The sequence below is a fragment of the Providencia sp. Je.9.19 genome, from assembly GCF_051129765.1.
GTDB lineage: Bacteria > Pseudomonadota > Gammaproteobacteria > Enterobacterales > Enterobacteriaceae > Providencia.
The window spans coordinates 173,015-230,685 of the sequence record NZ_JBCPSS010000001.1 but is presented as its reverse complement, the minus strand read 5'-3'; the positions used below and the strand labels follow the sequence as shown (position 1 = coordinate 230,685).

Sequence of the window (57,671 nt, the reverse complement as noted above, 5' to 3'; positions counted from 1 at the left end):
CCGCGCAAGCGAATATGAAGCCCTGATGCGAGAGCACCAAATCAATGCTGTGATTAAGCGCCCTATCGGTGTTTCTGCTTTTGAGTGTGATGAATGCGGTAATCCTATTCCCGAAAGCCGCCGTATCGCATCGCCGGGTTGCATTCGTTGTATCGACTGCCAAACCGTTTATGAACTGAAAGATAAGCACTATCGGAGTGTGTGAAATGGCCAATAAAACTATCCTAAAATGGGCAGGCTCTAAAGTTCGAATCATGGAGCAATTACGTCCACATTTACCGAAAGCAAAACGTTTAGTTGAGCCGTTCGCTGGGTCTTGTGCTGTGATGATGAATACTGATTATGAAGAATATTTAATTGCTGACGTTAATCAGGATTTAATTAATCTATTTGGTGCACTCGCTTTTGTCCCTGATGGGGTCATATTCGAAGCGTCAGTATTTTTCAATCAAAATAATAATCATTCTGACTATTATCGACTTAGAAATGAATTTAATAGCCCGAAGTCAGGTATGTCACAGGTTCGGCAAGCTAGTTTATTCTTGTACTTAAATCGCCATTGCTACAATGGCTTATGCCGTTATAACAAGCAGGGAAAATTTAATGTTCCTTTTGGCAAATATAAAGCGCCCTATTTCCCTAGAAATGAAATTGACAGTTTCTGTGATAAAGCTTATCTAACCAAAGCTAAAATTTTAAATCTCGAATGGCAAGACACCCTTTCACTCGTTGATTTTAATGACGGAGTTTATTGCGATCCGCCTTATATGGCTGGCCGTGATAGTTTTACTCAATATCACACTACCGGCTTTACCGATGCTGACCATGAGGCATTGGCGATTGCATTAAAAGATATTAACGATATCCAAGGCAATCCGATCACTGTCTCCAACTCCCCAGCAGCGAAAGAACTTTACGCTGACCTCGGTTTTTCTATCCACGAAATCCAAGCACCGCGCACTATTGCAGCAAATGGCAACCGTAAGCCGGCGACTGAAATTATTGCTGTTTTAACGGGGGTTAAGTCATGATGCTTGACCCAATCAATGGCGTGTATATTTCAGGTACGCGTTTTGCTATTCAACGCCACGTTGATGAAGATTCAAAAGTGGTTCAATGGCGCTTATTGCAAATCAATAAATTTGACCGTTGCTATGAGTTGGTTTGTTGCGGTTCTGATCCTTGGCTGTTGGCGATTGAATTAACGTCTTATCATGTCGAAAGTGTGAAAGGTAAAGGCATCAAAACCCTTGATGTTTATCGCGAAGCTGTCGATATCATTTCTCGTCGTTGTGAAACTGCAATTAATTTACTTAGACCAGAAACCCTCGGCGGTGCTCTTAATGTCTAAAGGATTCGATTTTACCACCCTACCACTGACTTATACTGCGAATATGGTGTTTCCGTATTCGTGGAATAAGCCAAAAGAAAATAATTACTATAAATCCGATGTTGAGATAGAGAAACCGCTTACCCGTGAGCAAGTCGTTCAGGGGCAAGCGATTTTACGTGATGTGGAAACATTGCCGCGAGTACTGCGATACCGAGTTCAAAAACGCTATGAAAATCTCATTAAAAATGAGGGTTCAATTAAGGCGCATGAGTACCTTTATTTCGATTTTTATACAAAAATGTGGCCTCGGTTAGCTGCGGTTAATTCACGTTATGAAATGGATACAAAAGCCCTTTTAACCTTGTCCACTCGTTTTTCAATCGACGTCAGCCAATTCAACCGCTTATTTGATTTATATGATAAACCTGTTAAGCAACTAGCGGAAACCATCGCCGCCGGCTTCTTTAATTTGTATGAAATCTATTGCGATAAGTTGACCGAGCAGCATAACGGCGATCGCGAAATCATTTATGAAGATTCAGCGCAAACACAGATTTATGGACGTTTAGCGGAACTCGCTCAAGGGCTCAATGTTTTCCCTCTTCATTACCAAGCCTATTGCCGTGTATTGAAAAACCGAAACAAAGGCCGAGGTAAACAAAATCTTACGGTGCGCCAAGTTATCGCTTCGGTGCAGCGTTTAGCTAACGCCGATTATTGGTATCGCAAGCTAAAAGCCCATCGCACACAATGGATTGAGGCATTAATGATTGCGAATATGGATGTGTGTATCAATCGCCATCCGTATGCCAGCAAGCAAGCTATTCGCGCGGTGCAAGCGCAACGTTTATCCAATATGCAGTATTTGCAAGGCATGGATATTGAAGATATTGAAACGGGTGAACGTTTTGATCTGTTCGATAAAGTGATGGCGAGTGTATCAAATCCTGAAATTCGTCGTATGGAATTAATGTCGCAAATGGCCGGCATTGAGCGTGTCGCTAAAGAGCGAGACGATATTGGCATGTTTATTACGCTGACCTGTCCGTCAAAATATCATCCCACTAAGCAGCGAAGAAAAGGTAAAGAGATTGACGCCGTACTCAATCACAAGTGGAAAGATGAAGCCTATACGCCAAAAGATGGGCAACAATATTTAGTGAAAATCTGGTCGCGTATTCGTTCTGCATTCAATGATAATAATATCGATGTTTATGGTATTCGTGTCGTAGAGCCGCATCACGATGGTACGCCCCACTGGCATATGCTGTTATTTGTCGATAAGGCCAGTCGAGCCAAAGCCGTTGATATTATGCGTAAACGCGCATTAAAAGAAGATGGTAACGAAGCCGGCGCACAGAAAAACCGATTCGAATGCAAGCATATGAATCGCGGTGGCGCTGTGGGTTATATCGCTAAATATGTGGCTAAAAATATAGATGGTTACGCGCTCGATGGCGAGATAGACCATGAAACCGGTAAAGACTTAAAAAGAATGGCAGCAGCGGTGACTGCTTGGGCTTCAACGTGGCGCATCCCTCAATTTCAATTTTATAAACTCCCCTCAAAAGGCGCTTATCGTGAATGTCGTCGTTTACCGCGCGGCATTTCGATTGCTGATCATTTAGGTGAGATTGCCGAGCGTGTTCGTGCCGCTGCGGATGAGGGTGACTTTTTTAATTATGTTATGTCACAAGGTGGGCCATGTATTCGCCGTAAAGAGGAAACGATACGTGTTGCCCGAGAGGTTAGTGATGTGAATGTTTACGGTGAAGAGGTTCAAAAGGTTGTGGGTGTTTATAACCAACTCATCGCAAATAAACCCACGCTTAAAACCCGTGAAAGGCAGTACAAGATTGTGAAGAAAAACTCCTATGCTGCGGGCGATGGTCTTTTAAAAAGCGCCATCGGCGCGCCTCGGAGTCCTGTCAATAACTGTAGATCGCGGATCACATCCAATCTATCAGATGTGCAATTTTACGCGCCTGAGCTTGGCTCAAGGGAAGTATGCAACATAAAGGAATACGGTTTTGCATTTATAGAAACAGATCCTGACAACGCGATAGGCAGCGAAATTACACAGGGTAAACAGCAAAGGCAGATATCAAAAATTGAATTAAGCGAGAGTGATAAAGAAATTCAGTCGGAAATAGTTACTTTTGCAAATGAAGTCGGTATTAGTTTCGATATTCCACAGGTTGAAACGATGTTTACTAAAGGTATGGGGGTTAGTGATGGCCTCTATTATATGAAATTTGACGGTGAACGGTTGAGATTGAGTTTCAACGAGGACGGAAAAGAGCAACAGAAACAGGAGTTAACAGCGCAAAAAGAGGCTATTAGTGAGAAGCATAGGCAAAGGTGTGCTGGTGTGTTGGGGCGAGTTAATAAATTCAAACAAATATAATCACCAAGATACACTTATCCTATACGCAAGAAAGCTTACAGAAGCAATATAAAAATGTAGAATATTGGCTATGACCCTACATAGATTTGGAAGCTGAAATAATGGACGATAGAAAGATTCCCTCAATTTACCTCCTTAACACCAATTTAGAAACTAAAGAAAAGCTTCATGCATCAGGTTTTAATGTGAAGCAATATAAATTAAATGGTTATGTAAACTGCAATCCATCATATTATCCAATTTCTATCCCTTATAAAAATAATATACCCGCTGATCTTCATGAAGCTGAAATTTTAGTTATTGATACAAATATTAATAATTTTAGTCATGCAGGTAATCAACCGTGTCCAATGAATATCAGCTTGGATTATACACCACCTCACGTTGACCTTTTCCCTATAGATATATCTGTTATTAATCGTCACCTTTTTTCTACAGAAAAAGAGCAAGTTGTTATTATTTTCTGTAAAAGCCATACAAACATGATATATGAAATTAACATCCCTGGAGCAAGGGGACAAGTAAAGCATGAATATAAAACTTATAGTTTTAATCCGTCTCTTGGTGTAATTGATAAACATGGTAAGCGCTTCAAAAAACCTGAAGAAGTAATTGCTGAAAATATAAAAACACACTTATTTAAATACTTAGAAGATAGTTATTACCATGTAGCTTTTAAATATACTGGAACTAATGAAATAGTTTTAGCCAAAAATGAAACTGAAGATATAGTTTCATTAATATCAATAGTTAAAAATAAATTTTTATTTTTCTTCCCTGATATAAAAAATAAGCCCGATTTTTTGGATGAATTATTTAATTTTGTACTTCCGGATATACCTAGTTTTTCCAAAATATTCCCAAATAATGGAACATTTCAATGGATAAATAATAATTCATACATTACTCATGAAGAAAAGTTGAAATCAAGTCAAATTAAAAAACTAAAGGACGATTTCAATGCTAATCTACAAGCTTTACAACATGAGTTGCTAGCTTTAGCTAATAAAGAAGAAAATATAAAAACTAAAGCATTACTGACAGCGACAGATGATGAACTCGTTTATGCAGTAAAATGGTTTCTTGAATATATAGAGTTTGAAAATGTAACAGCTCCTGATGATAATGTGGATGAGGGAGAAAATGAAATATTTGAAGAGGATTTAAACGTTGAAAATGGGAGACAAACATACCTTTTTGAAGTGAAAGGAATTGGCGGTACCTCAACTGATGCCCAGTGTTCACAAATTTCCAAGATTGTTTTACGACGAGAAAATGCAAGAGATGACCATAATTTCAAAGGGATTTATATTGTAAATCACCAACGATATAAAGATCCACAAGAACGAGCTAAGCCTCCTTTCAATGACACGCAAATTGAAGATGCAATGATAGCTCGGCGAGGAATGACCTATACATATGAGTTATTTCAAGTTTACCATATGATTGAAGTCGGCATACTTACAAGAGAAGATGTAAGAGCTGCTTTCGATCAACGAGGACTCATTAACTTTCGTAAATCACTAAATCCAATAAATTGTGTGAATATATATCATAAGCCAAAGGTTTATTCATTTGACCTTAGTGATACCCCGGATATAACAATAAGTAAGAATGACAAGATAGTAGTGAGAGATAAAGATAATCACTGGCATTTACTATCAATAGAAAGTATTGAAGTGAATAAACATCCGCTTGAGGAAGCTACGGCCAGCAGCGGAGGTAATGTTGGAGTTAAGGTAGATAAATTTATAGAAAATGCAAAATACTTTTATTTAAAAAAAGCATAGATATAGATATAGAATAAAGCCTCTTAAGAGGCTTTATTTGACTATCCGAAATTATAATTATTGATTAGTAGGCCAAGCTAACATACATTATTTTTAATTATTGAGTTGTTGAGCCTCAGCGCTGTAATCTTCGTCTTCATACTCATCCCAATCATCAACTAAAGATCCACTAACACTATCTTCCTCTATCGAGCCAAGCCCATACTTACCCACTAATAACTCACACTTCATTGTTATTGAAATAGTCATATTTCTTCCACCTATATCTTGTTCTTTATAGTGTGTACCGCTAGCAGTAGCTGATAACTCCACGCTAAAGCCATTGTCAGAATCAAAATCGAAATCAACTATGTGAATATCGTCAATATCTTCAAAGTAAGTATTAGATTCTGCCATCGCAGAAGATGTTCCCTCATGATCAAGCACATAATATGGATTATTTTCGAATTTTTCCATACAATTTTCAGCAAGGCTATCACCAGTGATAAGCTTAAATGGCTCTTCTTCAAATAACATTTGTAAGTGATCAAAAATCATATCGGCGGAGAAATCTTCATTATCACTCTCTTCATCCAACACTATTTTTTCAAGCCTTCTAGCTAACTCTTCATCATAGTAAACATATTCAACTTTATCTATAATCTCATTATTAAAGCTATCATCTTCTAAAAGTGACTCCATATTTTCATAACCAAAAAGCGTAGCAACAATATTTCCTAATGTTTTTATAGAAATATTTATCTCATCTTGCCTTAAACTTTCGTCTATTTTTGATATCAAGTAATACGCGGATGGAAATTGATGAGAAGCTTTAGCAGCTCTAATCTTAGCGCTATTAACTTCAAACTGTCCTCTTTCTAGTTCAGCTTGATTATTCTTTTTTTCTAGCTCTAGAGCTAACATTTTTGACTTATTTTCAGCTTCTTTCGCTCTTTCCTCTTGCTCTTTGCTTTTTTCCTTAGCTTCCAAAGCCTTCGCATCTAAGCGAGTAGTTCTCTGCTTAAGATGAGTTATTATTTCATTACGTTTATCAATATCATGCTGAACTAACTGTTCTAAAAACTGCTTATTCGGGTTAGCCAACAGTTTATCTTTATTTAATTCTTTCTTTTGGGATATTTCGATTCGCTCAACATCGATAGCTTGAGAATGTAATTTTTCATCAGCCCAATGCTGGCAATACTTAACAAGCAGAGATATCCACGGAAAAGCAAATAAGTAAAATAACGAAATAAAAAATGGAATAAAAAAAATATAATTCCATCCCCATATAGGTGTCACTGACAGGTAGAGATAAAATGCACTAACTCGTTCAGGAACGGTTCCATCTCCCCAGAAAAGCAGAGATAAATAGTACCAATTACATAAAATCCAAGAGCATATAAATGTACCAATAAATGGATCTTTTATCCTTGTCTTCGCATTTCCTGTTATTGAAGAACATATATCATCTATAATTTTCATTTTTTCTCAAAATTAACTAACAATGCATAATTTAATAACTAATATAACTATATTATTTCATTATAATGAGCTTTGTGCACAATACTATTATCCTTAATGAGAACTAAAGCATATTATATGATTTCCGCAATTTCCCGCCCAAATCCGCAAGAACAAAAAAGGATCGTAACCCACACCAAGCCCCAGCATTGGCACGGTTCTGACGATCTCCTGCACCTGCATGAAAATCGCCCTATTTAGTGGGTAGGCGTGGCGAGGCTACGATTGCGCGGCGAGATGTTTATTGTTAATTATCCGTCTGCAAAATCTCAGCCTCATAGCGGCGTTTAATTCAATTTACTATAACTAGATAGCAATTAATTCATCGTGCCTCGTAATGGTTTGTAGCGTGTTTAAAGGGCTGTTTGATGGACCTTAATTTCTGCCGATTCGTCTTGGTGAAGTAGGTTTGATATAATATCGTGGGGTCTTATCATTATTGGAGTCATCGATATCATCTACCTATAGGCGAAAAAATACCGCCACGATGGGCGGTATCATTAATCATATTGATAAGTTATTTCTGCTCGTCGTCCAAGTCCAATGAGTACCGCTCAAACCTGATCACTTCCTCCCCTAACCAATCGTTAAGCTGTTTCAGCTTGCTTTGCAGTGGGATAAGTTCATTGCGTACAAACACTTTGGCCGCTTTCTCAACATCACCAAAGCCGCCGACGTTCTCAGGAATGATCCCCATGATTTGTGGGGGCACACGATGTGCCGCTAACATATCATCACGGCTAACATTCTTAATATTCAAGAATTCATCTTTTGCCGCCGCTTCGGATAATGGGATGGTTTGGATACCGTCTTTCTTTCCGCCGGGTGCATACAAAAAGAGATTGCGAAAGTTACCCGGTCCTTTGCTGCTTTTTAGTGCCTCACGAATTTTATCAATATCATCCGTTTTCTGTGCGGCATCACTGACATATAAAATATAACCGGCGTGGGAACCATTCAAATAATACTTACGGCGAAACAAGGTTGAAGCTTCATTCAATAATACCGATGGGATGGCGGCGAGGTATTCTGGCAACCCGTATAGCTCTTGATTAATATCCGGTTCGATGAGGTGAAACACTTTGCCAGTTTGAAATTCAAACGGCTTAATGTCATAGCCATATTGCACAAACCAATAGGTATCGAGATCCACGCCACGGCGGGTAAACTTAGCCGGCGAATGCTTAAGTTTCAATGCTTGCCCTAACATATTATCGCGTAGCTCTAAATAACCATTACCGAACAATAAAAAGTCTAGCGCCCAACTATCAAACACTTGGCGACTCAAATATTTATGGGGAATAAAGGTACTGGTTAAAATATTACGTTTCACATATATCGCGCTGCTGTGATGGGGTGCTGCACGGAACGTTCGCGCCAAGCCACTAAAACTGATCGGTGGCTCATAGTAATTATCGACCTGCACACATTCCAAATAATCAAAAATTTCACGCTTATCTAACACCGGTATTGGGTCGCCAAAGGTGAATGCTTCCGCCGAGGCGCGACTGTTTGTTTCGGCCATATTTTGTGACTGGCGCTTTTTATTTCTACGGCTCATTAAAATATCTCCACGATATTGTGATGGTTACTATTTTCACCGGTGATCGGTTCGTTATAGAGGGCGTGCATAGTTGCCCATGCTAAATCGGCATGACTAGCTTCTTCACTGCGATCAGCTTCATAGGTAGGACGATTGCCACTGGCTGTGGTTGCACGACGAATCGCCATAAAAGATTGGGTGATATCATTGCTACCGGCATCATATTCCAACCGGTCATGGCTGATAACGTCATAAGCTTTGAGAACAAGGGCATTCTTCAAAGCCGGGTTGTACATAAATTCTTTGGCTGCGGGGAAAAACTCACGCACATTTTGTAAAACACCATGACCCAGGCCGGTGGAGTCAATACCGATATACTGCACGTTATAGCGTTCTGTCAGCTCTTTGATGGCATCTGACTGTGCACGAAAATCCATGCCACGCCATTGATGATGTTCAAGAATACGGAACTTGCCACCGGGGAACATTGGCGGCGCAATGACCACGCATCCGGCACTATCGCCGTTTTGCGTCCCTTTGGCCGGATCGTATCCTATCCAAACAGGGTGATAAGCATACGGGCGTATCATTAAGGGCTGAACGTCGTCCCATATTTCCCAGCTATCGACTAAACATTTTTGCATTAGCTGCAAATTGAAGATTGAGGCGATATCATCGACAAACTCACACAACAGCAAGTTTTCGAATTCATCCGGGCTATATTCCAAATGCAACTGGTCAATATCAAATAAATTACAGCCGCCGCGCATCGCATCTTCAATGGTAACAATCTGCCGCCACTGCCCATCACCGCACATCATGCCGTTAACTAAGGCTTGGTGAGTCGTATCAATATCAACATGGTCTGCTTTTCGGCGTCCGCGATTAAACAGTTTTCCCGACCAAAACGGGTACGCACTGTGGGTTAATGCCGAGGGAGTGGAAAAGTAGGTTTGACGCCATTTTTTGTGCATGGCCATACCCGAAGCCACTTTGCGTAACTCTTGGAATTTCGGTATCCAAAAATATTCATCCAGATAGAGATTGCCGTGGTAGCTCTGCGCGGTACGGGCATTAGTACCGAGAAAATACAGCGTAGCCCCATTAGGCAACACTATCGGGTCGCCTTTTAAATCCACATCCACTTCACGCGCCATATCAATGATATAGCCTTTAAATACGTGGGCTTGTGCTTTACTGGCTGATAAAAAGATTTGATTTCGTCCGGTGGTGAGCGCATCCATAAAGGCTTCACGAGCAAAAAAGTAAGTCGCCCCGATTTGACGTGATTTTAAGATGTTGCGAATACGGTGCTGATGCCCTGCGCCGTACCACACCTTTTGATAGGCAAACATATTTTCACGGAAAATTTCTTCAAGCTTTTCGATCGCTTCTTCGCTAAACAAATTCTTTTCCGGGGCACGGCGTTCACCGGCATTGCGATTAGCGAGTTTCGGATTTAAATCAACCTCATTGCCACCGTTTTGATATTTATGAATTTTGGCGTGTCGTTCGACTTGGCGATACAGTAAGTCGATTTCTTTAAAGTCTTTACCCTCTTTATTTTCTTTACCAATTAGCGTACAAAGCCGCATTTCCAAAGACATTTCAACCCGTTCAATGGGGGTAATTTCATCCCATTTATCACGGCGTTTCCAACTGTGAATAGTGGCGGCTTTTTCTTTAAGAAGCTCAGCAATACGCGCGATCCGGTACCCGTTAAAGTACAGGTGCATAGCTCTTTTTCGTGGGTCAAAATCGTGTAATGTATTCATGCCGTCAGATTACTGACTGCCGCCCCCTCTCGCTCTGCGTGACCGTTGTCCCATAGCTCACACAATGGCAAAGCATTGTTTCTTATCCCCCATCCCTGAAAACATAGGCTTATCTTTTTTACGTTTAAATCACATTTAATTGCCGGAGCCTGAGCAATGACCAAAAAAACCAAGCCGGTGCGCCTGTGTGTTGAGGGAGCCACAACCGATGGCCGCAAAGTACAGCGCCAATGGCTGACCGATATCGCCAAGAACTACAACCCCACGGTTTACGGTGCGCGCATCAATATGGAGCACTGGAATTATTCGTGGATGCCACGTTTTGGTGATGTGGATTCGGTCTACACCGAAGAAATCAAAGAGGGGCCATTAACCGGCAAACTCGCGTTATACGGCACCTTATCGCCGACCCCTGAATTAATTGAAATGAACAAAAAACGCCAAAAGGTCTACACCTCAGTTGAAATTAATCCTGAGTTTTCAGACCTAGGCGGTGCGTATTTAGTCGGTTTAGCGGTTACTGATAACCCGGCCAGTTTGGGTACGAGCATGTTGGAATTTAGCGCCGGCGCAAAGGGTCAAGGGGCTAATTTATCAGACCGAAAACAAGATAAAGATAACGTCTTTACGGCAGCGGAAGAGACGGTGATTGAATTTACCGAGGAAGCCGATAAATCCGATAAACCCAGTCTTTTAGACAATATCAAAGCACTATTTACCAAAGAGCGCAAAAACAACGATAGCAATTTATCCGATGTTCGCCAGTCAATCGAACTGTGTGCGACAGAGCAAGTAAAAACCGCCAGTGAAGTTGAAAAACTGTCACAACAAGCGGCTGAATTTACCGCCATCAAACAACAAAATGATGCCTTACGTAGCGAGTTGGATCAGCTTAAAACAGACTTGAGCCAACAAGACACACAGCCGCAACGCCCACATTCTTTTGGTGGCAAAAGCGAACACACTGAAAACCTGACTGATTGCTAAACGGAAAAGACAATGAGAAAAGAAACAAAAGTTAAATTTAACGGTTACATGACCCAGTTAGGCCATATTTACGGTGTTGAGCCACAAGAATTTGCAGCCTCGAAAGTGGAAATCACACCATCCGCTGCCCAAAAATTAGAAAGTAAAATTCAGTTAAGCGCCGTATTTTTGACCAAAATTAACATTGTGCCCGTCAAAGACCAAGTGGGTGAAAAAATCGGCATCGGTATTGGCTCAACAGTGGCAGGCACCACGGACACCACTAAACAAGACCGTGAACCAACTGACCCAACACAATTAGCCAAACAAGGTTATCACTGCCGACAAACAAATTTCGATACCGCTATACGTTATGAAAAACTGGATATGTGGGCCATGTTTGAAGATTTTCAGCGCCGTATCCGTGATGCCATTATCCAACGCCAAGCCCTTGACCGCATTATGATTGGTTTCAATGGCACAAGCCGCGTGGCAACCTCAAATCGCGAAGTCAATAAGCTCCTACAAGACGTCAATGTCGGTTGGTTACATAAAATTCGCCTTGAAGCGCCTGACCATGTTTTAGGCTCGTCAACGGACAAAGACACCAACAAAATCACGCCGGAACCAATCAAAGTCGGTAAAGGTGAAGATTATGAAAATCTTGATGCGCTTGTCATGCAAGCCATAGACCACGCTATTTCTGAGGTGTATGCCGATGATACAGATTTAGTGGTTATCTGTGGTCGCTCATTATTAGCAGATAAATATTTCCCAATTGTGAACCGTGATCAAGCCAATACTGAGGTTTTAGCCGCAGATGTGATTATCAGCCAAAAACGCCTAGGTGGCTTGCCGGCTGTGCGGGTGCCTTATTTCCCGAAAAATGGAATGCTCATTACTCGCTTAGATAATTTATCTATCTATTGGCAAATCGAATCACGCCGCCGTCAAGTTAAAGATAACGCAAAACGTGACCGTGTCGAAAACTATGAATCCGTCAATGAAGATTACATCATTGAAGATTACGATTGCGTGGCACTGATTGAAAACATTGAAATTATCAAGGGTAAATCCGAGTCAGATTCACCAGCAGGTGATGATGCAGAGCAAAAAGCAAAAATGCTCGCAACATTGGAAGAAAACGAAGCACTAAAAGCGGAACTGGAAGCGCTGAAAAATGCAGAACCCGAAAAAACAAGTAAAGAAAGCAAAGGCTCATAAGGGGTAAGCCGTGAACCTATGGGAAAAAAAACGCATGCAGGTTGAAGCAAAACAAGCCACCGAATACGGTGGCAGACTTGCCGACCCCTCGGAAGCAACACAAGTGAAATTGATGCTACGCCAACACATGCGCGACTTAGGAAAAATCCAATCCTTTGAACGCAAGGCGGTTTATAAGCGTAAAGCCCTGCCCTTGTATGAAATGTGGATCACTGAGGTGCTCAATAACCAATCAGGCGTGCAAGATGATGTATTGATGTACCTCATGCTGTGGAGCTTTGACGCGGGCATGTATGCTCAAGGGTTGGATATTGCTGCTTATGCACTCAAACACAATTTAACAATGCCATCCAACCAATCGCGCACAACGGGTTGCGCGGTTGCGGAAGAAATAGCAGACCGTGCCAAAGAAGCCTATACCGCTAAAAAACCCATTCCATTAGATATTTTGCAGCGCACCATGTCACTGATTGAGCATGAAGATATGCCCGACAAAGTGCGCGGTGAGCTGCATAAATGGCTCGGTTACAGCTTGCGAGATAATAGTTTACCCCAACCTGCACTGTGTGAATTATTGCGTGCCCTAGAACTCAATGACCGTTCTGGGGTGAAAGCAGATATCAATCAATTAGAGAAAATTTTATCTGCACAAAATCGTGTGGATGATTAACGAACGTGCCAACGCGCAAGGCGGCGCGAGACAAGAAACCCGTTTTCGAACTCTCGCCCACCGCCTACCTATTTAAGGCGGCTTTATGCAATACGTATCACCAGAGCAAGTCGACGAAAAAGATGAAACGCTCACCAGTAGCGCTTTTTGGCCGTCTATCAAAACATCGGCCTTTCGGGAATCGATGCGAGTTGATGGCACCGTGACACCTCAGCGCCTGATTAATGCCCTCAAAAACGCCATGATTGAAACGAATCGTGAGCTATTTCAATGGCAACAACAAGAGAACCATTTAGGTTTTTATACCCTTGCCAGTATCCCTGCTGACCACATTCATGAGGGTGATACCCACGAATCAGAATTGGTTTATCTGTATCGCCGTGCGGTATTTTGCAGCGCAAAAGCCAACTTAACCGAACGTTATCGCGATATTGATACCACGCCAAGTGGCAGTAAAAAAGCCGATGCCCTTGACCCGACCATTGAAGATTTACATCGCGATGCGGTGTGGGCGATTCAACGCATCAAAGGCACAACCCACAATATTGTGGAGTTGATATGAAAATTAGAACCATTCAAGGCGACACCGTTGATGGTATTTGCTGGCGATTTTATGGCAGAACAACAGGCATGACAGAAACCGTGTTACTCGCTAATCCCGGATTAGCAGAAAAAGGCGCTGTCATTCCTACTGGGCTGTTAATCGACATGCCAGAAGTGACAATGGAGCCAACACAACCACTTATACAATTATGGGATTAGCCACACATGTTTGATAAAGACCCGAACAGTTTCGGCATCGTTCAGTGGTTGCTACTGCTCTTCATTTCAATGTGGGGAGGTGCTGTGAGATATATCATTGATGTAAAAACAAATAATACACCGTGGAGCTGGTTTGGTGCCTTTATGCAAATGGTGGTCTCGGGATTTACAGGGCTACTCGGTGGCTTGTTAAGTATTGAATTTAATCAAAGCCTGTATATCACCTTATTTGCAACCGGTGTTTGTGGCGCGATGGGTAGCATTGCCCTCGCTTATTTTTGGTCTCGTTTTACAGGTGCAAAGCATGTCTAACCTACCACGCGGTATACGCAATAATAATCCGGGGAACATTCGCCACGGTGATAAATGGCAAGGATTACACCAGGAGCAAACCGATAAATCCTTTTGCCGGTTTATTGCGCCAGAATGGGGCTATCGCGCCTTATTTATTTTGATGCGAACCTATGAGCGTAAGCATCGCCTGTGTTCTATTCGTGAAATTATCAATCGCTACGCGCCACCGGTTGAAAACAACACCGAGGGCTATATTCAGCGTGTCGCCAAAGCGCTCAATGTCAGCCCGGGTGATTGCCTATCGGTGATGCAAAAAGAGGTCTTATTTGCCCTTGCGGATGCCATTACCCGTGTTGAAAATGCCGGTCAACAACCGTGGGGTATCGCTGAAATGCAACAAGGCTTTGATTTAATATGAATAAATGGGCGATAGGTTTCGGGTTGTTTGTTGTCGTCGGTATTATTTTTACCGGCCGGCAAGGGATTAACAAAATTGATCAGCTCAATGAGCACGTCGGGAAATTAACGGCAGAAAACACGCAATTAAGTTTAGATATTGATAAAAAATCAGCCGAAATTACCGAACAATCATTGAGTTTTCACCGTGCAAATCAAATTTCCGGTGATGCTTATCGCCGTGGGATTATTCAACGTGCCGCCACCGAGGAAAGAAAAATTGAATATAAAACCCTGCTTAAAAATGAGCCTACCTGTGATCTGCCTGTGCCTCAGTCTCTTTCTGATCGGGTGCTCAACAACGCCTACCGTATCCGTGCAAGCGCAATGCGTACCCATCCCGAAAACCTTAACGCAACCAGTACCGCCAACCCTACCGGACGGGTTTTAACCTATTGTGATTTGGCGTTATGGGTAGACCCATTATTAACAGATTTAGAAACCGCCAATACTCAACTTGGTGCGATTGAGCAATTTGACGAGGAGCGGAACCGTGAAAAAGCTCACTAACCTACGCAAATACCTCAGTAGCAAAATTAAATTTTTGCACGACAACCCCGAAAGTCTGTATTTATTCGTTGAAAATGGCCGTGTAATTTCCACGCTTGCACAGACGCCAAGCTATGAGTATGAATATACTGTTAATATTATTATTGAGCGCTATAGCGGTGATCAGGATATTTTAATTGCCGTGGTGAATGATTGGTTAAGGCAACACCAATCTGATATCGCCGCGAACCCCAGTAAGCGCCAGCAAGATTTTAAATTTGAAGCAGTCATATTGGATAACAGCACAGCGCATATCAGCATCGACTTAAATTTAACTGAACGTGTTCTTGCAAAAGACGATAACGGCAAATGGGTGATTGAGTCCATTTCAGAGCCGGCAAATCCATTTGATGAATGGCCAACCCCTCAATGAATGATGATACCCTGCGCCAGCTCGATAGCGAATTAAGTGCCCTACTTAACCGCGCATCACCGAATCAGCGCCGGCAACTCGCCAAAGAAATTACCCGCGATTTACGCCGCTCACAAATCCGGCGTATACAGCAACAAAAAAATCCCGATGGCAGCCCCTACACCAAGCGCAAAGCCAACTTTGTCACGGTACAGCGTGAAATCCAATTTATGTGGCGCGGTCAAAAACGCACCTTGCGCAACTGGCGAGGTAACAGCAAAACCATTACCGGCCAAGATGCAAATAAAAAAGCCCAGCGTTCGTTTCGCAAATCCAATATTCAGCGATATATCAGCATCAAAAAAGAGAAAATCAGCACTGAGCGCAAAACCAAGCAAACCCGTATGTTTAAGAAGCTGGCAACGGCGCGTTTCTTGCGGATGTATAACGGCGATAAAGAAGCGGCCATTTATTTTATGCCCTCAGCCGGCAATATCGCCGGTGTACACCAGTTTGGGCTAACTCAGCGCATTGGCCGTGCCGATGTCACTTATCCCACTCGCCAGCTATTAGGTTTAACACCGCAAGAAATACGGCATATTGAAAGCCAGATTATTGATTTTCTGGCTCGGTGATAGGATTAGTTAACGTGGGTTTTTACGGTTAATTCAACGCCAAGTGCTTTCATTACCGCTAAAGTTGATTTTAAAGTTGGGTTACCATCTTCACTAAATGAGCGATAGAGCTGTTCACGAGAAAGCCCTGTTTCTGCCGCAATTTGGCTCATCCCTTTAGCTCTTGCCACAATGCCTAATGCTTTAGCAATATAAGCTGAATCACCCGTTTCGATTGCATCAGCCATAAAAAAGGCAATTTCTTCATCATCAACTAGCGCAAGCGCCGGATCATAGGTTGTTAAATTACTCATCGTCGTTTTCCTCCAAAATCCACTTTTTAGCAAGTGTTTTGGCTAATGTAATATCCCGTGATTGCGAACCTTTTTTGCCACCACAGAGGAGTAAAATTATCGTATTACCACGTTGTTGAAAGTACACACGATAACCGGGTCCATGATGAATTCTTAATTCGCTGATCCCCTCTCCAACTGGCATTGCATCGCCTGCTAACCCATTTGCTAAACGAAACAAACGTGTCGCGATAATGGTGCGTGCCCTTTTGTCTTTTAGCTTAAATTCCCATAAACGGAATGCATCAGTTTGTTTAATTTCTTTCATATCATTGATTGTAGTTTAAAAACTACAACTTGTAAAGATAACCGATTTCACGTTGTTCAACTTGTGCCAATCCTGACACAAGCTCATGAATATGCGCAGTGTTCTGCATTCGTGGCAGTCTATACCTCATGAATAATACAGATATTTTACGCCTAATTAGAAACCTGATCCGTATTGGTGTCGTCACGGCCGTTGACACCAAGAAAGGCTGTCGTGTGCAAACCGGTGACTTGGAAACGGACTGGCTAAATTGGCTCACGTTACGCGCCGGCAGCACGCTCACCATGAATGCGCCGAGTGTTGGTGAGCAAGTACTTATCTTAGCCATCGGCGGTGAGTTAACCACCGCATTTGTATTGACAGGGATTTTCTCTGATGAATACTCAGAGCCAACCGATTCATTGACGGCCGATCATCGTACTTATTCTGATGGTGCGGTTATTGAGTATGAACCGGCAAGCGGTCAACTTAAAGCGACTGGAATTAAAACCGCAATCATTGACGCCAGTGAACAAATCAGCGCCACAACACAAGTGCTTGTCGTCAATGCCGCCAAACAAATCGACCTCAATACGCCCACTGTTAATTGCTCAAACAATCTGACTTGTGCCACTTTGAATGTAACCCAAGGCGGTGAAATGACCGGTGATTTCACCCATAACGGCGGCGCCATAAAATCAAATGGCATTACCCTGCATTCACACACACATGGCGGCATTCGTTCAGGTGGTGATTCCTCGGATGGTCCTCAATGAAATATTGCGGCATGAACCGAATCGATGGAAAAATCATTTCCGATATGGAGCATATACGCCAGTCGATCAGAGATATTTTAATCACACCCGTTGGCTCACGCATCGCACGTCGCACCTATGGCTCATTGCTATCTGAGCTTATCGACCAACCACAAAACCCCGCGCTTAAATTACAACTCATGTCGGCCTGCTATACCGCCTTAATGAAATGGGAACCGCGTATTTTGTTAACCCGAATTAGTTTGAGCAGTACCGAGGCCGCAAAAATGGTGGTTGATATTGAAGCGACTAACCAAGACACCAACCAACCCGTTAATTTTTCAGTGGATGTGAGGTAATTTATGGCCGCCAGTATCGATTTAAGTTTATTACCGCCGCCGGACGTTGTTGAAACACTCGACTTTGAAGTGTTATTTGCCGAGCGTAAAGCCGCATTAATCGCTGCCACACCAGCCGAGCAACGCGAAGCGATAGCCCGTACCTTGGAATTAGAATCCGAACCGCTCACTAAACTATTGCAAGAAAATTGCTATCGCGAGTTAATTTTACGTCAGCGTATCAATGAGGCCGCTCGCGCCAGTATGGTGGCTTTTGCTACCGGTGCCGACCTTGACCAGCTCGCCGCGAATAATAATGTTCAGCGCCTAATGTTATCGCCCGGCGATGAAAATGCTATTCCACCTATTGCGCCGGTGTATGAATCCGACTCAAATTTACGGTTACGTATCCCCGGCGCCTTTGAAGCGTTAAGCGTAGCCGGCCCGATTGGCAGCTATGAATATCATGCTCGTAGCGCGGATGGTCGGGTTTCCGATGCCTCAGTGATTAGCCCTGCACCGGCTTATGTCACGGTGACAGTTTTATCTCGTGAAACCGACGGCACCGCAACCGTTGATTTAATTGAAAAAGTCAATTTAGCGTTAAACGATGAAGATGTTCGCCCCGTGGCTGACCGTGTCACTGTACAGTCAGCCACCATTGTTAACTATGAAATCGACGCCGTGATCTACTGTTACCCCTCGCCTGAATACGAACCAATCACCGCTGCCGCCGAGGCGCAATTAAAACGCTATACCACCCAACAACACCGATTAGGCCGTGACATTGTTCTTAGTGCTATTTATGCCGCGCTGCATGTTCAAGGTGTTCAGCGTGTCGAACTGAAAAAGCCGGTTGCCGATATCAAACTAGATAAAACGCAAGCCAGCTATTGCACACAAATTAATGTGGCGCTAGGCGGCTCTGATGAATAACCGTTTATTACCCGTTGGCTCGTCGCCGTTAGAGCTCGCGGCGGCTGAATCCCTCGCGCAAATTGAGCGCGTGCCTATTCCGATTCGTGAACTCTGGAACCCTAATTTGTGTCCCGTGCATTTACTGCCGTATTTAGCATGGGCGTTTAGTGTTGACCGATGGGATAAAAACTGGACGGAAAAAGCCAAGCGAGATGCGATTAAATCCGCGATGTTTATTCATAAACACAAGGGCACCATTGGTGCATTGCGCCGTGTCGTTGAGCCGTTGGGTTATTTAATTCGCGTGATTGAGTGGTGGAAAACCAATGAAACACCGGGCACGTTTCGCCTTGATATCGGGGTACTTGAAACCGGTATTACCGAGGAAATGTATCAAGAGTTAGAGGCGTTAATTTTTGATGCTAAGCCGGCGAGCCGGCACCTTGTGGGGCTCACTATTCAACTTGAAGCCAAAGGCCATATTTATTGCGCCGCAGCCACCTATAGCGGTGATGAATTAACCGTTTATCCATACACACCCGATGTGATCAGCGTTGGTACAACCCTATCAACCGGTGCCGCCATCCATGTTATTGACGAAATGAGGATCACTCTCCAATGAAATACTTTGCTTTACTCACCACTTATGGTGAAAAAGTGCTTGCCGAAGCGACAGCCCTTGGCACTCAAATAGCACTTACCCATATGGCCGTTGGGGATGGTGGCGGTGCATTACCCACACCAGACACTCGACAAACTAAACTGATTAATGAAAAACGTCGGGCAGCCATTAACACCTTATTCATTGACCCTGTGAATACCAATCAAGTGATTGCCGAACAAGTGATCCCTGAAAATGAGGGCGGTTGGTGGATACGTGAAATTGGTCTATTCGATAAATCCGGTTTTTTGGTGGCAATTGCGAACTGCCCCGAAACGTATAAGCCTTTACTTGCCGAGGGCTCAGGCCGCACACAAACTATTCGTGTAGTGCTAATTGTCAGTCACACCGACGCGGTCACGGTCAAAATTGATCCCTCGGTGGTGCTAGCAACACGCGAGTTTGTAAATCAACGCCTTGAAGAACATGAAAAAAGTCGCAAACACCCTGATGCAACATTAACAGCTAAAGGTTTTGTGCAACTAACTCATCAGTTAGGTGACAGTAGCACTTTAGTCGTCACCCAAAAACTACTCACCGATGAACTCAAAAAAATCACATTCGTTACCCGAACATGGCAATTGACAGCCAAAGGCGGTGAAATGGAGCTCACCCCACCTTATCAATTTAAAAATTGCCTATTTTCAATCAATGGACTCATTCAACATGACCAATATTCCTACTCAATTGAAAATAATAAAATTCTTTTAGCCGAAATGCTTAAACAAGGCGAACAGATACAAATCATCATTGATGCCCCCTTAATCAGCACGCCGCTATCGGGTGGCTTGCCCATCAGTAAAGATGCCCGAAATGCGCTAACAACTGGCTCAGACAGTGGCATTTATTTAGATGAAGATAAATTCCAACCCATTGACGAAATTGAAGTCACCACACAAGAAAAAGATAAATAGGAAACATTATGCCAATTAAACGTACTGTCACTTTAAATTTTAAAACCACGGATGGAAAAACATTGCCCGCATCTTTTGATGTGAGTGATGGCGAATCCACATTCGAAGCTTGGAAAAAATTACCGGGAAATGCAGCGAAAACAGAGCAGCAATTTATTACCGAGCAAAAAGGTACGCCCGGCACGCCCGGTGCTCCCGGTGCTCAGGGCGCAAGTATTGTCAGCGTTGAAGTTCAAGTTAAAGAAAATCCATAAGGTGAAGTAATGGCAAAAGGTCGCACTGTCTCTCTGATATTTAAAAATAATGCTGGCCTTGCTTTATCGCCAGTGAGTTTTGTTGTTTTTGATGGTGACAATGCCACCCTTGATATTTCCGCTATTACACCAGTGGTTAAAGGTGGCGAAACTTCTTTTGCTATTGGTAATGTCAAGGTGCTGTCAGTCTCTATTAATGGCCTATCGCAACCACAAGGTCACGCTTACACGATTGAAGGCACTACCTTATTTCTGGCCGAAGCATTGCGAGCGACTGACTTTATTTCAATTGAGGTAACAAAATGAGTAAACCAACCGGTAAGCTAATTAGATTAACAGCAGGTAATTTGGGTGCATACACCAAGGCAGAAACCGACACTAAAGTCGCGGATGCTAAAAAAGCTGGTACTGATGCACAAGCTACGGCAAACGCCGCCAATACAGCCGCAACCAATGCAAACAATAATGCCAATGGCCGTGTTCCAAGTGGCCGTAAGGTCAATAACAAACCATTAACGGCAGATATCAGTCTTACGGCTGGTGATGTGGGCGCGTATACCAAAGCCGAAACCGATACAAAAGTTACGGATGCTAAAAAAGCCGGTACGGATGCGCAATCAACGGCCAATGCCGCTAATACCGCCGCAACCAATGCGAATAATAATGCCAATGGCCGTGTACCTAGTGGGCGTAAGGTAAACAATAAGCCATTAAGTGCAGATATCTCGCTGAATGCAGGGGATGTGGGGGCTTATACAAAAGCAGAAGTTGATGGAAAAATTACAGCATCTGGAGGTAAAAGTACGGCTAATAAAGCTGAAAGTGGTTGGTGGAAATGTGGTGATACAGGAGTGATCATTCAATGGGGAAAAGGAAATTTAAATAACGAAACATTGAATATTGAATTTTCCATCGCGTTTCCTAATATTTGTTTAACGGTATCTCCAATCAATACTTTACCGAGCGCGATGAGTGCAATAAATCTAACTGCAACCTCTAAAACATCAGCTACTCTCAAAAGTAGGACAGACCCAGCAACTATACGCTGGATGGCCATAGGATATTGATATGTATTATTACAGCGCAAAAAACAATGCGTTTTATCCAGAAGAATTAAAAACCGATTATATCAGTGCCGGATCATTCCCTGATGATGTGATAGAAATTAAGAATGCCACCTATGTAGAATTTTCATCTACGCCACCAAAGGGGAAAATAAGAGGAAATCAAGGTGGGGAGCTATGCTGGGTTAACGAGCCTGAGATAACTAAGGAAGAATTGATTGAGTATGCTGAAAAACAAAAAAAATATCGGGAAAATGAAGCGATCGAGGCTATTGTACCACTACAATACGCCATCGATTTAGGGATAGTAACAGATAAGGAAATGGCATCACTCAATGACTGGAAAGAATATAGGGTATATCTAAATCGCGTTGATACTTCAACAGCGCCAGAAATTGAATGGCCAGCAAAACCAAGTTAAATGCCTCCCCAACACTTATGTGTTGGGGGGTTACCAAATAGAGCGATTGTTCTTCTCTGAGTGTTTTACTGTATTATCTTTTTTTGGCGTATAAACAATACAATTATCTGGAATATTTTTATTAATAAAACACATTGCTCCTATCATGACATTATTACCAATTTTAATATCATCGCCAATAATACAAGAGTGCGCCCCAACGGTAACGTTATCACCTATACAAATTGAGCCTTTCTGAGATGACGACAAAATACCTATAGTCGTATTTTGCCTAGCGTGAAAATTTGTACCAATAATTGATTCATAAGCAATTACAAGACCAACATAATGGCTGATAGAAAGGCCATGTTTAATTTTAGCACCGACATCAATATCACAGCCGTATTTAGAGCGTAACTTTCTGTTTATATAGTTAGCCAGTTTTGGAGCTTTTTTTGATAAAAAAAGATAGTTCGCAATGCGCCACCAAAAATTAAAGCGCCGTTTGGGATAAAACCACGCTCTTCGGAAGGCCCGACCCCAAGAAAATCTGCTGTAGTCATCTGTTTGAATCACTTCATGCATTAAGCATATTTTTAGATGATCAATTGAACCGTGTTCACACACTCTATACGCTCCCAAACCTAAAATTTTCAACTTTGATTTTACAATATCATAGTATACTTAATCATAATATATTGATTTACATTAAGAATGAAGACTAAAAACATCATATACCATTGTTTCGGGGGGAGCTTTGTCCCATCCCCCACACAACCCTCACCTCGTGCATTTGTCTTAACCACACCACAAAATTGAGTCATGACTAAATAGAGGACGCTATTGTTATGGCTCAAGATTATCATCACGGTGTGCGTGTTATTGAACTCAACGAGGGCACGCGCCCTATTCGCACCATTAGCACCGCGATCGCTGGCATGGTCTGTACTGCCGACGATGCGGACGCAAAATATTTTCCACTCAATACGCCCGTATTAATTATCGATGTTATTGATGCGGCTGGCAAAGCTGGTGATACCGGCACACTCGCGCGATCATTAGAAGCCATTGGCAACCAAGCCAAACCGGTCACGGTCGTTGTGCGTGTTGAACAAGGTGAAAGCGAAGCCGAAACCACATCGAATATTATTGGCGGCTCTACCGCCGAGGGGCGAAAAACAGGCTTACAAGCACTGACCGCCGCACAAAGCCGAGTCGGTGTAAAACCGCGCATTCTGGCCGTACCGGGTCACGATACCCAAGCGGTTTCCGCTGCCATCGCCGGTATCGCACAAAAAATGCGCGCTATGGCCTATGTCAGTGCTAATAGGTGTAAAACTGTTTCTGAGGCCATCAAATACCGTGAAAATTTCAGTCAGCGTGAACTGATGTTGATTTGGCCGGAATTTCAAAGCTGGGATACAGTCGCCAATGCAGAGGCCAATATCTACGCAACCGCCTGTGCCCTTGGCTTACGTGCCAAAATCGACAATGAAACAGGCTGGCATAAAACCCTATCTAACGTAGGCGTCAATGGTGTGACCGGTATTTCTGCCGATGTATCGTGGGATTTACAAGACCCTGCCACGGATGCCGGCTTGCTCAATGAAAATGACATTACTACCCTCATTCGTCACAACGGCTTCAAGTTTTGGGGCTCACGCACCTGCTCTGATGATCCATTATTTGCATTCGAATCTTATACCCGTACCGCGCAAGTTTTAGCTGACACCATAGCGGAAGGTCAAGAATGGGCAATCGATGGAACATTAACGCCATCGCTAACTCGCGACATTATTGAAAGCATTAATGCCAAGTTGCGCAGCATGACAACGCAAGGTTATTTGCTCGGTGGAGCATGTTGGTTTGATGCAAAAGTTAATACCAAAGAAGAACTCAAAAGCGGCAAGTTATATCTTGATTATGACTATACACCGGTTCCACCACTTGAAAACTTGTTATTACGCCAGCGTATTACCGACCGCTATTTATTAGATTTCAGCAGCAAAATTAAGGGATAACCAATGGCTTTACCGCGCAAATTAAAAAACATGAATTTATTCAACGATGCTCAAAGTTATTTAGGCATCATTGAGGAGGTCACGCTGCCTAAAATTACTCGTAAGTTTGAGGGGTATCGTGGGGGCGGCATGAACGGCTCGGCTCAAATTGATATGGGGCTGGATGATGGTGCACTGGATATGGATATCACGCTTGGGGGTATTGAAGCGCAAATTTATGAGCAGTGGGGTATTTCACAAATCGACGGCGTAATGTTGCGATTCAATGGCGCTTATCAGCGTGATGATACCGGTGAAACCACCGCTGTTGAAGTCGTTGTACGGGGACGATTTAAAGAAATTGACCCGGGAAACTCAAAAGCCGGTGAGAATACACAAGTAAAACTGCCGTTTATACCAACCTATTACAAGTTAATTATGGATGGTAGTGAAAAAATAGAAATTGATATTCTTAACATGGTTGAAAAGGCCGGCGGTGTTGACCGTTTAGCCGAACAACGCGCCGCCCTGGGATTATAAGGTAAAAGTAAATGACTGAACAAATGAATAAAACCCAAGCGACTGTCGTATTAGATGAACCCATCAAACGCGGTGAAACTGAAATCACCGAAATTGTGGTACGTAAACCCAATGCGGGTGCATTACGTGGAGTGCGCTTACAAGCGCTGATGGAAATGGACGTGATCTATATGGCCGAAGTACTGCCACGCATCACGGCACCGGCGCTGACTAAACCCGAAATCATGACAATGTCCCCCGGCGATTTGGTTAACTTATCGATTGAGGTGGTCAATTTTTTGTTACCGAACTCGATGCGTGCCGACTACCAGAACGATTAACCGTCGATGATATGGTGGCCGATATTGCCACCATCTTTCATTGGCCACCGTCAGCAACCGCAGAAATGGGGCTGATTGAATTATTAGAATGGCGTGTTCACGCTTATAAACGAAGTGGTGCAAGTGATGAGTAAAAATCTACGTTTACAAGTGGTGCTTAGCGCCGTTGATAAATTAACTAAACCGTTTCGCAGTGCGCAAGAGTCCAATAAAAAACTGGCGGGTGCAATCCGTCAGTCTCGTGACACCTTAAAAGCCCTGAATCGTCAAGCCGGTCAAATTGACGGCTTTCGTAAAGCTAAACAACAACTCACTGAAACCCAACAAGCTTATCAAGCTGCCACCGCTCGGGCGACAAGTCTCGCGCGAGCCATGAGTTCAATCGAAAACCCCACACGAAAACAAACCGCTGAATTCAACAAAGCGCAACGCGAAGCCGCGCAACTTAAAAATAAATTTGGCGAACTACAGCAATCGGTACAACGCCAACGTAGCGAACTGCAAGCCAATGGCATATCGACAAATCAACTCGGGCAATCACAACGCCGGCTAAACAGTGATATTTCGCGCACAACGCAACAATTACAGCGCCAAGAACAACAGCTACGCCGCAGTGCCGAACAAGAACGGCGTATGTCTAATGCACGAAATAGTTACCAAAAAACTATGGATGTGCGCAATAAAATGGCCGGTTCCGGGGCGGCAATAACCGCTTCCGGCATTGGCATTGGTTATGCCGCTAAAAAAGTCTTAGCACCGGGTTATGATTTTGAAGTGGGCATGTCAAAAGTACAGGCATTAACACGGCTTGATAAAGACTCGGAGCAATACAAAATGTTACGAGGCCAAGCGCGTGAACTTGGGGCAACGACGGCGTTTACCTCAAATGAAGTCGCCCAAGGGCAAGCCTTTTATGCGATGGCCGGTTTTAAACCTGAACAAATTAAAAACGCCATGCCCGGCACATTATCCATGTCATTAGCCGGCGGCATTGATTTAGCGACCACGGCCGATATTGGTTCGAATATTTTGACCGGCTTCAAGTTAAACTCTGATGAAATGAACCGCGTCAGCGATACCCTTGTTGCCACCTTTACCCGTTCAAACGTCAACTTAAACATGCTTGGCGATACCATGAAATATGTGGCACCGGTGGCCTCGGGTTTAGGGGTTGATTTAGAAACAGCCGCCGCCGCAGCCGGTAAATTGGGGGATGCTGGTATTCAAGGCAGTATGGCTGGCACCGGATTGCGTTCTATTTTAGGTCGATTGGCCGAGCCACCGAAGATGGCTGAAAAAGCCCTTGATAAGCTAAAAATTAAAACGCGTGATGCAAAAGGTAACTTACGCGAGTTTACGGACATTCTTACCGAACTGGATAAGAAAACCAAAAAGATGGGGACAGCCGAGCGCGCAGGCTTCTTTAAACATATCGCCGGTGAAGAGGCATTTTCCGCGCTATCTGTCTTAGTTGACCAAGCCGGCTCAGGGCAATTGCAAGCTATGGTGGCCGAAATTAAAGCCGCCAAAGGGGAAGCCGGTAAAGTCGCCAAAACCATGACCGATAACCTTGATGGTGACTTAAAAAACTTAACCTCTGCCTATGAAGATGTGGGTATTCAAATCTTTGGCGGTGCGGATAGCCCTTTGCGTGATATTGCAAAACGGGTGACTGACCTCATTTCCAAATTTGGTGAGTGGGCAAAGAAAAACCCGGAGCTCGTCAAGCAAATCACCATGATCACCTTGGGGCTCAGTGCCGTACTCGCCGTGGGTGGTGGTATCTCTCTAATGATTGCCGCGATGATCGGCCCTCTCGCAATGGCAAAACTCAGCCTCTCGGTGCTGGGCATTAAAGGCAGTGGTTTTTTATCCTTACTGATTAAGCCCATAAAACTAGTCGGTGCCGCATTTATGTGGATGGGCAAAGCCCTATTAGCCAACCCGATTATCTTAATTATTACTGCCATTGCCGCTGCCGCTTATCTCATTTACAAATATTGGGATGACATTGTTCCCTATGCGAAAAAGCTCTGGGATAGCGTTACAGATATATTTTCGCAATTTTGGGAGGGGATTAAAGCCTATGTTCTAAACTGGGGACTTGTCGGGCTAGTCTATCAACACTGGGATAGTATTGTTTCAGTCACGACGCGTATGTGGGCGTTGGTCAGAAAAACCATTTCTGATAAGTGGGATCAGATTGTTGCTGATGTCAAAGGCTTACCTGAGCGCTTTAAACAAATTGGTGGCGAAATTATTGATAGCCTAAAAAATGGCATCCTAGAAAAATGGGACACACTCAAGGCGCAATTCGCTGAAATCAAGCAGATGGCCACCAATATCTTGCCCGACTGGATGCTATCCGATGATGTAAAAACCACACGGGCACTATCCCAAGTTAACGTTATTCAAAGCAGCATGAAAAGTGCCGGTATGTTTGACAGTGGCGGCTTTATTCCACGCGGCCAGTTTGGTATTGCGGGCGAATATGGTCCTGAAATCGTCAATGGTCCTGCGCGTATCACTAGCCGAAAAAGTACCGCCGCCCTTGCCGCTGCGGCGCTCACGTTTGGTTCCATGTCAGCCGCCGCCGATAAACCGCTTCACCCTCTTGCACTGCCAGCAAGTAGCTATCAATCCGCGCCGGCGACAATTAATCAAAATAACCATACAACAAGTGCTGCGCCAATCGTGATCAACATTCATCCTACACCAAATCAGTCACCGACTGATATTGCACGTGAAGTGGCTAAGCAGCTCGAACAGCACCAACGCCGCGAACAAGCACGGCAATTAAGCCGCTACCAAGACAGTGAGGACTACTCATAATGGCAATGGCTGCACTCGGTTTATTCGTCTTTCATTTGCGTACTACCCCATACCAAATGATGCAAATTAATAAAAAATATCGCTATGGTTTTAATAATCGCATTGGCAAACGTCCGGCTTTCCAGTACATCGGTCCTGACAATGATGATTTCACATTAAGCGGAACATTATACCCCTCGCTAACCGGAGGCAGATTATCATTGCTTACACTCGAATTAATGGCTGATATGGGTAAAGCGTGGTCGCTGATCGATGGTACTGGCACGATATACGGTATGTTTGTGATTGAAGAAATCACACAATCCAAAAGCGATTTTTTCAATGATGGTGCCGCTCGAAAAATAGATTTTACCTTAAAACTCAAACGTACCGACGAGTCCTTATCTGAAATGTTCGGCGATCTCAATCAGCAACTTAATGATATACGCGGAGCCATACCCTTATGAGTTGGTTTACTGGCGATGAAAGCACCCCGTCTTTTGCCCTCGCTGCCGGCGGTGAAAATATTAATGCTCAAATTCAAGGCCGATTAATGTCACTCACTATGACCGATAACCGAGGCTTTGAGGCTGACCAATTGGATATTGAGCTCGACGACAGCGACGGACAATTAGCCTTACCCAAACGGGGCGAAACTTTATCACTCCATTTAGGTTGGAAAAATGCGCCATTGATTTATAAAGGCACCTTTACCGTTGATGAAATTGAGCATAGCGGTGTGCCAGATAAGCTCACCATTCGTGGGCGTAGTGCGGATTTTCGCGATACATTGAACGTTAAGCGCGAACAGTCCTATCACCAAAAAACCTTGGGCGATATTATTCGTACCTTGGCAGAGCGCAATAAGTTAAAGCCGGTGATTGATAACAAATTAGATAAAATTAAACTGGCTCACATTGACCAAACCAATGAATCAGACGGCTCATTTTTAACCCGAGTTGCTAAACAAGAGGGGGCGATTGTTGCGGTTAAAGACGGTAATTTATTGTTTATGCGCCAAGGGCAAGGTTTAACCGCCAGTGGTCAACCCATTCAGACCATGAATATCACACGTTCCGTGGGCGATGGACACCGTTTTTCATTGGCTGACCGTGGCGCCTACACCGGCGTCATTGCAAACTGGTTAAATACCCGTGAGCCCAAAAAGAAAAAAGAAGTCATGGTAAAGCGTAAGCGCAAAAGCAAAAAGCCGGCTAAACCAACGAAAAAAATTGAGCCAAAAGAAAAACAAGGTGAATACCTCGCCGGCGAACAAGGGAACGTCCTCACCCTGTCCCACACTTACGCCACAAAAGAAAACGCCTCTCGAGCGGCAAAAGCCAATTGGGAAAAAATTCAACGCGGTGTGGCCTCATTTTCGATTCAACTTGCCCGAGGCCGCGCCGAGCTTTACCCTGAAATGCCCGTTATCGTAAGCGGCTTTAAACCGGAGATTGATATCGCTGAATGGATATTAACGCGCGTTGTGCATTCGTTAAATGACAGCGGATTTATGACTGCATTAGAATTAGAGGTAAAAATCTCTGATCTGGACATTGCCAGTGAAGAAAAATAACACTGTACAAAAACCCATGCTATACTTGCCTTAATATTAACATCATGACAAAAGGTACATTATCATGATGAATTGCCCTCTTTGCGGTTACGCCGCACACACCCGTAGTTCCCTACAAGTTTCAACCGAAACCAAAGAACGTTATAACCAATGCCAAAACATCAATTGTGGTGCAACGTTCGTTAGCCACGAATCAGTAGCGCGATTTATTAGTAAGCCGGGGGAAGTCAAGCCGGTTAATCCACATCCAAATAAATTCCAGCAAGAGGCGTTGGCGTTATAGATCATTTAAACACCTTAGATTAAAACCTTTACAGTAAACGAGTATTGCTTCTTAGATACAGGTAACTAAAAACCTACGCCGCCACCCTGCCGCCATTTTGTCGCCACTTGACGTTTTTGATGACAAATTTCAGATGCAAAAAAGCCACCCGAAGGTGGCTTTTTCTTTACTCTAACTTGTTGATTACTCAATCAAGTTTTATTTGGTGCCCAGGGCGGGACTTGAACCCGCACAGCCTAAAGGCCGAGGGATTTTAAATCCCTTGTGTCTACCGATTTCACCACCTGGGCTAAATTTTTGGAGGCGCGTCCCGGAGTCGAACCGAGCTACACGGATTTGCAATCCGGTGCATAACCGCTTTGCTAACGCGCCTTTTCCACTAATCTCTTAGAGAGATTGGAGCGGGAAACGAGACTCGAACTCGCGACCCCGACCTTGGCAAGGTCGTGCTCTACCAACTGAGCTATTCCCGCCTGAAGTTTTCACTTCTAATTTAGCTTTTCAAACTGGCTGATTTACTTATTTTTTTTCGTAAACCTAGTTGCCGTCCGATGCGATGCATTCTACTGATTTCACATTTCGAGTCAACACAATTATTGAAATAATTGAATCGTTCGCTGTTTTTTCAATCATTTCGATCAAGCTTCGCTCAAATCACTCCATGCAGCCATCAAATATTGGAACATTGACCAGAAAGTTAAGATTGCAGCAACATACATTAATGCGATAGAAAGATTCTCAATCAATGGATTTGGACGCCATAACAAACCAACAAGTGACATCATTTGCGCTGTTGTTTTAAATTTCCCGATCCAAGAGACCGCCACACTACTACGCTTACCTATCTCTGCCATCCACTCTCTTAGAGAGGAAATGATAATCTCACGAGCAATCATCGTTGCAGCAGGCAATGTGATATACCAAACATCATAACTCTCAGTGACAAGAACCAAAGCAGTCGCCACCATCACTTTATCTGCGACTGGATCTAAAAACGCCCCAAACTTTGTGGTTTGCTTCCAAAGACGGGCTAAAAACCCATCAAACCAATCAGTCACCGCCGCAATAACAAAAATTAATGCACAGGCAAAAGGCCCCCAGCTCACTTGCAGGTAGAAAGCCAATACAAAAAACGGTATCAGGATGACTCGAAATAAGGTCAACCACGTAGGTATATTTAATTTCATCGCGCTCACTAACTTTTTGACCAAGTTGGATATTATAAGTATGTTGCCCTAAGACACTTACTGTTTCAATGCATTATAAATCTTTTCTGCCAGTGCGTATGAGATCGAGGGCACTTTTGCGATCTCTTCTATGCTCGCATTGCGTAAAGGCTGTAATCCCCCCATATATTTCAAGAGCATTTGGCGGCGCTTAGGCCCAATTCCTTCTATTGATTCTAATGCACTGGTATTTTTAACTTTTGCTCGGCGTTGCCTATGTCCTGTAATAGCATGATTGTGAGACTCATCTCGAATATGCTGAATAACATGCAACGCTGGCGAATCTGGTGGTAATGAGAAACCTTCACCTTCTGGTTTTAAAAATAGCGTTTCAAGCCCTGCACGGCGATCACTCCCTTTTGCCACACCAATTAATAAAGGATGGTCTTTATTCCAGTCCACTTCTAAAGAGTCAAAAACGTCTCTAGCTTGACCAAGTTGCCCTTTTCCCCCATCAATGAAAATAATGTCAGGAATTTTATTTTCATCGATATGCTTACCATAACGACGAGTTAGCACTTGATGCATGGCAGCATAGTCATCGCCTGGGGTGATCCCTGTAATATTATAGCGCCTATATTCAGATTTAACCGGACCGGTTTTATCAAACACAACGCAAGAAGCAACAGTTTGCTCCCCCATGGTATGGGATATATCAAAACATTCCATGCGAGAAATCGAATCGAGTTTAACAACTTCTGCCAATGACTTTATTCGTTGAATTATCGTTGACTGTTGCGCAATTTTTGTTGATAACGCAATCAATGCATTAGTACGTGCTAATTTTAAGTAACGTGCTCTTACACCGCGAGGTTGACTTTGAATATTAATTTTTCGCCCAGCAAGTTCAGAAAGTGAGCTTGCAAGTAACTCTTTTTCAGCTAAAGCAAAATCAATCAGTATCTCGCCAGGTAACGTTCTATTCTCACTACCTTGCAGATAGAACTGCCCTAAAAAAGTTTGAACAACTTCATCTAATAAAGTCCCCGACGGTATCTTAGGATAATAGCTACGACTTCCTAATACTTTCCCTTGACGAATAAATAAGACATGGACACAAGCTAGTCCTGATTCGAATGCCACGCCGATAACATCCAGATCGTCGCTTCCGCCTGAAACATATTGCTCTTCAGTTACCGCTCGTACTGCTTGTATCTGATCACGAAATCGTGCCGCATCTTCGAAACGGAGATCTTGGCTCGCCTTTTCCATGCGTTCAATTAAACCGGTCAGAACTTGCTTATCTTTCCCAGTCAAAAATAGACGAACATAGTTGACTTGCTGGTCATATTCTTCATCAGTCACTAAACCTTTAACACAAGGCCCCAAACAGCGCCCTATTTGGTATTGTAAACAAGGTCTAGAACGATTCTTATAAACGCTATCTTCACACTGACGGATAGGAAACAATTTTTGCATCAAAGCCAGTGTTTCTCTCACAGCATAAGAATTTGGGAATGGCCCAAAATATTCACCCTTTGCATGTTTAGCGCCGCGATGTATCGACAAACGAGGATGAGTTTCTTTGCTTAAAAAGATATAAGGATAAGATTTATCGTCTCGCAACAATACGTTATAGCGTGGTTGATACAATTTGATGTAATTGTGTTCAAGCAATAAGGCTTCAGTTTCGGTGTGAGTCACCGTGACATCTATTGAAGCGATATGCTTGACGAGTTGTTCTGTCTTACGACTACCAACATTTTCTCGAAAATAACTCGATAATCGTTTTTTAAGATCTTTTGCTTTTCCGACATAAATAACAGTTCCGCCAGCGTCATACATTCGATAGACGCCAGGCTGGTTAGTCACTGTTTTTAAGAAAGCTTTTGGTTCGAACTGTTCTGCCACCCTGATAAACCCTGTTTTGCCGTAATTAAACCATAACTGATTGCTATGTGTGTTAATTCTACATCACTACAGATATTAAGTTTACCAAACATTCTATATCGATAGGTATTTACTGTTTTTGGGCTCAACGTAAGCGACTGCGCAACCTTTTTAATTGGAATTCCCTGTGTTATCATCAACATAATTTCAAGTTCTCTAGCAGATAACAACTCATATAAGTCATGTTCATGACTATGAAGCAGCCTCTGTAGGGCAATATCTTGAGCTATATCGGGTGAAATAATTCGACGACGTGCGTTAACCACTTGAATAGCCTCAATTAAATCGTCTTCATTAATATTAATACTTAAAATACCAAAAATACCAATATCAAGTGCTTTAAGCACAAATGAATAATTACTACGGATATTATATATAATAATACCAACTTCAGGTTGAGTTCGTCGAAGTATTTGGATTGTTCTTAGCGACTCAAATTGGCAATTATCACTACTAATTAAAATAATATTCGCTCTTTGTTGTCGATTCCAAGCAATAGCGTGTTCTAGCAACGGAAATGATGCGACAATTTTACAACGTGATATTCGACTAAATATAGTTTCAAACCCACGAATAGTAATATTATTATCGTCAATAATTATAATATTAATCAATTACCCTTCCTATCCTTTATATAAACTAATAGACAGGATAATAAATGAAAGCTCAATAAAATTATATGTAATTTTTTAACTTTCATTTCACAAAAAAAAAAATCAATCACAATTTATAATAACTCTAAACTTAATAATCATTCTAATTATATAATTATTGACCTATTTCTTATAATAAATAGCCGTCATAATAACGGCTATTTTTATATTTAAATAAATAATTATTTTTGCCCTACTAATCGACAAATAGTTTCTGAAACTAAATAGCTTTTCTCAAATGAGCTAATAGGTAAAAACTCAAAACGAGAATGAAAGTTAAGTGCCCCTGTAAAATAGTTAGGCGTCAAAACTCCACGAGCAGACAATGCTGAACCATCAGTGCCCCCACGCATAGGAATAACGTTTGCTTCAACACCTTGAACGTCTAGAGCTTCAAATATTAAGTTGATTGCCGTTCTATCATCGCCAATTGAGTCACTGATATTGCTATACACATCATCAATTTTAAATTCAATTGTTGCTCGAGGATGACGAGATCTAATTAATTCAACACTTTCATTTATAAAGCGTTTACGTGCTTCGAAACTATTTCGATCAAAATCTCGTATCGCCATTTTAATTTTTGCATTATCCAGATTTGCAATCAAATCGGTAAAATAAAAATATCCTTCCCGATGCTCCGTATGCTCTGGGGTATCAAAACGGTCAAAACATCCAATAAAATCATGAGCCACGCGAATAGGATTTAACAATACATTCTTAGCAGACATGGGATGAGCTGTAATACCTTTAATCGAAACTTCAATAGAAGCAGCGTTAAATGTTTCGAATACCACCTCTCCTAATGCACAGCAATCAATAGTATAGGCAAAATCGACCTTGAAACGAGATAAATCCATTATTTTTGACCCACGAAGTCCAATTTCTTCATCAGGAACAAAAGCCACATATATATCACCACAATCAAAATCTGCATGTTGTAGTTTATTCATTAACTCCATGACTACTGTCACTGCGGCTTTATTATCCGCACCTAGTACACTAGTTCCATCGCTAAAAATAATCTCTTCACCAATGTAAGGCGATGCTTCAGGATGTTCTACAGATCTAAACCATATATTTTCTTGTGTATTCAAACATAAATCTTCGCCTTCATACTTTAATGTTTGAGGCTTAATTACAGGAGATAACCCAACATCTACCGTATCCAAATGGGTGACAAACCCAATTTTTGGTGCTAACGGATTACTACCCGGGCGTACCGCATATAAAATCGCATGATCATCAATATAAATATCTTTTAAACCATAACTTTCTAACTCTTCTGCCAATAATTTAGCTAACTCACGCTGCCCTTCAGTACTTGGCACAACTGTTGCTGAAGCATCACTTTGACTTTCTATTGTTAAATAGCGGTAGAAACGTTGTTCAAGCTGTTTACCTAACTCATTCATTACATATTCCTTCTACTCAATTTTTTTGTTTATTATGCTGGCTGCCACGTATAACCACTATCAAAACCAATAGGAATATCAAAGGCCCAAAATAGATATAGTGTCGCAGTTAAAGTAATCAATAATCCTATTGTGAATGGGATCATCATTGAACAAAGTGTACCAATCCCTGCATTCTTATAATATTTTTGGCAATACATTAAGATTAATGGATAAAACGGGAACATTGGCGTACTGACGTTCATTGCCGAATCACTCACACGGAACGCTGCTTGCGTTAACTCTGGTGAAATACCAACCGCCATTAACATTGGAACCAAGACCGGAGCCATAATCGCCCACTTAGAAGTGGCAGAAGTGATCATAATATTCAAAACAGCTGTTAATAAAATAACGCCAAATACGGTCATACCGGATGGCATATCTAATGTACGCAATAATTCAGCACCAGATAATGCAAGTAATGTACCTAAGTTTGAATGTTGAAATGAATACAAAAATTGTGCAGCAAAGAATGCAAAAACTATAAAAGGAATTAATGACTTTGTAATATTTTCCATCGCCTTAACCACATCTTTGGTTGAGGTAAAAGATTTAGTCATATAGCCATAAACAACACCAGGAAGAGCAAAGAAAATAAATAAAAGAGGTACCACAATTTGCATAATTGGTGCTTTCGGGCTAGTTAAACTACCATCGGGGCCTCGTAATGGCGAATTTTCAGGCCATAATAGTGCAAATAAACCTACCCCTAGTGCAATAAGAACTAAACCTGCAACTCGAAAAGCCCGGTGCTCTATTGGCTTAATTTCACCCAATTTTTGCTCTGAGTCCGTATCTACGTCAGCTATTGTGATAGGACAATTTTTATTTAACCACGGTTCAACAATTTTTTCTGTAATAAACCAGCAAGTAAAAATAACACCAAATGTACCGCCTAAACTAAAAAAATAATTACATAAGACATTTACGGTATAACCAGGCGCTAACATTTGCGCTGCGTCTTGCGTGAAACTCTGCATTATAGGATCAATAATTGATGGTGTATAACTTGCAGTAAATCCGCCTGCAAGTCCTGCAAATGCAGCAGCAATACCCGCTAAAGGATGCCTTCCACTTGCATAAAACATCATGGCGGCAACTGGCATTAAAATAACATATGCAGAATCAGATGCAATATGAGAAACGATACCAACAAATACAACAGTAGGAGTTAGCATTTTAGGTGAAATAAAAGAAAGCATTTTTTTCAAAGCAGTATTAATAAAACCACTACTTTCGGCAATACCAATCCCTAAAGTTGCAACAATTGTAATTCCAAGCGGTGGGAAATTAATAAAATTTTTCACTGCTGTTGTAATAAATAGTATTATTTCTTGGTACTGAAACATATTTACAACAGCAATTTTTTCTTTTGAAATAGGATGATAATAACTAAAATCTACAAATGAAAGGAGATAAGATAAAAACCAACATATTATTAAGGCATAAACAAATAGCATTGTGACATCAGGCATAACATTACCGATCCGTTCAACGCGATTTAAAAAACCTTTTTTCTTTGGAAGTGTATTAGTTGTCATATTTACAAGCTACTTATGTTATTAGAATAGAAACTTTATTACAGTAGTTAACCCGTTTGAAAAAGTAAAACACTTTTGTAATTTGTTTTAACAAGATAAATCAGCCACTCACCTTAACATTAAATTAATTTAATGGATTAGTTATTTTCATTAAGCTAATTTACTAAATTTTTTGATACTATAAACATCGCTTTAGTTATATCACTTAAATCGGTTGTATTTAATACAAAAAGAGAATAAAAAAAATTTTTTATTCTCCTTGTCAATTCAAAATATAAGTTAACTTTATGAGTGTTATTCGCGTCTAAGTTTCTCAGTATTCGCAATATAGAGAGCTACAACAAGCACTAAAATAGCACCTGCATGTAATAAGGTCGTCATAGGGTCACTATGATCGACAATAATCAAACGAATTATTGCAGTAATTCCGATATAAATAAAATATCTTAGCGGGAAGTGATATCCAGACATAAAATATTTAATTATCAATGCAATAAACTCAAAGTAAAGAAAGTAAATAACAATACCTTCTAAAAGTTCATACGCCGTCACTCCCTTAACATCACCAAACATCAGTGCTGCCATAGTGACTGTTTCTTTAACTAAAAAGAAAACAAGTACCGCTGCTAACGCAATTAATCCAATATTCAATATCCACTGTAAAACCCATGCTATATTGCTAGCGTGACGCATTCCCTTCATATTATTCATTCATCATTCCTCTAGAATCACGCATTGGCTATCTTTTTATATTAACCCAAGCGCGTACTTTTACTTACTTAAATTAAAGTTCAATCAATGCCATTACAATAAAGTTTTCCTGATTGTAATTCAATTTTAAGACGCAAGCATTACAACAGAGGAGCTAAATTTGCTTTAGATAAACTGTAAAGAGTAAAAGCTGGCAAGAAAACCAGCTTTATAAATAATTATTAACTCATCATATTCATGATGTCTTGTTCTGTTAACGTTGGTGTTTTTTCAGCAAAATTATAATATTTTGGCTTGCTATCGATATAGACTTGCAGACTCAGTTTGGCGTCTTTGCTTTCATCAAACAAGGCCGCTGAGACATAATAAGTGGAAGGTGAATGCAAATGATAAAATAAATGTGTACCACAGTTATTGCAAAATGCCCTCTCCGCCCATGAAGAAGACATAAAACGAGTGATAGACTTATCTCCTTCAATTTTAATATCACTACCGCAATCAATACTAATTCCAGGGCCACCATTCCATTTTTGACACATACCACAGTGACAAGCACTCACTTTATCAACAGGCTTGTTTGTTAAAATTTTCACTGAACCGCAAAGACATTGACCTTGATGCATAATATTTTCCTTAATAAAAAATCATCTATATACTCACGTTTTCACTTGATAACCTTATTCCTATTTTAATCATAGATCCTAAATTGACGTCCTGTAAATCGCTTATCATTAATATTTTCACTTAAACGAAGGCGACTTACCTCAATGACCTCACGTTCAGACTCAAGATCACCAACCTCATGTTCATGGACACTTGCCTGTTCTGATATATATTTTAACTGTGTTGTACTATAGGGTGCCAGGTCGTAGGAAATTGCACTATCAGTAACCTGTGCAAATACGGATGTACTCGTCAATAACGCAACCACCATGAATAAATTAGCCAATAACATTCGCTTCATAAACATCTCCTATTTCTATGTCTCAGTTTTATCCCATATCTACGTCAAATAACACCAAGATTGGGTAATTGTTTACGTAGATAAGTAAATGAATAAAATTACGTCGAGTTGTGTTTAGTTAACCAAAGTTATTAATCATCTTTGTCACCATCAATATAAAAAAAGGGAGCACTTAGCTCCCTTAATCACCTAAAAATATAAGCTATAAATCATTTGAAGTATCTTTATCTGACGAGTTGATCTCTTTAAATAAATACCAACAAAAATACAGCAAAACAATTATTCCAATAAATAACAATACCCACAATGCGATTGTCATCCAATTCACATCATCATCAACTAACTCAATTGAGCTCAGTCGTTCTACGCCACCAAGTTCAATAACTTTATCTGTTGCATAAAGTTCAGGATAATGCGACATCACCTCATCAACACCATATGGTTTACCAATGAGATCGCTATACGTCATTTTATCAAGATTAGCCTGCTTATTACCCCACACTAACAAATAAGGCGCGGCACCTTGCATATTAAAAATAATATTAATGCCATCCCTTTGTCCGTCAATACGAGGAGGACTCTCTTCCCAACTTCCCTTTAATGCAGTGATCCTTAATTTTCTGATCATTTCACCATTGAGTGCAATAGTCGGATTACTAACACTTTCCCCATCAGTCACTTGGTTGTAGGCAACTATATTTCTTAATAATTTCCAGTCATCAATATTTTCAGATGAATACTCGATTTTTAAAGGAATAACCCTATTTGATTGCTGTAACTTGACCTGTAGTTCAGAAAGAGGCTGTGAAGACGCGAGTTGATAAATAATGTGTTCTCTCGATACGCCATCATTGGTCATTTCAAAATGAAATACCTGCTGACGACGCGTTGAATTTAAAATATTGGCGGTCGCATTTACTTTTTGTAAATCAGGAACGAGGACTTCTGGTGCGCTAACAACAATCGCCATCAAATAAGGCGCATTCAATACCGCAGAATTTCCACGCAAAAGCTCAATGGTATTACTTGCAATAGTACCTGAATCTAATTTCAAATTCATGATAGGCTGATTGGCAGAAATATTAACCCAATCTTTTTTATCATTACTTGCATAAATGAAAACCTTAGCTTGCCATTCCTTTTCACTTTTTGCCCAATCTAAATTCAAGCTTTGAGCTAACATTTCCTTATTTTTAGTCTGATCTCGCGTCAATAAATAAGCCTGGTAATTTGTCTGTTGCTTCCTTTGCATATTCGGTAATTCAATTCGAGTCACTTTTCCAGGGATTGCTTCAACTAATAAATATTGTTGATCATCTAAATATTCATTCTGTGACTTTACATTATCAACTTGTGCAATTAAGCGTTGAGGCACAAAAGAAATATTAGAAGTCGAAATCGATTTTTCTGCATCATAGAAAAGAGCTGAAGGTACTTCATCACCTGTACCGTTAAAAACGCGTACATCCTGCAATGTTTTTGGATACGCAGAGTTAATATAAGCTTCTGGAGGTAACTCCAACCAGAAAAAAGGACTATTACTATCTTGGATATCTAATTCTATGCCTTGATAATAACTATAAGGTGTCGCCTCTTTAATCTCTTCACCATAAAGATGGCTTGAAAATAATAATGCCAAGGAAAAGACTGAAAGTAGCCCTTTAAATCCTCTTTTTTTTATTAGGCTCACGATTGCGTCTCCTTCTCTTGTGCAATGTCATGATCAACTTTAGGTGGTAGTGGTGAGAAATAACCAACAATTAATATCAATAGCGCAACAACAATAAATGAAATCGCTCGTGATATGCCATCTTGCCCATATATATCAATAAGGAACAATTTAACAATAACACACGCAAAAATACCGGCGCCACTAAACCACCAAATTCGATTTCTCTTCACCGCAGCAATGACCATGCATACTAATGCAGCAAGTGCCCAGCTAATTGAAAGCACGGTTTGAACTAAGCGAGAATGATATAGCACATAAAAATTCCAATTTAAATCTGCAAAGTCTGCGGTTGCACGAATAAGAATGCCATTAAACCATAATACAGAAAGAGCAGCTGTCGCCACCACAAGTCCTCGCATAATCCAAATATCATACTCGGTAACTTTTTTAAGTTTTTGAGCAAAACCTCGATGCATCAACAAAATTGCAGCAATACTAAAAAGGCCAGCTTCATCTAATGGATTAATTAATGGAATATAATTCCAGAACATTAATTTGCCATCTTCCAAGTTCGCACAATAAGATAAGATAATAAGCACGACCATTACAGGTAAGAAGCTATACCAATAAATAAGCCCATGACGTCTCATTGGAGATAATCTATTTTGCTGTAACCAATAAAGCACTAAAGTGGTCAAGGTGATTGCCATAACATAGAAGAAATACCCTAGTTCATGCATACCCCAAGGTAAAATCTCCACAAACCAATTTACCTGTGTCGCAATAAATGTAAGTATCAACCAAAAATTTGCACCATGTAAAACGCGTTGCATCCAGATATTACGGACTTTATATGCATGAATAACAAATAATATGGAGCTTCCCAAAATAACTGGCCATATTAACGAACCTTCACCAAGCCCCATTGGATTTTCATCATAGATAAAATTGAGTGCCAGATAATAATATCCAACAAGCCAAAGAAAAGACTGACATAACAGTAAAGGAACCCAATCTATCTTAATTGCATATGAACGCCATATCCAAACCGAAATAACGACAAGTGCCATAATAATGAAACCTTCTGACTCACCACTCCAAGACAGAATATCGGTAATCATTGGCACCCAACAGGCCCAAACAATTAATCCTAAAATTAAGAAACCATAACTTAAAACATCAAAATGGCTTTCTTGTTTACGCCTCGAGTGAAATAACCCTCCAGCACAAAAGCAAGCTACCAATAATACGGGTACCATATAAATACTACTACGCGTCCAATAAAGATAAGGATAATCACTCAGCAGTGTAATCGCACTGACAACAATAAGTAATGAGCCAATAAGCGTCATTTTCTTTTGATTTTGCTGCAAACCGAACCAAAGAATAAGTAGACCTTCCATCGACCAAATAATCGACGTCCACTCAAAAGTTAAGGCAAGCGGTATTGCGAGGGTGATAAAGCCACTACCAATAATGATATTACCCAATGCCATATTTTTACCCGCATTTTTATAACGCTTATGAATATGCAAGCCAGCAATGAGATAGAGGCACCCCAATAATAAAGCAACAAAAGCAGGTAATAACCCAATACCTTCTGAAATAAAATACTGTAATGCAATACTGATAAATGGCGGAACGAATAATAACGTATTATCCACCACTAACTGCTGACTATGGTCAAAACGTATTGCAAATAATTGAGTTAATGCATTAAAGATGATCAGATTAGCAATAATAAACAGTTGGCAAGACAGGTAGTATTCCGCCTGATAATTAGTTAATCCCCATAGAATGGCAACGCCATAGGTCATAAACATGCCAACTAAGTTAAGTGGTCGCCATGCTTGCCACAAACTAATAATCAAAATAGCGCCTGATAGCATCAGATAATAAGAAAACAGAATGATATGATTTCCACCACCCGTTGATAATAATATAGGTGCTAAATAACCACCAATTGATGCTAAAATAGCTAAGCTAATTGTACGTTGTAGTAATGCTAACATGATACTCGCCGCACAAATGAGCAACATGAAAACAAATGTCATTGCATAAGGTAACATCGTATATAACTTAAATGCTGCAAATACGGTAATATACAAGCAGCCAATTGCGCCGCCTTGTAATATTAAACCAAATAACTCTTTTTTATTACGCAGCCACCACCCCGTACCGAGTAACGCTAAGCAGCCCACGGTGCTTAGTAGTAACCGAATTTGTGGCGAAATAATATCATTTTGCACGGTGTAATTAAGTAGATAGGCAACGCCTAAAAACAATAATAATATTCCGACCTTAGCGAGGGGATTTCCTTTAACCAACCAGTTAAAGAAATGACCAAAAATTGATGGATTATTATCATTATTTCTCATTGTTGAAGTGGTAGTTTTCACACTATCAAATCGATTTGGGTTTATCCCTTCAACAGGTATTTCAGCGGTTGAGTTAACGACTCTAGGCGTTTCTTGCGGGATGACTGCTGTATAGTTAACCGTTTCAGATTGACTAGATTGCGAATATAACGTTTTGTCGGTAAATTCCGACACTAAAACAGGTAGCTCCTCACAGCTATTGTTGACTTTGATTTGTGATGGACTACCTTCAGTTTGGGTGCTTTCTTGAGTATCAATGTCTATATCATGCTTTTGATTATATTGTGAAACTACTGTCTCAAGAGAAAAAACACGTTGATTTAACTCAGAAATCTGATGATTTAACCGACTTGTTCGATTAATTGCCATGATAGCCAAAATGGGGGCTATACCAAGTAAAATAACTAATATGAATCCTACTAGTATCCAAATATCCACAAATAGGCTTCCTCATAATGAAATTCGTAACTAAGAATACGGCTAACACTCACTCTCAGTGGTAAACGCTAGTGTAGATAGCATTGATGCCCTTGCCAACTCAATGTAATAAACTGTTACAAAATAATTATTGCCCCACCAATTCAACTCCCCACAAGAGTATCAAATAAAGATGAGTTTATATCTTTGTATCATCGCTTACCTTAAAAATTAAAAAACTCAGAAAAAGCTTAATAGCTATTTAACACCGCTAAAATTTATATATTCTTTTATAGGATATTATTAATATTATTTTTTCGATGCTCGTATTTAGATAATAATTAATTTTGTTTAAAAATAGAGAGATAGTTAGTGTTTTTTATCATGATTATGATATTTATATATTCAGTTCTAATGGAACCAAAAGTGTATTTAAGCGAAAAAAACAGCCGTAAAAATACAAATATATAATCTAGCTCGTAAAAAGACTATGCCGTAAAGAGGACTTATGCTACTACACATAATACTAGCTGCACTTGGCCCTATTGTTCTGGGTTTAGCTGTAGGATGGCTTTCAGGTAAGTATGGTTTTATTAAAAGAGAGTACTCTCAAGCATTCGCAGATTTTGTTGTCAAAATTGCATTACCTTTTGCTTTATTTTTAGCGGCAGCTCAAGCGCCACCGGATGTATTACTTAATATCGATTACTTGTTGGCTTTAGCTGTAGGTTTAATTGTTTCTTATGTGATTGGTTTTATTGTAGGGAAAGTTTTTTTCCATCACGATAAAAAAGATGCAGCCATGCAAGCGTTATCCGTTTCATTTCCCGACATGGCTTACTGTGGGCCACCCGTGCTATTAGCAACGGTAGGATCATCTGGTTTGATTGCCATGGTGTTAGGTAACCTTATTTACACCGTTATCATTATTCCATTCACCTTGTTAATGATAAGTGGTACGCAACAGGGAAATAGCATTATAAAATCTATCGGAAAAGCGATTGCTCAACCCTTAGTCTTTTTACCTGTTCTTGGCGCAATTCTCGCAATTTGTGGCATTAAATTACCTGAAATATTACAAAATTCAGTTAATGAATTAGGTAAAACCGCAGGTGGTGTGGCACTGTTTTTCCTTGGGTTACTTCTATCAGGTATTAAATTAAAAATTAATGCGGAAATTATTTTTAACGTCTTCATTAAAAACTTTGTGCAAGCCGCATTAATACTTGGCACAGGTCTTGCCCTTGGACTCCAAGATGACTTATTAAAAGCGGCATTTATTATCGGTGTATTACCCACAGCAACAGCAGTTCCTGCATTGGCGATTAGTAATAAAGCCTATACAGAAACCTCGGCAGGAACTGTATTACTCAGTACCTTAGCCGCATTAATTTCTATTATTGGCGGTATTACGATCGTCGAAATGCTTTAATTTTTTAAGGGCAGATTAACGATAATCTGCCCTATTCTTTTTATTTCCCCTCCAGCTCTATTTTATTCCCCTTATTTACGCTGATTAATCCACCTAATATTTGCAAGACAGATCACAAAAAAAGTATCATGGTGTCAAATTCTTACTTTTTATACATCTGGGAAATAAATTAAAAATGAAAATTAGCGATGAATTAGCTTCTGCTATCGCATCAGTTACCGAAGTTGCTGCCATTGCAGCTTTTGATTGGATAGGAAAACAAGACAAAAATGCAGCTGATAAAGCAGCTGTAGAGGCAATGCGTAATCGCCTTAATGAAATTGATTTTCATGGAAAAATTGTTATTGGTGAAGGAGAGATTGATGACGCGCCTATGCTCTATATTGGCGAACAAGTCGGAAAACAATCCGGAAATCAGCATTTAGATATAGCCGTAGACCCCATTGATGGAACCCGTATGGTTGCCTGTAATGAGCAAAACGCGATTGCTGTACTGGCCGCTGCGCCTGCAGGTACACTATTACAAGCTCCCGACATGTATATGGAAAAAATAGTAGTCGGTGCAGCAGCTAAAGGTGCTGTACATCTGGCAAATCCGTTAGAAAAAAATCTTGAATTTCTTTCTACTGCTTTAAATAAACCTATTTCAAGCTTATCTATTGCAGTGTTAGATAAACCACGCCATCAACATATCATCAAAACCATTCGAAATTTTGGTGCAAACGTTATCACTATTCCTGACGGCGATGTGCTGGCATCATTGCTAACTATCTTACCAGAGCATCCAATTGATATGATGTATGGTACTGGTGGCGCACCTGAGGGCATTATCAGTGCGGCTATTGCACGTGCTCTAGGTGGCGATATGCAAGCAAGATTAATTTCTCGCGATCAGGCTAAAGGCGACAGCGAGCAAAACAAGCAACTTGCGTTACAAGAAACCTTACGTTGTAAGCAAATGGGGATTGAAATTGGCGAAATTTTATCCCTCGATATGATGGTAAGTACTTCTGACGTTATATTTTCTGCCACCGCGATTACATCAACCGTGCTTATGGGGGGAATTTCTCACGATGACTATAGCCGTACATCGAATACTATTTTAGTTAGTGGCCATAACCGCTCATTAAAAATTATCAATAACCGCCACTTTAAATAGTCTTTTTATCTGCCTGATTCGAAAAGTACCAAGTCGTTGTGACAGACAACGGAGGTACATAGAAATGAATATAGAAGTGTCGTAAATAAACGCTGAATTCGGTTAACTAAATGAATTTAATTAATTTGAATATCGAAATAGGCTAAATATAATAAAAGGGCTAAATCAGCCCTTTTATTATTATGTCATTCGAGCGAAAAATTAACGCTCAAGTGTCATACGGTTTAACATCGGTGCGGTAAAGACCATAATAATGGCGATCACACCCGTTGCAATACCAATTTTTAAGAATACATCACTGTAAACCGCTAATGATTCTATTTTACTAGTTATCTCACCTTGTGGTGCAGCCGCTAGGGATGCAACATAACCGGCAATAAAGGCCGCAGCCGAGTTAGTTAAGAACCATGCGCCCATAATAAAGCCCATCAAACGCTGTGGTACCAATTGTGCTACCATTGCGAGGCCTAAACCAGAGATCATCAATTCACCGATGCTTTGGAAACCATAACAAATAACCAGCCATTCTACGGAAACAATACCCGCTTCATTAGCAAACTTAGCACCTAAAGGGAGAACCAAGAATGCTGCAGAACAAAGTACCATACCAATAGCAAACTTATGCGGCATCGGTAAGTTATCGCCCATCTTATTATAAATAGCAGCTAATATTGGGCTACCAATCATAATCCACAATGGATTTAACGCTTGATACTGAGCAGGCTCAATGGCAAATCCTAACACATCATGCTCAACATTATGTAAAGCAAAGAAGTTTAGAGAAGTCGGCATCTGGCTATATAAAACAAAGAACACTATCGCTTCAAGCATTAAAATCAATGCAACTATCATTCGACGACGAGCCAAGCCCGTTAACGCCAATGTTTCTTTGATAAAAATAACTAAAATACCTAATGAAATGATCGCCAATGCAGTACGAGCAACACCGAGGTTATAAAGCAACCAATTTGAAAGTGCGATTAGTGCAACCACACCAACGATTGTAGCCAACAATTTCGAAATAACGACTGGTTCAAAATCAGGTTTAGAGCCATGCTGAGAAACCCACTTTTTACACATAAAGAAGTTAATAAGTGTAATGATGAGGCCGACAACACTAAGAGAGAATGCGACATCCCAACCGTAATGTTTTGCCAACCAAGGGGTTGCTATCATTGAGAAGAATGAACCGATATTGACAGACATATAGTACATAGTAAATGCACCGTCCAGACGGGGATCATCTTTATCATAACAAGTAGACAATAATGAAGAGGGATTAGCTTTAAATAAACCGTTACCCACAGCTATTGTTGCTAAGCCTAAATACACCATTGACACATCATGGTCTGAGTAGGCAACAAATGCATACCCCGCAATTAAGACAATGGTTCCAAGAACAATCGCACGCTTGGTGCCAAGAACTTTGTCTCCTAACCAACCACCAATCGCAACAAAACCATAAACTAGAGCAGAAAATGCAGCGAACAGTGTAATCGATTCTGTTTCAGACATTCCCAGCACTTGGCTAAGATAAATTGGAAGTATTCCCTGAAGACCGTAATAACCAAAACGCTCCCAGAGTTCGATAGAAAAGATGAGATAGAATGAGCGAGGTTGCTTAAACGCGTTAAGACTTATTTCCTCTTTGTTATTGTTAGTTGTGGACACAAGTTACCTCTAGTACAACCTGTACATATGCAAAAAAACCACGGAACGCTATTTGCGCTCTCGCATTGTTATGATCTCAAGAATTAAAAGTCTGAAAGATTCACTTTCGGTAGGAGGAGTATCATTCCCTGACCTCAAAACAAATAAAACAGTATGTGAATATTGTTTATGAATCACGAACATTAAATTCAATGAGTTAAAGTATAATTGATTAATTATTCAACATTAACAGGAATATAAACCGCTAATGACCTATCAATCCATTATTCAATATACGTTATTTATGCACCAAAAATAAAGAATTAGCTAGTGTTAATTACTGGATGAATAGATTTTAATCGTTATTAACTTCAATATTTCACAAAATAACAACATTATTATCGACCACTAATTAATCAGATGTTCAACGATTGTTAAGAATATTATTCTATATTGAAATAATAACAGTACGTTTTTATTTAATGAATTTAATTTCAGCCCCAAGGATGTCCCTAAATAACACAAAGAGGGAATATGTAGAAAATAGTACCTTGAAATTATTATTAGATAAGATAACCATCACTGATTGTGATTATCTCCACTATTCATTTAGCATGAATAGTTAGTCATTTACGTTAGATTGGATAATAAAATGGGGGAATATCAAATTTTTGATAAAAAAAAGCCCAGAAAATGAACTGGGCATAATGCATACTACTAAAGGATCTTTCAAACTATCACTACGTAGCTGCATTATTACATTACTTCGTGTAAAGAAATGAATGATGAGGGTAAATATATGAATGTTTACGCAAGCAAACAATAATATAGTTACTAATAAGACATTCATATTCCCCAGAAGGTTCATCTTTTTTTATTTTTTTTACACTTTTTCTTAGAAAAAAATAATAAAGATAACAATTTTGCTAAATTATACGGAAAAATATTGATTCCTGTTTGATGATTGCATGAATGAAAACAACAGGATAACCTATCATTATAATGCATTTACAAAAATACGGCTGAAAGGAATAAAAGTGAAAAAAATAATTATCTCACTGCTACTCATAGGCAGTGTATTCATTCATTTAGCCTATGCGAAAACTTCCCTCCCCCTAACGGATGAACAAAGTTTACTCACACTGACTAAAACAGGAAAAGCAGAAGCCCAATTTAATTTAGCGATGTTTTATCAATCAAATCGTCAATTTGAGGATGCACTAAAATGGTATGGATTAGCTGCGGCTCAAGGTTTCACTAAAGCACAAATCAATCTTGCTCTTATGTATCAACAAGGTACAGGCATAGCTAAAGACAATAAATTGATGCTGTATTGGATGCAAACAGCCGCAGAAGCAGGTGACCCAATAGGCCAAATGAATATGGCAGAATATACTTTAAATGGTATTGATAAGATTTTAGCGAAGGATCCACAGCAAGCAGAAAATTGGTTACAAAAAGCAGCACAACAAGATTTCCCTGCGGCATTAATTACTTTGGCGTATTGGTATGAAAAAGGAACCGCAGTCACAGAGGACCCTAAGAAAGCTGAAAAAATATATCTATCCCTTGCACAAAAAGATCATCCTCAAGCTTTATATTTGCTAGGTTATCAAGCAGCAACCGGAATGTATAATAAGGTAGACTACCCTCTTGCTTTCCAATATTTTACTCGCTCCGCAAATTTAAATTTTTCACCCGCCCAAAATAGTTTAGGGATGCTATATCTCTACGGGCAAGGTGTTAAGAAAGATACAAAGTCAGCCATTAAGTGGCTAACTCTTGCCGCCGAAAAAGGTGAAGCCTCCGCTCAATTTAATTTAGCTTTAATTTATGCACGTGGCGATGGTGTTTCAGCTGATCAAGCAAAAGCATGTCATTGGTTTATTAAAGCAGCCCAACAAGGCAGCGCCGATGCACAATATGCAAGCGGTGCATGTTATCAATATGGAATGGGCGTAACACAAGATGATAATAAAGCTTTGCGCTGGTACAAGCTAGCAGCAGCCCAAGGGAATGAACGCGCGCAAAAAAAGGTACTGATTTTAGAAAATCAAAAGAAATAGCTCAGGCACTATCAGAAGATCTGTATATCTTTTAAAGATAATTAATCCTCTAAATAGTTTAGATTGTAGGTAGGCGGCGAATAAAGCTAAGCCCTGGAGTATACATAAGTATGTGACTAGGGTTAGCGTATGAGCCAACACCCCTACAAATTAAAGGTAATTAACTAATCCTATACCCCTCTAAATAAGTTAAGGCATAGATACGCTAAGCCTAGGTCTATGAATGAATGCAAAAACACTCATTTAAAAAACAGAAATAGGCCAAGCTACAATCAGAATATCTGCACTCTATCCGTAATTAATTTAATAATTAATCCTCTAAATAGTTTAGATTGTAGGTAGGCGGCAAATAAAGCTAATCCCTAGGAGCATACATAAGTATGTGACTAGGGTTAGCGTATGAAGCCAACACCCCTACAATTTAAACTATGAAGAGGATTTTCGGTAAACGCGTTGAGGCCGCCCCACCTTTCCATACTCTATCTCGGCTTCAATCTTATTTTGAGCCAAACAATACTCTAAGTAGCGTCTAGCCGTTGTGCGACTTAACTTGATGGTTTCTGCGATGGTTTCTGCTGTGTATTGTGCCCCTGCTTGTGTAAAAAGCGCGAGTACTTTATCTAGCGTCAGCGCATCAATGCCCGTTGGCAGCTCTTCTTTAGCTTCACCTCGGGCATAGGTATTGAACATATCGTCAATTTGACTTTGGCTTGTTTTGCTCTTGGTTTGTAATACAGATCGGCGCTGTATAAATCTATCTAAAGTTTGTCCGAGCCTTTCATAAGCAATAGGTTTCACCAAATAATCAAAGACGCCTAAACGGATCGCCTCTGAAACGGTTTCCATATCGCTTGCCGCTGTTGTAAAGACAATATCAGCAGTATTTCTTTCCTGAATCAACTCATGAACGAGATCAATCCCTTTACCGTCAGGTAAATAATTGTCTAATAAAATTAAATCAGGTTTCATATATTCAATCATTCGTCTGGCTTCAGCTAGGTTTCCTGCTACCCAAACCTTGTCGCACGCGGGATAAGCTTTGATATACTCTGCATGCATTTCTGCAAGAAGTAATTCATCTTCCACAATGAGGATTTTTATCTTAATCATTTTGTATCTTCACTTTCGGAATAAATATAGAGAACACTGTACCATGAGGTTGATTTTCTTCAATAATAACCTCACCGTTGCATCTGTTCACGTAGGATGAAACCAAATAAAGTCCGATACCATGGCCATCTTCAGATTCACTTTTCGTCGTAATACCCCTTTCAAACCACTTACTTTGGATTTCTTGAGGAAAGCCACATCCTTGGTCGGCAACTTCAATCACAATATTCGGTCCTTCATCTGAGAGATATAATTCAACTTGTTTATTACCACTATTAATTTTTAAACTGGCTTCAAATGCGTTATCCAGTAAGTTACCTAAAATTGCACAAAATTCGGTACTGTTTAATGAATCAGGTAATGAACGTAATTGGCTTCCGGGCGTAAAAATAAGTTGTAAACCAAGTTCTTTCGCCCTGTGGTATTTGCCAAATAATAAGCCGGCCACTTGTTTATCTGAAAATTGCTCTCTCAACGAATCGATTAATTGCTGTTGAGATTCAGACTCACCCTTAATCAGCGCCAAAGCTTGGTCATACTCTTTCATTTGTAAAAGACCACTTAGCGTCGACATCCAATTAAGGTGTTCATGGCGTAGCGTTCGCAAATTTTCCACATATTGACGAACTTGTGTCAGTTGGGAATTCAATGATTCAATATCGTTTTGACTGCGAAAGCTGATCACCGCACCAATTAATTGATCGCCATCACGAATAGCAATTCGATTAGCAATCACATTTAATCCATTAAACTCACATAAAATATCATGCTTAGTAGTTGAGATATCTTTCGTAAAAAATTCAGCTGGTGAAATATGCTCAGAAATAGATTTACCTATAAGTTGCCCTACCGGCTCACTCAATGAAAGCATTTTTCTCGCATTATGATTGATATTAATAATCTTGCCATCATAATTAACCGCAATAATTCCTTCAAAGACCGCTTCAAAGATACCTTTTTGAACTAAGACTAACTGTGCTATTTGATCGGGTTCCATACCCAGCATCTGACGCTGAATTAAACGTGTAAATGCCCACGATAAAAATAGCAGTATCACTAAAACACCAAAAAAAGTCGCAACGGTCTGAACAAATAATTCACTACGTGATGTATCAATTTTATTGGTTAGATAACCAATCGATACAACGCCAATAACTTTCTCATTTTCATCGTAGATAGGAGTTTTAGCGCGCATCGCATTACCAATCGAACCCTCACCGCCAATAAAATAACTTTCACCATTTTCCAGAGCACCCGGCTTATTCCATTGCATCTTATAACCCACTTTAGAACTATTGGGGTGATATAAACGCATTGAGTTTTCATCGCCAATTACTACATAGTCATAATCTGAGTCTTGATTAAGCTTATCTGCAATGATTTTTAATTGGAGGATATCTCTTTTCTTCACGGATTCAATCACGCCATCCATCGATGCAATCAATTTTGCTTGATTCATAGCCAAAGAACGAATGTTTGCCATTAGCCGGTTTTCAGCCGTATCCGTAAAATATTTTCCGAGCCCTAACGTCAAAAATAACGAGACAACTAATAGAAGGAAAAAAACTCGGACCGAAAATGAAATCGAGTTTACTTTTTTTAATGTAGGAAGCTGATACTCTTTTTTCATTTTTAATCTCGTTACTGACTGAAAAGTAAAATTTTTGTTAAAACAAAAATGATAGATTAACCAAGAAAATAAACTGACACCCAAATCATAATACACATATTAATAATTAAACGCATTAAAACCACGAAATAAACCCCATATAAGATAATTAAAAACTTTAAAACCATTAAACAAATACAAACTCATTTTAGAAACATGAAATAGGTCAAGTATATTAAATACAGTAGCTTTAATATTAATATTGAAAAGGATAATTAAATAAAAACTTAGAATTTAATTATAAGAAAATTCAAAAAATATTTATTTAATTAACTTTAACATTAGCAACATTTTAAAAACATCTCTAAAAGAGATGCAGGATACTAATATGTTCGAAAACATAACGTTTAATCAGGTGAAACGTCATGAGAACAGAAAACTTGCTGAAATAACTCAGTTTTTAAAGGAAAACGATTTAGAACTTGATGCAAGTATCGACGTTTTCATTACCATAACTCGCAGCGATAAATTAATTGCTTGCGGAGGACTAGCTAAAAACGTAATTAAATGCGTTGCAATTAGCGATGACGCTCGTGGTGAAGGTCTTGCATTAAAATTAGCGACTGAATTAGTTAATCTCGCTTATGAGAATAATACTACACATTTATTTATTTATACTAAATTTCAAAATGAAAGCCTATTTCAACAATGTGGATTTCATACGATAGCCACCGTTCCTAATATCATGGTTTTAATGGAAAATAGTTGTTGTTACTTAAAACGTTATTTACAAAGCTTAAAAGAACAACGCAAACCAGGAAAAAGAATTGGCTCTATTGTCATGAATGCGAATCCTTTTACACTCGGCCACCGCTATTTAATAGAACAAGCAGCAAAAGCCTGTGATTGGCTACATTTATTTGTCGTTAAAGAAGATACCTCACGCTTTCCTTATAACGTGAGACTCAATCTTATCGAAGCAGGCACTAAAGGTATAGAGAATTTAACTATCCATAAAGGATCTGAATATATTATTTCTCGTGCCACATTCCCTTGCTACTTTATTAAAGATAAAACCGTCGCCAACAACTGTTACACCGAGATCGATATTAAGATTTTTCGTCAATATATTGCTCCAGCGTTGGGAATTACCCATAGATTCGTAGGTTCTGAGCCTTTTTGCCAAGTCACTAATCAATATAACCAAGACATGCGCTTTTGGCTTGAAACGAAAGAGATGAATTTCCCTCCTATTGAACTCGTTGAATTGCAGCGAATGGTCATTGATGGCACGGCGGTCTCCGCCTCGCAAGTTCGAAGACTGCTCGCTAAAAAAGATCTTGCGGCGATTAAGTCGATTGTGCCCGAAGCCACTTATCAATATTTACAAGACATGTTGGCTTCCCAAGTACCTTCTACGATAAACCGCATCGAAAGTTCCGAATTAGTGATAGGTGAATGATGAAAATACGACACGCAGCAGTTGCCGGCACACTTGAATCAAGTGATGTCATGGTACGAATAGAACCTTTAGAAGATACACCAGAGGTTTCTATTCAAATAAGTAGTAGCGTCGAAAAACAGTTTGGTGATGCAATTCATGGCATCGTGCTTGAGCTTGTTAATCAACACAATATCCAAGGTGCACAGATTATAGTTGATGATAAAGGCGCATTAGAGTGTGTTCTCAAAGCACGCCTTGAAGCCTTACTTGCTCGTGCTTGTGACGTTGAATATCTGCCTTGGGAGAACAAATAATGACTCCAGAAAGAAAAACACGCACACGCAGAAGTATGTTATTTGTGCCTGGTTCAAATGCAGCAATGCTCAGTAATTCCTTTATTTATAAAGCTGATGCGTTGATGTTTGACCTAGAAGACTCGGTAACCTTGCGTGAAAAAGATACCGCACGCTGCTTGGTTTACCATGCACTTCAACACCCTTTATATCAAGACATAGAAACGATTGTGCGCGTTAACGCTCTTGATTCTGCTTTTGGGGTTGCCGATCTCGAAGCTGTCGTACGCGGCGGTGCTGATATCGTTCGCTTACCAAAAACTGATACTGCACAAGATGTCATTGATATTGAAAGTGAAATATTACGTATTGAAAAAAGCTGTGGCCGTGAAGAAGGAAGTACTGGACTTCTTGCAGCCATAGAATCACCAATGGGGATCACTCAAGCTGTAAATATCGCCCATTCATCAGCACGACTTATTGGCATCGCATTAGGTGCCGAGGACTATGTCCGCAATTTGCGCACCGAGCGGTCTCCAGACGGCATCGAACTCCTCTATGCTCGGTGCGCCATTTTACAAGCCGCTCGTTCAGCCGGTATCCAAGCCTTTGATACTGTCTATTCTGATGCCAATAATGAAGAAGGTTTCCTCAAAGAAGCCGCGCTCATTAAACAGCTCGGCTTTGATGGCAAATCATTAATTAATCCACGACAAATCGAGTTACTTCATAATCTTTATGCACCAACTCAAAAAGAAGTCGACCATGCACAACGTGTTGTTGATGCTGCTGATGCCGCTGCCCTCGAAGGCAAAGGCGTCGTTTCCCTAAACGGGAAAATGGTTGATGGCCCAGTTATTGACAGAGCCCGACTTGTATTATCACGCGCGGCATTATCAGGTATTCGGGAAGAGTGAGGCAAAGAAAATGACAAATACTACACAGCGTCAGGCGCGCGTATCAGCCTACTTAGAACCTAAAACTGATGAGCTATTGCGTGCATTTAAAGATATTGGCAAAGTGCAACAGCAGGTTCAAAAACCAAGAAATCGCAAACTTTGTGATGACCTGCAAGTGGCTATACGTCGCTCAGGCCTTAAAGATGGTATGACAATTTCATTTCACCATGCGTTTAGGGGTGGCGATCTCACGGTAAATATGGTCATGCAAGTGATTGCCGAAATGGGATTTCGCAACCTAACTTTAGCCTCTAGCTCATTAAGTGGTTGCCACTCACCGCTTGTTGAACATATTCGCCATGGTGTTATTCGTAAAATCTATACATCAGGCATTCGTGGCCCGTTAGCTGAAGCCATTTCTCGCGGAGAACTTGATGAGCCGGTGCAAATCCATTCACACGGTGGACGTGCCAACTTAGTTCATAACGGCGAGTTAAATATCGATGTGGCGTTTATCGGTGTACCATCTTGTGATGAGTACGGTAATGCCAACGGTTACACTGGCAATGCAAGCTGCGGTTCTCTTGGTTACGCTAAAATTGATGCTGAAACAGCCAAAAAAGTGGTGATGTTAACAGAAGAGTTATTAGCTTATCCCCATAACCCATCAAGCATTAAACAAGATGAAGTTGACTACATAGTGAAAGTCAAACGTGTAGGTGACGCCGACAAAATTGGTGCCGATGCAACGCGTATGACATCAAACCCAAGAGAATTGTTGATCGCACGTACTGCGGCAGATGTAATTGAAAAATCAGGTTATTTCAAAGATGGTTTTTCACTGCAAACCGGGACAGGTGGCGCTTCACTCGCGGTAACGCGCTTCCTCGAAGACAAAATGAGACGCCATAATATTCAAGCTGGTTTTGCTCTCGGTGGTATCACGTCAACAATTGTCGATTTGCATGAAAAAGGACTTATTCGTAAGTTGTTAGATGTGCAGAGTTTTGACCGTGCAGCCGCTGAATCGCTAGCACGTAATCCTAATCACATTGAAATTAGCGCCAATCAGTATGCCTGCTTTGACTCCAAAGGGGCCTCGGTTGATATGCTAGATGTGGTGATATTAAGTGCGTTGGAAATTGATACTCGCTTTAACGTCAATGTATTAACAGGTTCTGACGGTGTGATCCGTGGTGCATCTGGTGGCCACAGTGATACGGCAGTTGCCGCGAAACTTTCCATTATTGTTGCACCTTTAGTACGTGGACGTATTCCAACCTTAGTCGATGAAGTTATCACTTGTGTCACACCAGGTTCGAGCATCGATATTTTAGTCACTGACCATGGTATCACTGTCAACCCTGCTCGCCCTGAATTGAAGCAACAACTTGAAAGCCAAGGTATTAAAACTGTTTCAATGAGTTGGCTGCGTGAACGGGCTCAATTACTCACTGGTGAACCTAATCCAATTGAATTTACAGATAAAGTTGTCGCTGTTGTCCGTTATCGCGATGGCTCTGTTATTGATGTTGTACATCAAATTAAGGAGTAGTTCATGTTTTGCCCACTGCCTGATACTAAAGAGCAATTTGAAATTTCTTTACCTGATTTGCTGGCGAGTCGTGATACCCGTCAAGCTCGCCAACAGCAATGGATTGGTCTCCACCAGGTAACCTTGATTTCATTTACCGTTGTTTTCCCGGGGGCTGTCAAAGACAGTCATCTGGTTAGACACATCTTTAATCAAGGGTTAAATGCGCTTAAACAAGTTGCTTTATGCAGGCAGTGGGTACTTTTATCACAACAATCTTTTGCTTTAAAAACAGGTCCTGAATGTTTTGTTGCCGTTGATGCAGACGCAAATCTCGTCAAAAAAGCCTTAATTGAAGCGGAAGAGTTATCACCAATCGGCAGACTGTGGGATTTTGATGTTTTTGATGCACAAGGACAACAGTATTCACGTAGTCAATTAAATCAGACCTCAAGAAGCTGTTTAATTTGTGATAATGAAGCCAAAGTGTGTGCTCGTTTACGCACACATCCGCTAAGCGAAATCCTGAATCGAATCGAGGAGTTAGCCAATGCGCCTACAACTTATTAAACAGTCTAATACGCTCAATGAAGATATCATTCACCATTATAGCCTGCTCGGCTGGCAAGCCATGTTAGCTGAAGTGAATTTAACCCCAAAACCGGGACTGGTGGACAAGCACAACACCGGGGCGCACAAAGATATGGCGCTCACTGATTTTCATTTAAGCGCCAAGGCGATTGCAAAACATTTTCCACAATTTTTACAAGCAGGTGCTAATTACAAAGATTTAGCTATCGAGCAAGTCCTACCTAAAATTAGAACTATCGGTATAGATTGTGAAAAATCGATGTTCCGTGCAACTCAAGGTGTCAATACCCATAAGGGTACGATTTTTTCACTCGGATTAGTGCTGACGGCAATTGGTAGGTTATTCGCTTTACAACAAAGGGTTTCTCCCAACGCGATTTGTCAATTAGTTGCGGCTATGTGCCACGGTATTTGTACTGAATTAAAACAACCCACCGATAAACCTACTGCTGGACAACGTTTATATCAGCATTTTGGGTTAACGGGAGCAAGGGGTGAAGCTGAGGGCGGCTATCAATTAGTGATTAACCATTCACTTCCTTATTATTTACAGCAACTTGCATCAGGAAAAACACAACATATTGCCTTATTAAACACGCTAATTTTACTAATGAAAATTAATGACGATACCAATATAGCCAATCGTGGCGGTATGCAAGGTTTAGCGTGGATAAAACAGCAAGCAGCTAAGCTACTACAAACAGGGATTAATCAACCCGCAGATTTAGTAAAAATAAAACAGTTTGACCAACAATGTATTAATAAAAATCTCAGTCCCGGCGGCAGTGCCGATTTATTAATTTTGACTTGGTTTTTTGCCCGACTACCGTGTTCTGATATTTATCAAAATAGATCAAATACAACCAATAATTTAAACATTAATTAACACAGGGATAATAAATAAATCGATAGAACCCGTTATAAAAATAGACATCAAAATTATATTTAAATTTATTGCCGATTATTGTTTTAAAGAATTTATGACATATCCGAAAAACTCGAATAAAGATGATAAACATTAAAAATATTATCTCTATTCAAGATACAGCTATATCCCGGATATACAGTTTAACAAATTCATAATATTAAAAGTTTATACCCTAAACAATTTAAATGAGTAGAAAATAGCAACTAAAGCTACTTCCTAATATTTAAAAGTTGACCGGTATATAAATCAAGGAAATTGGCCTATGCAAAAAGATAAGATATGGAAACTATTGCTCCTAATAGCAATTCCAATAATTATCGCCTTAATACCAACACCAGCAGGATTGCCTCATATTGCTTGGCTGTTATTTGGTCT

At 40.5% G+C, this 57,671-nt stretch carries 61 protein-coding genes, 3 tRNA genes and 1 pseudogene (2 of these 65 running past the window's edge); 42 read left to right on the top strand and 23 right to left on the bottom strand.

What is annotated here, in order from left to right; all coding sequences use genetic code 11:
- From AAZR93_RS01150 to AAZR93_RS01130, 5 genes are all read left to right on the top strand, one after another.
- Nucleotides 1-205, top strand: the 3' portion of a protein-coding gene (locus AAZR93_RS01150; protein ID WP_115164227.1) for a TraR/DksA family transcriptional regulator. It extends 17 nt beyond the left edge of the window; only the last 205 of its 222 coding nucleotides appear in the window; the start codon falls outside the window, past its left edge; it ends in the stop codon at nucleotides 203-205.
- A 1-nt stretch (nucleotide 206) separates the two neighbouring features.
- On the top strand, nucleotides 207-1,031 hold the full coding sequence (locus AAZR93_RS01145) for a DNA adenine methylase (protein WP_434718734.1): 825 nt from the start codon (nucleotides 207-209) through the stop codon (nucleotides 1,029-1,031).
- Nucleotides 1,028-1,351, top strand: a complete 324-nt coding sequence (locus AAZR93_RS01140) for a hypothetical protein (RefSeq protein ID WP_434718733.1) — start codon at nucleotides 1,028-1,030, stop codon at nucleotides 1,349-1,351. The genes AAZR93_RS01145 and AAZR93_RS01140 overlap by 4 nt, the downstream gene beginning before the upstream one ends.
- The gene (locus tag AAZR93_RS01135) at nucleotides 1,344-3,740 is read left to right on the top strand and encodes a replication endonuclease (RefSeq protein WP_434718732.1); all 2,397 of its coding nucleotides are present in this window, start codon (nucleotides 1,344-1,346) and stop codon (nucleotides 3,738-3,740) included. The genes AAZR93_RS01140 and AAZR93_RS01135 overlap by 8 nt, the downstream gene beginning before the upstream one ends.
- A gap of 101 nt (nucleotides 3,741-3,841) precedes the next feature.
- Nucleotides 3,842-5,530: a hypothetical protein gene (locus AAZR93_RS01130; RefSeq protein WP_434718731.1), complete on the top strand. Its 1,689-nt coding sequence runs from the start codon at nucleotides 3,842-3,844 to the stop codon at nucleotides 5,528-5,530.
- Between the two features lie 93 nt (nucleotides 5,531-5,623).
- Here AAZR93_RS01130 and AAZR93_RS01125 read toward each other — a convergent pair whose 3' ends face one another.
- The 3 genes from AAZR93_RS01125 to AAZR93_RS01115 form a co-directional block, all read right to left on the bottom strand.
- Nucleotides 5,624-6,994: a hypothetical protein gene (locus tag AAZR93_RS01125; RefSeq protein WP_434718730.1), complete on the bottom strand. Its 1,371-nt coding sequence runs from the start codon at nucleotides 6,992-6,994 to the stop codon at nucleotides 5,624-5,626.
- A 556-nt stretch (nucleotides 6,995-7,550) separates the two neighbouring features.
- A complete protein-coding gene (locus AAZR93_RS01120; RefSeq protein WP_434718729.1) occupies nucleotides 7,551-8,594 on the bottom strand; it encodes a phage portal protein in 1,044 nt (347 codons plus the stop codon).
- Nucleotides 8,594-10,351, bottom strand: a complete 1,758-nt coding sequence (locus AAZR93_RS01115; RefSeq protein WP_434718728.1) for a terminase ATPase subunit family protein — start codon at nucleotides 10,349-10,351, stop codon at nucleotides 8,594-8,596. Before AAZR93_RS01115 ends, AAZR93_RS01120 begins: the two co-directional genes overlap by 1 nt.
- 156 nt (nucleotides 10,352-10,507) lie before the next feature.
- Here AAZR93_RS01115 and AAZR93_RS01110 point away from each other — a divergent pair, with 156 nt between their 5' ends.
- From AAZR93_RS01110 to AAZR93_RS01065, 10 genes are all read left to right on the top strand, one after another.
- Nucleotides 10,508-11,338: a GPO family capsid scaffolding protein gene (locus tag AAZR93_RS01110; RefSeq protein WP_434718727.1), complete on the top strand. Its 831-nt coding sequence runs from the start codon at nucleotides 10,508-10,510 to the stop codon at nucleotides 11,336-11,338.
- Nucleotides 11,339-11,350: 12 nt separating this feature from the next.
- The gene (locus AAZR93_RS01105; protein ID WP_434718726.1) at nucleotides 11,351-12,541 is read left to right on the top strand and encodes a phage major capsid protein, P2 family; all 1,191 of its coding nucleotides are present in this window, start codon (nucleotides 11,351-11,353) and stop codon (nucleotides 12,539-12,541) included.
- A gap of 10 nt (nucleotides 12,542-12,551) precedes the next feature.
- Complete coding sequence (gene gpM / locus AAZR93_RS01100) at nucleotides 12,552-13,211, top strand: phage terminase small subunit (protein WP_434718725.1); 660 nt, start codon at nucleotides 12,552-12,554, stop codon at nucleotides 13,209-13,211.
- A gap of 85 nt (nucleotides 13,212-13,296) precedes the next feature.
- Nucleotides 13,297-13,773: a head completion/stabilization protein gene (locus AAZR93_RS01095; protein ID WP_434718724.1), complete on the top strand. Its 477-nt coding sequence runs from the start codon at nucleotides 13,297-13,299 to the stop codon at nucleotides 13,771-13,773.
- Nucleotides 13,770-13,973 carry a tail protein X gene (locus AAZR93_RS01090; protein WP_434718723.1) on the top strand — a complete coding sequence of 68 codons (204 nt, stop codon included), beginning with the start codon at nucleotides 13,770-13,772 and terminating at the stop codon, nucleotides 13,971-13,973. The genes AAZR93_RS01095 and AAZR93_RS01090 overlap by 4 nt, the downstream gene beginning before the upstream one ends.
- Nucleotides 13,974-13,979: 6 nt before the next feature.
- Nucleotides 13,980-14,285: a phage holin family protein gene (locus tag AAZR93_RS01085; protein ID WP_115164217.1), complete on the top strand. Its 306-nt coding sequence runs from the start codon at nucleotides 13,980-13,982 to the stop codon at nucleotides 14,283-14,285.
- On the top strand, nucleotides 14,278-14,685 hold the full coding sequence (locus AAZR93_RS01080) for a structural protein (protein ID WP_434718722.1): 408 nt from the start codon (nucleotides 14,278-14,280) through the stop codon (nucleotides 14,683-14,685). The genes AAZR93_RS01085 and AAZR93_RS01080 overlap by 8 nt, the downstream gene beginning before the upstream one ends.
- Nucleotides 14,682-15,233 carry a DUF2570 domain-containing protein gene (locus tag AAZR93_RS01075; RefSeq protein ID WP_434718721.1) on the top strand — a complete coding sequence of 184 codons (552 nt, stop codon included), beginning with the start codon at nucleotides 14,682-14,684 and terminating at the stop codon, nucleotides 15,231-15,233. Before AAZR93_RS01080 ends, AAZR93_RS01075 begins: the two co-directional genes overlap by 4 nt.
- The gene (locus tag AAZR93_RS01070; RefSeq protein WP_434718720.1) at nucleotides 15,217-15,645 is read left to right on the top strand and encodes a phage tail protein; all 429 of its coding nucleotides are present in this window, start codon (nucleotides 15,217-15,219) and stop codon (nucleotides 15,643-15,645) included. The genes AAZR93_RS01075 and AAZR93_RS01070 overlap by 17 nt, the downstream gene beginning before the upstream one ends.
- Entirely contained in the window at nucleotides 15,642-16,259 is a 618-nt protein-coding gene (locus AAZR93_RS01065) for a phage virion morphogenesis protein (RefSeq protein WP_434718719.1), read from the top strand. Before AAZR93_RS01070 ends, AAZR93_RS01065 begins: the two co-directional genes overlap by 4 nt.
- Before the next feature lie 5 nt (nucleotides 16,260-16,264).
- Here AAZR93_RS01065 and AAZR93_RS01060 read toward each other — a convergent pair whose 3' ends face one another.
- Both AAZR93_RS01060 and AAZR93_RS01055 read right to left on the bottom strand, forming a co-directional pair.
- Nucleotides 16,265-16,552 (bottom strand): addiction module antidote protein, encoded by a 288-nt coding sequence (locus AAZR93_RS01060; RefSeq protein ID WP_117162001.1) that lies wholly within the window; start codon nucleotides 16,550-16,552, stop codon nucleotides 16,265-16,267.
- Nucleotides 16,545-16,859, bottom strand: a complete 315-nt coding sequence (locus AAZR93_RS01055; protein ID WP_434718718.1) for a type II toxin-antitoxin system RelE/ParE family toxin — start codon at nucleotides 16,857-16,859, stop codon at nucleotides 16,545-16,547. Before AAZR93_RS01055 ends, AAZR93_RS01060 begins: the two co-directional genes overlap by 8 nt.
- Nucleotides 16,860-16,987: 128 nt before the next feature.
- Between AAZR93_RS01055 and AAZR93_RS01050 the strand changes: the two genes are divergently transcribed.
- The 9 genes and pseudogenes from AAZR93_RS01050 to AAZR93_RS01010 all read left to right on the top strand — a co-directional run bounded on the left by AAZR93_RS01050 (nucleotide 16,988) and on the right by AAZR93_RS01010 (nucleotide 22,163).
- Nucleotides 16,988-17,614 (top strand): phage baseplate assembly protein V, encoded by a 627-nt coding sequence (locus tag AAZR93_RS01050; RefSeq protein ID WP_434718717.1) that lies wholly within the window; start codon nucleotides 16,988-16,990, stop codon nucleotides 17,612-17,614.
- On the top strand, nucleotides 17,611-17,952 hold the full coding sequence (locus tag AAZR93_RS01045) for a GPW/gp25 family protein (RefSeq protein WP_434718716.1): 342 nt from the start codon (nucleotides 17,611-17,613) through the stop codon (nucleotides 17,950-17,952). Before AAZR93_RS01050 ends, AAZR93_RS01045 begins: the two co-directional genes overlap by 4 nt.
- Nucleotides 17,953-17,955: 3 nt before the next feature.
- A complete protein-coding gene (locus AAZR93_RS01040; protein ID WP_434718715.1) occupies nucleotides 17,956-18,867 on the top strand; it encodes a baseplate assembly protein in 912 nt (303 codons plus the stop codon).
- A complete protein-coding gene (locus AAZR93_RS01035) occupies nucleotides 18,860-19,471 on the top strand; it encodes a phage tail protein I (protein ID WP_434718714.1) in 612 nt (203 codons plus the stop codon). The genes AAZR93_RS01040 and AAZR93_RS01035 overlap by 8 nt, the downstream gene beginning before the upstream one ends.
- Nucleotides 19,468-20,028 (top strand): annotated as a pseudogene (locus AAZR93_RS01030) (phage tail protein); the annotation flags it as partial. The gene AAZR93_RS01035 and the pseudogene AAZR93_RS01030, both read left to right, overlap by 4 nt.
- 404 nt (nucleotides 20,029-20,432) lie before the next feature.
- Nucleotides 20,433-20,678, top strand: a complete 246-nt coding sequence (locus AAZR93_RS01025; RefSeq protein WP_434718713.1) for a hypothetical protein — start codon at nucleotides 20,433-20,435, stop codon at nucleotides 20,676-20,678.
- Between the two features lie 9 nt (nucleotides 20,679-20,687).
- On the top strand, nucleotides 20,688-20,984 hold the full coding sequence (locus AAZR93_RS01020; protein ID WP_434718712.1) for a hypothetical protein: 297 nt from the start codon (nucleotides 20,688-20,690) through the stop codon (nucleotides 20,982-20,984).
- Nucleotides 20,981-21,745 (top strand): gp53-like domain-containing protein, encoded by a 765-nt coding sequence (locus AAZR93_RS01015; RefSeq protein WP_434718711.1) that lies wholly within the window; start codon nucleotides 20,981-20,983, stop codon nucleotides 21,743-21,745. Before AAZR93_RS01020 ends, AAZR93_RS01015 begins: the two co-directional genes overlap by 4 nt.
- A 1-nt stretch (nucleotide 21,746) precedes the next feature.
- The gene (locus AAZR93_RS01010; protein WP_434718710.1) at nucleotides 21,747-22,163 is read left to right on the top strand and encodes a tail fiber assembly protein; all 417 of its coding nucleotides are present in this window, start codon (nucleotides 21,747-21,749) and stop codon (nucleotides 22,161-22,163) included.
- A gap of 30 nt (nucleotides 22,164-22,193) precedes the next feature.
- Here the strand turns inward: AAZR93_RS01010 and AAZR93_RS01005 are convergent, their stop codons facing one another.
- Complete coding sequence (locus tag AAZR93_RS01005) at nucleotides 22,194-22,769, bottom strand: serine acetyltransferase (protein ID WP_434718709.1); 576 nt, start codon at nucleotides 22,767-22,769, stop codon at nucleotides 22,194-22,196.
- A 221-nt stretch (nucleotides 22,770-22,990) separates the two neighbouring features.
- On the opposite strand from AAZR93_RS01005, the gene AAZR93_RS01000 reads away from it, so the two are divergent.
- The 8 genes from AAZR93_RS01000 to AAZR93_RS00965 all read left to right on the top strand — a co-directional run bounded on the left by AAZR93_RS01000 (nucleotide 22,991) and on the right by AAZR93_RS00965 (nucleotide 29,672).
- On the top strand, nucleotides 22,991-24,163 hold the full coding sequence (locus AAZR93_RS01000) for a phage tail sheath protein (protein WP_434718708.1): 1,173 nt from the start codon (nucleotides 22,991-22,993) through the stop codon (nucleotides 24,161-24,163).
- 3 nt (nucleotides 24,164-24,166) lie between these two features.
- Nucleotides 24,167-24,682: a phage major tail tube protein gene (locus AAZR93_RS00995; protein ID WP_434718707.1), complete on the top strand. Its 516-nt coding sequence runs from the start codon at nucleotides 24,167-24,169 to the stop codon at nucleotides 24,680-24,682.
- 11 nt (nucleotides 24,683-24,693) lie between these two features.
- Entirely contained in the window at nucleotides 24,694-25,002 is a 309-nt protein-coding gene (locus AAZR93_RS00990; protein WP_115164203.1) for a phage tail assembly protein, read from the top strand.
- Between the two features lie 11 nt (nucleotides 25,003-25,013).
- Nucleotides 25,014-25,136, top strand: a complete 123-nt coding sequence (locus AAZR93_RS00985) for a GpE family phage tail protein (RefSeq protein WP_434718706.1) — start codon at nucleotides 25,014-25,016, stop codon at nucleotides 25,134-25,136.
- Complete coding sequence (locus AAZR93_RS00980) at nucleotides 25,129-27,834, top strand: phage tail tape measure protein (protein WP_434718705.1); 2,706 nt, start codon at nucleotides 25,129-25,131, stop codon at nucleotides 27,832-27,834. Before AAZR93_RS00985 ends, AAZR93_RS00980 begins: the two co-directional genes overlap by 8 nt.
- The gene (locus AAZR93_RS00975) at nucleotides 27,834-28,280 is read left to right on the top strand and encodes a phage tail protein (protein WP_434718704.1); all 447 of its coding nucleotides are present in this window, start codon (nucleotides 27,834-27,836) and stop codon (nucleotides 28,278-28,280) included. Before AAZR93_RS00980 ends, AAZR93_RS00975 begins: the two co-directional genes overlap by 1 nt.
- Entirely contained in the window at nucleotides 28,277-29,389 is a 1,113-nt protein-coding gene (locus AAZR93_RS00970; RefSeq protein WP_434718703.1) for a phage late control D family protein, read from the top strand. The genes AAZR93_RS00975 and AAZR93_RS00970 overlap by 4 nt, the downstream gene beginning before the upstream one ends.
- A 64-nt stretch (nucleotides 29,390-29,453) precedes the next feature.
- The gene (locus AAZR93_RS00965) at nucleotides 29,454-29,672 is read left to right on the top strand and encodes an ogr/Delta-like zinc finger family protein (protein WP_115164198.1); all 219 of its coding nucleotides are present in this window, start codon (nucleotides 29,454-29,456) and stop codon (nucleotides 29,670-29,672) included.
- A 65-nt stretch (nucleotides 29,673-29,737) separates the two neighbouring features.
- Here AAZR93_RS00965 and AAZR93_RS00960 read toward each other — a convergent pair whose 3' ends face one another.
- From AAZR93_RS00960 to AAZR93_RS00895, 14 genes are all read right to left on the bottom strand, one after another.
- Nucleotides 29,738-29,863, bottom strand: a complete 126-nt coding sequence (locus AAZR93_RS00960) for a hypothetical protein (protein ID WP_434718702.1) — start codon at nucleotides 29,861-29,863, stop codon at nucleotides 29,738-29,740.
- Nucleotides 29,864-29,875: 12 nt separating this feature from the next.
- Nucleotides 29,876-29,962 (bottom strand) — tRNA-Leu (locus tag AAZR93_RS00955).
- Nucleotides 29,963-29,970: 8 nt separating this feature from the next.
- A tRNA-Cys gene (locus tag AAZR93_RS00950) sits at nucleotides 29,971-30,044 on the bottom strand.
- A 25-nt stretch (nucleotides 30,045-30,069) separates the two neighbouring features.
- A tRNA-Gly gene (locus tag AAZR93_RS00945) sits at nucleotides 30,070-30,145 on the bottom strand.
- A 165-nt stretch (nucleotides 30,146-30,310) separates the two neighbouring features.
- Nucleotides 30,311-30,859, bottom strand: a complete 549-nt coding sequence (gene pgsA, locus AAZR93_RS00940; RefSeq protein WP_336430837.1) for a CDP-diacylglycerol--glycerol-3-phosphate 3-phosphatidyltransferase — start codon at nucleotides 30,857-30,859, stop codon at nucleotides 30,311-30,313.
- 57 nt (nucleotides 30,860-30,916) lie between these two features.
- Nucleotides 30,917-32,749, bottom strand: a complete 1,833-nt coding sequence (gene uvrC / locus AAZR93_RS00935) for an excinuclease ABC subunit UvrC (protein WP_294107647.1) — start codon at nucleotides 32,747-32,749, stop codon at nucleotides 30,917-30,919.
- Complete coding sequence (locus AAZR93_RS00930) at nucleotides 32,716-33,402, bottom strand: LuxR C-terminal-related transcriptional regulator (RefSeq protein ID WP_294107649.1); 687 nt, start codon at nucleotides 33,400-33,402, stop codon at nucleotides 32,716-32,718. Before AAZR93_RS00930 ends, uvrC begins: the two co-directional genes overlap by 34 nt.
- A 221-nt stretch (nucleotides 33,403-33,623) precedes the next feature.
- Nucleotides 33,624-34,856 (bottom strand): peptidase T, encoded by a 1,233-nt coding sequence (pepT, locus tag AAZR93_RS00925; protein ID WP_434718701.1) that lies wholly within the window; start codon nucleotides 34,854-34,856, stop codon nucleotides 33,624-33,626.
- A 32-nt stretch (nucleotides 34,857-34,888) separates the two neighbouring features.
- Complete coding sequence (locus tag AAZR93_RS00920; RefSeq protein ID WP_434718700.1) at nucleotides 34,889-36,439, bottom strand: AbgT family transporter; 1,551 nt, start codon at nucleotides 36,437-36,439, stop codon at nucleotides 34,889-34,891.
- Nucleotides 36,440-36,733: 294 nt separating this feature from the next.
- Nucleotides 36,734-37,141 (bottom strand): phosphate-starvation-inducible protein PsiE, encoded by a 408-nt coding sequence (gene psiE, locus AAZR93_RS00915; protein ID WP_434719611.1) that lies wholly within the window; start codon nucleotides 37,139-37,141, stop codon nucleotides 36,734-36,736.
- A 230-nt stretch (nucleotides 37,142-37,371) separates the two neighbouring features.
- Nucleotides 37,372-37,773 carry a GFA family protein gene (locus AAZR93_RS00910; protein ID WP_434718699.1) on the bottom strand — a complete coding sequence of 134 codons (402 nt, stop codon included), beginning with the start codon at nucleotides 37,771-37,773 and terminating at the stop codon, nucleotides 37,372-37,374.
- Between the two features lie 65 nt (nucleotides 37,774-37,838).
- On the bottom strand, nucleotides 37,839-38,114 hold the full coding sequence (locus tag AAZR93_RS00905; protein ID WP_434718698.1) for a hypothetical protein: 276 nt from the start codon (nucleotides 38,112-38,114) through the stop codon (nucleotides 37,839-37,841).
- Between the two features lie 202 nt (nucleotides 38,115-38,316).
- The gene (locus AAZR93_RS00900; RefSeq protein WP_434718697.1) at nucleotides 38,317-39,804 is read right to left on the bottom strand and encodes a DUF3999 family protein; all 1,488 of its coding nucleotides are present in this window, start codon (nucleotides 39,802-39,804) and stop codon (nucleotides 38,317-38,319) included.
- On the bottom strand, nucleotides 39,801-42,602 hold the full coding sequence (locus AAZR93_RS00895; RefSeq protein ID WP_434718696.1) for a DUF2339 domain-containing protein: 2,802 nt from the start codon (nucleotides 42,600-42,602) through the stop codon (nucleotides 39,801-39,803). The genes AAZR93_RS00900 and AAZR93_RS00895 overlap by 4 nt, the downstream gene beginning before the upstream one ends.
- A gap of 487 nt (nucleotides 42,603-43,089) precedes the next feature.
- Between AAZR93_RS00895 and AAZR93_RS00890 the strand changes: the two genes are divergently transcribed.
- Together AAZR93_RS00890 and glpX are read left to right on the top strand one after the other, a co-directional pair.
- Nucleotides 43,090-44,013 (top strand): AEC family transporter, encoded by a 924-nt coding sequence (locus tag AAZR93_RS00890; protein WP_294107665.1) that lies wholly within the window; start codon nucleotides 43,090-43,092, stop codon nucleotides 44,011-44,013.
- 181 nt (nucleotides 44,014-44,194) lie between these two features.
- Complete coding sequence (gene glpX / locus AAZR93_RS00885; RefSeq protein WP_294107878.1) at nucleotides 44,195-45,172, top strand: class II fructose-bisphosphatase; 978 nt, start codon at nucleotides 44,195-44,197, stop codon at nucleotides 45,170-45,172.
- Between the two features lie 201 nt (nucleotides 45,173-45,373).
- Here the strand turns inward: glpX and dtpA are convergent, their stop codons facing one another.
- Nucleotides 45,374-46,843, bottom strand: coding sequence for a dipeptide/tripeptide permease DtpA (gene dtpA, locus AAZR93_RS00880; RefSeq protein ID WP_434718695.1), 1,470 nt, complete (start codon nucleotides 46,841-46,843; stop codon nucleotides 45,374-45,376).
- Nucleotides 46,844-47,859: 1,016 nt separating this feature from the next.
- Between dtpA and AAZR93_RS00875 the strand changes: the two genes are divergently transcribed.
- A complete protein-coding gene (locus AAZR93_RS00875) occupies nucleotides 47,860-48,888 on the top strand; it encodes a tetratricopeptide repeat protein (RefSeq protein ID WP_434718694.1) in 1,029 nt (342 codons plus the stop codon).
- Between the two features lie 426 nt (nucleotides 48,889-49,314).
- Here the strand turns inward: AAZR93_RS00875 and dpiA are convergent, their stop codons facing one another.
- Together dpiA and dpiB are read right to left on the bottom strand one after the other, a co-directional pair.
- The gene (gene dpiA, locus AAZR93_RS00870) at nucleotides 49,315-49,998 is read right to left on the bottom strand and encodes a two-component response regulator DpiA (protein WP_294107671.1); all 684 of its coding nucleotides are present in this window, start codon (nucleotides 49,996-49,998) and stop codon (nucleotides 49,315-49,317) included.
- Nucleotides 49,991-51,628: a sensor histidine kinase DpiB gene (gene dpiB / locus AAZR93_RS00865; protein ID WP_294107672.1), complete on the bottom strand. Its 1,638-nt coding sequence runs from the start codon at nucleotides 51,626-51,628 to the stop codon at nucleotides 49,991-49,993. The genes dpiA and dpiB overlap by 8 nt, the downstream gene beginning before the upstream one ends.
- 367 nt (nucleotides 51,629-51,995) lie before the next feature.
- Between dpiB and citC the strand changes: the two genes are divergently transcribed.
- From citC to AAZR93_RS00830, 7 genes are all read left to right on the top strand, one after another.
- Entirely contained in the window at nucleotides 51,996-53,069 is a 1,074-nt protein-coding gene (citC, locus tag AAZR93_RS00860) for a [citrate (pro-3S)-lyase] ligase (RefSeq protein WP_294107673.1), read from the top strand.
- Nucleotides 53,069-53,365, top strand: coding sequence for a citrate lyase acyl carrier protein (gene citD / locus AAZR93_RS00855; RefSeq protein ID WP_294107675.1), 297 nt, complete (start codon nucleotides 53,069-53,071; stop codon nucleotides 53,363-53,365). Before citC ends, citD begins: the two co-directional genes overlap by 1 nt.
- Complete coding sequence (citE, locus tag AAZR93_RS00850) at nucleotides 53,365-54,261, top strand: citrate (pro-3S)-lyase subunit beta (protein WP_434718693.1); 897 nt, start codon at nucleotides 53,365-53,367, stop codon at nucleotides 54,259-54,261. The genes citD and citE overlap by 1 nt, the downstream gene beginning before the upstream one ends.
- 10 nt (nucleotides 54,262-54,271) lie before the next feature.
- Nucleotides 54,272-55,798 (top strand): citrate lyase subunit alpha, encoded by a 1,527-nt coding sequence (gene citF / locus AAZR93_RS00845; RefSeq protein ID WP_434718692.1) that lies wholly within the window; start codon nucleotides 54,272-54,274, stop codon nucleotides 55,796-55,798.
- Nucleotides 55,799-55,801: 3 nt separating this feature from the next.
- Complete coding sequence (gene citX, locus AAZR93_RS00840) at nucleotides 55,802-56,347, top strand: citrate lyase holo-[acyl-carrier protein] synthase (protein WP_336430840.1); 546 nt, start codon at nucleotides 55,802-55,804, stop codon at nucleotides 56,345-56,347.
- Nucleotides 56,328-57,254, top strand: a complete 927-nt coding sequence (citG, locus tag AAZR93_RS00835) for a triphosphoribosyl-dephospho-CoA synthase CitG (RefSeq protein WP_434718691.1) — start codon at nucleotides 56,328-56,330, stop codon at nucleotides 57,252-57,254. The genes citX and citG overlap by 20 nt, the downstream gene beginning before the upstream one ends.
- A 304-nt stretch (nucleotides 57,255-57,558) precedes the next feature.
- Nucleotides 57,559-57,671 carry the 5' portion of an anion permease gene (locus tag AAZR93_RS00830; protein WP_294107683.1) on the top strand. 1,321 nt of this gene lie beyond the right edge of the window, so 113 of the gene's 1,434 nt are visible here — the first part of the coding sequence; it begins with the start codon at nucleotides 57,559-57,561; its stop codon lies off the right edge, out of view.

Coding starts and splice junctions, on each gene's coding strand:
- AAZR93_RS00990 (WP_115164203.1), top strand. CDS start 24,694: ATGACTGAACAAATGAATAAAACCCAAGCGACTGTCGTATTAGATGAA.
- AAZR93_RS01090 (WP_434718723.1), top strand. CDS start 13,770: ATGAAAATTAGAACCATTCAAGGCGACACCGTTGATGGTATTTGCTGG.
- citE (WP_434718693.1), top strand. CDS start 53,365: ATGACTCCAGAAAGAAAAACACGCACACGCAGAAGTATGTTATTTGTG.
- AAZR93_RS01135 (WP_434718732.1), top strand. CDS start 1,344: ATGTCTAAAGGATTCGATTTTACCACCCTACCACTGACTTATACTGCG.
- AAZR93_RS00910 (WP_434718699.1), bottom strand. CDS start 37,773: ATGCATCAAGGTCAATGTCTTTGCGGTTCAGTGAAAATTTTAACAAAC.
- AAZR93_RS00985 (WP_434718706.1), top strand. CDS start 25,014: ATGGTGGCCGATATTGCCACCATCTTTCATTGGCCACCGTCAGCAACC.
- AAZR93_RS01110 (WP_434718727.1), top strand. CDS start 10,508: ATGACCAAAAAAACCAAGCCGGTGCGCCTGTGTGTTGAGGGAGCCACA.
- AAZR93_RS00965 (WP_115164198.1), top strand. CDS start 29,454: ATGATGAATTGCCCTCTTTGCGGTTACGCCGCACACACCCGTAGTTCC.
- AAZR93_RS01050 (WP_434718717.1), top strand. CDS start 16,988: ATGAATAATACAGATATTTTACGCCTAATTAGAAACCTGATCCGTATT.
- AAZR93_RS00905 (WP_434718698.1), bottom strand. CDS start 38,114: ATGAAGCGAATGTTATTGGCTAATTTATTCATGGTGGTTGCGTTATTG.
- citF (WP_434718692.1), top strand. CDS start 54,272: ATGACAAATACTACACAGCGTCAGGCGCGCGTATCAGCCTACTTAGAA.
- AAZR93_RS01080 (WP_434718722.1), top strand. CDS start 14,278: ATGTCTAACCTACCACGCGGTATACGCAATAATAATCCGGGGAACATT.
- pgsA (WP_336430837.1), bottom strand. CDS start 30,859: ATGAAATTAAATATACCTACGTGGTTGACCTTATTTCGAGTCATCCTG.
- AAZR93_RS00890 (WP_294107665.1), top strand. CDS start 43,090: ATGCTACTACACATAATACTAGCTGCACTTGGCCCTATTGTTCTGGGT.
- AAZR93_RS00975 (WP_434718704.1), top strand. CDS start 27,834: ATGGCAATGGCTGCACTCGGTTTATTCGTCTTTCATTTGCGTACTACC.
- AAZR93_RS01045 (WP_434718716.1), top strand. CDS start 17,611: ATGAAATATTGCGGCATGAACCGAATCGATGGAAAAATCATTTCCGAT.
- AAZR93_RS01145 (WP_434718734.1), top strand. CDS start 207: ATGGCCAATAAAACTATCCTAAAATGGGCAGGCTCTAAAGTTCGAATC.
- AAZR93_RS01010 (WP_434718710.1), top strand. CDS start 21,747: ATGTATTATTACAGCGCAAAAAACAATGCGTTTTATCCAGAAGAATTA.
- AAZR93_RS00980 (WP_434718705.1), top strand. CDS start 25,129: ATGAGTAAAAATCTACGTTTACAAGTGGTGCTTAGCGCCGTTGATAAA.
- dpiA (WP_294107671.1), bottom strand. CDS start 49,998: ATGATTAAGATAAAAATCCTCATTGTGGAAGATGAATTACTTCTTGCA.
- AAZR93_RS01055 (WP_434718718.1), bottom strand. CDS start 16,859: ATGAAAGAAATTAAACAAACTGATGCATTCCGTTTATGGGAATTTAAG.
- AAZR93_RS01015 (WP_434718711.1), top strand. CDS start 20,981: ATGAGTAAACCAACCGGTAAGCTAATTAGATTAACAGCAGGTAATTTG.
- citX (WP_336430840.1), top strand. CDS start 55,802: ATGTTTTGCCCACTGCCTGATACTAAAGAGCAATTTGAAATTTCTTTA.
- AAZR93_RS01000 (WP_434718708.1), top strand. CDS start 22,991: ATGGCTCAAGATTATCATCACGGTGTGCGTGTTATTGAACTCAACGAG.
- citD (WP_294107675.1), top strand. CDS start 53,069: ATGAAAATACGACACGCAGCAGTTGCCGGCACACTTGAATCAAGTGAT.
- citC (WP_294107673.1), top strand. CDS start 51,996: ATGTTCGAAAACATAACGTTTAATCAGGTGAAACGTCATGAGAACAGA.
- citG (WP_434718691.1), top strand. CDS start 56,328: ATGCGCCTACAACTTATTAAACAGTCTAATACGCTCAATGAAGATATC.
- AAZR93_RS01085 (WP_115164217.1), top strand. CDS start 13,980: ATGTTTGATAAAGACCCGAACAGTTTCGGCATCGTTCAGTGGTTGCTA.
- psiE (WP_434719611.1), bottom strand. CDS start 37,141: ATGAAGGGAATGCGTCACGCTAGCAATATAGCATGGGTTTTACAGTGG.
- AAZR93_RS01060 (WP_117162001.1), bottom strand. CDS start 16,552: ATGAGTAATTTAACAACCTATGATCCGGCGCTTGCGCTAGTTGATGAT.
- AAZR93_RS00970 (WP_434718703.1), top strand. CDS start 28,277: ATGAGTTGGTTTACTGGCGATGAAAGCACCCCGTCTTTTGCCCTCGCT.
- AAZR93_RS00920 (WP_434718700.1), bottom strand. CDS start 36,439: ATGACAACTAATACACTTCCAAAGAAAAAAGGTTTTTTAAATCGCGTT.
- AAZR93_RS01025 (WP_434718713.1), top strand. CDS start 20,433: ATGCCAATTAAACGTACTGTCACTTTAAATTTTAAAACCACGGATGGA.
- AAZR93_RS01035 (WP_434718714.1), top strand. CDS start 18,860: ATGAATAACCGTTTATTACCCGTTGGCTCGTCGCCGTTAGAGCTCGCG.
- AAZR93_RS01075 (WP_434718721.1), top strand. CDS start 14,682: ATGAATAAATGGGCGATAGGTTTCGGGTTGTTTGTTGTCGTCGGTATT.
- AAZR93_RS01065 (WP_434718719.1), top strand. CDS start 15,642: ATGAATGATGATACCCTGCGCCAGCTCGATAGCGAATTAAGTGCCCTA.
- AAZR93_RS01105 (WP_434718726.1), top strand. CDS start 11,351: ATGAGAAAAGAAACAAAAGTTAAATTTAACGGTTACATGACCCAGTTA.
- AAZR93_RS00995 (WP_434718707.1), top strand. CDS start 24,167: ATGGCTTTACCGCGCAAATTAAAAAACATGAATTTATTCAACGATGCT.
- AAZR93_RS01095 (WP_434718724.1), top strand. CDS start 13,297: ATGCAATACGTATCACCAGAGCAAGTCGACGAAAAAGATGAAACGCTC.
- AAZR93_RS01020 (WP_434718712.1), top strand. CDS start 20,688: ATGGCAAAAGGTCGCACTGTCTCTCTGATATTTAAAAATAATGCTGGC.
- dpiB (WP_294107672.1), bottom strand. CDS start 51,628: ATGAAAAAAGAGTATCAGCTTCCTACATTAAAAAAAGTAAACTCGATT.
- pepT (WP_434718701.1), bottom strand. CDS start 34,856: ATGAATGAGTTAGGTAAACAGCTTGAACAACGTTTCTACCGCTATTTA.
- AAZR93_RS01115 (WP_434718728.1), bottom strand. CDS start 10,351: ATGAATACATTACACGATTTTGACCCACGAAAAAGAGCTATGCACCTG.
- AAZR93_RS01125 (WP_434718730.1), bottom strand. CDS start 6,994: ATGAAAATTATAGATGATATATGTTCTTCAATAACAGGAAATGCGAAG.
- AAZR93_RS01140 (WP_434718733.1), top strand. CDS start 1,028: ATGATGCTTGACCCAATCAATGGCGTGTATATTTCAGGTACGCGTTTT.
- AAZR93_RS01130 (WP_434718731.1), top strand. CDS start 3,842: ATGGACGATAGAAAGATTCCCTCAATTTACCTCCTTAACACCAATTTA.
- AAZR93_RS01120 (WP_434718729.1), bottom strand. CDS start 8,594: ATGAGCCGTAGAAATAAAAAGCGCCAGTCACAAAATATGGCCGAAACA.
- AAZR93_RS01040 (WP_434718715.1), top strand. CDS start 17,956: ATGGCCGCCAGTATCGATTTAAGTTTATTACCGCCGCCGGACGTTGTT.